Origin of the sequence: Streptomyces tatrensis (assembly GCF_049310065.1) — a bacterium.
Classification (GTDB): Bacteria; Actinomycetota; Actinomycetes; order Streptomycetales; family Streptomycetaceae; genus Streptomyces.
This window is the reverse complement of the sequence record NZ_JBMDLB010000011.1, coordinates 2,583,406-2,639,769: the sequence shown is the minus strand read 5'-3', so window position 1 is coordinate 2,639,769 and position 56,364 is coordinate 2,583,406. Positions and strand designations below refer to the sequence as shown.

The 56,364-nt window shown below is 73.1% G+C and carries 45 protein-coding genes, 1 tRNA gene and 5 pseudogenes (2 of these 51 cut by a window edge); 27 read left to right on the top strand and 24 right to left on the bottom strand.

The window, feature by feature from the left end:
* The 10 genes and pseudogenes from ACODT5_RS27675 to lgt form a co-directional block, all read left to right on the top strand.
* On the top strand, nucleotides 1-1,486 hold the 3' portion of the coding sequence (locus ACODT5_RS27675; RefSeq protein ID WP_422521910.1) for an anthranilate synthase component I. Its footprint begins 5 nt before the window's first position; 1,486 of the gene's 1,491 nt are visible here — the last part of the coding sequence; its start codon lies beyond the left edge, outside the window; the stop codon is at nucleotides 1,484-1,486.
* A gap of 14 nt (nucleotides 1,487-1,500) precedes the next feature.
* Nucleotides 1,501-2,175 (top strand): TIGR02234 family membrane protein, encoded by a 675-nt coding sequence (locus tag ACODT5_RS27670; RefSeq protein WP_422521909.1) that lies wholly within the window; start codon nucleotides 1,501-1,503, stop codon nucleotides 2,173-2,175.
* 163 nt (nucleotides 2,176-2,338) lie between these two features.
* Nucleotides 2,339-2,590 (top strand): HGxxPAAW family protein, encoded by a 252-nt coding sequence (locus ACODT5_RS27665; protein WP_422521908.1) that lies wholly within the window; start codon nucleotides 2,339-2,341, stop codon nucleotides 2,588-2,590.
* 63 nt (nucleotides 2,591-2,653) lie between these two features.
* A complete protein-coding gene (locus ACODT5_RS27660; protein WP_422521907.1) occupies nucleotides 2,654-3,130 on the top strand; it encodes a DUF2752 domain-containing protein in 477 nt (158 codons plus the stop codon).
* A 162-nt stretch (nucleotides 3,131-3,292) separates the two neighbouring features.
* The gene (gene trpC / locus ACODT5_RS27655) at nucleotides 3,293-4,102 is read left to right on the top strand and encodes an indole-3-glycerol phosphate synthase TrpC (RefSeq protein WP_243330285.1); all 810 of its coding nucleotides are present in this window, start codon (nucleotides 3,293-3,295) and stop codon (nucleotides 4,100-4,102) included.
* Between the two features lie 9 nt (nucleotides 4,103-4,111).
* A complete protein-coding gene (gene trpM, locus ACODT5_RS27650) occupies nucleotides 4,112-4,321 on the top strand; it encodes a tryptophan biosynthesis modulator TrpM (protein WP_250743802.1) in 210 nt (69 codons plus the stop codon).
* Nucleotides 4,322-4,517: 196 nt separating this feature from the next.
* A complete protein-coding gene (gene trpB / locus ACODT5_RS27645) occupies nucleotides 4,518-5,774 on the top strand; it encodes a tryptophan synthase subunit beta (RefSeq protein ID WP_422521906.1) in 1,257 nt (418 codons plus the stop codon).
* Nucleotides 5,771-6,583, top strand: a complete 813-nt coding sequence (gene trpA, locus ACODT5_RS27640; protein ID WP_382981203.1) for a tryptophan synthase subunit alpha — start codon at nucleotides 5,771-5,773, stop codon at nucleotides 6,581-6,583. Before trpB ends, trpA begins: the two co-directional genes overlap by 4 nt.
* Nucleotides 6,584-6,705: 122 nt before the next feature.
* Nucleotides 6,706-7,491, top strand: a pseudogene (locus ACODT5_RS27635) (DsbA family protein); the annotation flags it as partial.
* 354 nt (nucleotides 7,492-7,845) lie between these two features.
* Nucleotides 7,846-8,662 (top strand): annotated as a pseudogene (gene lgt / locus ACODT5_RS27630) (prolipoprotein diacylglyceryl transferase); the annotation flags it as partial.
* Nucleotides 8,663-9,006: 344 nt separating this feature from the next.
* Here lgt and ACODT5_RS27625 read toward each other — a convergent pair.
* The 8 genes from ACODT5_RS27625 to ACODT5_RS27590 form a co-directional block, all read right to left on the bottom strand.
* The gene (locus tag ACODT5_RS27625) at nucleotides 9,007-9,510 is read right to left on the bottom strand and encodes an SRPBCC family protein (RefSeq protein ID WP_422521905.1); all 504 of its coding nucleotides are present in this window, start codon (nucleotides 9,508-9,510) and stop codon (nucleotides 9,007-9,009) included.
* A gap of 37 nt (nucleotides 9,511-9,547) precedes the next feature.
* Nucleotides 9,548-10,369: an HpcH/HpaI aldolase/citrate lyase family protein gene (locus tag ACODT5_RS27620; protein WP_422521904.1), complete on the bottom strand. Its 822-nt coding sequence runs from the start codon at nucleotides 10,367-10,369 to the stop codon at nucleotides 9,548-9,550.
* Nucleotides 10,366-11,580 carry a CaiB/BaiF CoA transferase family protein gene (locus ACODT5_RS27615; RefSeq protein ID WP_422521903.1) on the bottom strand — a complete coding sequence of 405 codons (1,215 nt, stop codon included), beginning with the start codon at nucleotides 11,578-11,580 and terminating at the stop codon, nucleotides 10,366-10,368. The genes ACODT5_RS27620 and ACODT5_RS27615 overlap by 4 nt, the downstream gene beginning before the upstream one ends.
* Entirely contained in the window at nucleotides 11,577-12,584 is a 1,008-nt protein-coding gene (gene rbsK / locus ACODT5_RS27610) for a ribokinase (protein WP_422521902.1), read from the bottom strand. The genes ACODT5_RS27615 and rbsK overlap by 4 nt, the downstream gene beginning before the upstream one ends.
* The gene (locus ACODT5_RS27605) at nucleotides 12,581-13,966 is read right to left on the bottom strand and encodes an ADP-ribosylglycohydrolase family protein (RefSeq protein WP_422525056.1); all 1,386 of its coding nucleotides are present in this window, start codon (nucleotides 13,964-13,966) and stop codon (nucleotides 12,581-12,583) included. The genes rbsK and ACODT5_RS27605 overlap by 4 nt, the downstream gene beginning before the upstream one ends.
* A gap of 1,058 nt (nucleotides 13,967-15,024) precedes the next feature.
* The gene (locus tag ACODT5_RS27600; RefSeq protein ID WP_422521901.1) at nucleotides 15,025-16,221 is read right to left on the bottom strand and encodes an ADP-ribosylglycohydrolase family protein; all 1,197 of its coding nucleotides are present in this window, start codon (nucleotides 16,219-16,221) and stop codon (nucleotides 15,025-15,027) included.
* Nucleotides 16,218-18,401, bottom strand: a complete 2,184-nt coding sequence (locus ACODT5_RS27595) for an ADP-ribosylglycohydrolase family protein (RefSeq protein ID WP_422521900.1) — start codon at nucleotides 18,399-18,401, stop codon at nucleotides 16,218-16,220. The genes ACODT5_RS27600 and ACODT5_RS27595 overlap by 4 nt, the downstream gene beginning before the upstream one ends.
* Complete coding sequence (locus ACODT5_RS27590; protein ID WP_422521899.1) at nucleotides 18,398-19,384, bottom strand: ADP-ribosylglycohydrolase family protein; 987 nt, start codon at nucleotides 19,382-19,384, stop codon at nucleotides 18,398-18,400. The genes ACODT5_RS27595 and ACODT5_RS27590 overlap by 4 nt, the downstream gene beginning before the upstream one ends.
* 268 nt (nucleotides 19,385-19,652) lie before the next feature.
* Between ACODT5_RS27590 and ACODT5_RS27585 the strand changes: the two genes are divergently transcribed.
* The 3 genes from ACODT5_RS27585 to ACODT5_RS27575 all read left to right on the top strand — a co-directional run bounded on the left by ACODT5_RS27585 (nucleotide 19,653) and on the right by ACODT5_RS27575 (nucleotide 26,752).
* The gene (locus ACODT5_RS27585) at nucleotides 19,653-20,384 is read left to right on the top strand and encodes a VIT1/CCC1 transporter family protein (protein ID WP_403709671.1); all 732 of its coding nucleotides are present in this window, start codon (nucleotides 19,653-19,655) and stop codon (nucleotides 20,382-20,384) included.
* Between the two features lie 376 nt (nucleotides 20,385-20,760).
* Entirely contained in the window at nucleotides 20,761-25,299 is a 4,539-nt protein-coding gene (gltB, locus tag ACODT5_RS27580; RefSeq protein WP_422525055.1) for a glutamate synthase large subunit, read from the top strand.
* Complete coding sequence (locus ACODT5_RS27575; RefSeq protein ID WP_422521898.1) at nucleotides 25,292-26,752, top strand: glutamate synthase subunit beta; 1,461 nt, start codon at nucleotides 25,292-25,294, stop codon at nucleotides 26,750-26,752. The genes gltB and ACODT5_RS27575 overlap by 8 nt, the downstream gene beginning before the upstream one ends.
* A gap of 403 nt (nucleotides 26,753-27,155) precedes the next feature.
* Here ACODT5_RS27575 and ACODT5_RS27570 read toward each other — a convergent pair.
* Together ACODT5_RS27570 and ACODT5_RS27565 are read right to left on the bottom strand one after the other, a co-directional pair.
* Nucleotides 27,156-27,371: pseudogene (locus tag ACODT5_RS27570) on the bottom strand (UTRA domain-containing protein); the annotation flags it as partial.
* Nucleotides 27,372-27,451: 80 nt separating this feature from the next.
* Nucleotides 27,452-28,000: a GntR family transcriptional regulator gene (locus ACODT5_RS27565; protein ID WP_422521897.1), complete on the bottom strand. Its 549-nt coding sequence runs from the start codon at nucleotides 27,998-28,000 to the stop codon at nucleotides 27,452-27,454.
* A gap of 372 nt (nucleotides 28,001-28,372) precedes the next feature.
* On the opposite strand from ACODT5_RS27565, the gene ACODT5_RS27560 reads away from it, so the two are divergent.
* The 5 genes from ACODT5_RS27560 (at nucleotide 28,373) to ACODT5_RS27540 (ending at nucleotide 34,437) form a co-directional block, all read left to right on the top strand.
* Entirely contained in the window at nucleotides 28,373-30,940 is a 2,568-nt protein-coding gene (locus ACODT5_RS27560; RefSeq protein WP_422521896.1) for a molybdopterin-dependent oxidoreductase, read from the top strand.
* On the top strand, nucleotides 30,937-31,899 hold the full coding sequence (locus ACODT5_RS27555; RefSeq protein ID WP_422521895.1) for an FAD binding domain-containing protein: 963 nt from the start codon (nucleotides 30,937-30,939) through the stop codon (nucleotides 31,897-31,899). Before ACODT5_RS27560 ends, ACODT5_RS27555 begins: the two co-directional genes overlap by 4 nt.
* 212 nt (nucleotides 31,900-32,111) lie before the next feature.
* Nucleotides 32,112-32,516, top strand: coding sequence for a GntR family transcriptional regulator (locus ACODT5_RS27550; RefSeq protein WP_422521894.1), 405 nt, complete (start codon nucleotides 32,112-32,114; stop codon nucleotides 32,514-32,516).
* Complete coding sequence (locus ACODT5_RS27545) at nucleotides 32,516-33,409, top strand: ABC transporter ATP-binding protein (RefSeq protein WP_422521893.1); 894 nt, start codon at nucleotides 32,516-32,518, stop codon at nucleotides 33,407-33,409. The genes ACODT5_RS27550 and ACODT5_RS27545 overlap by 1 nt, the downstream gene beginning before the upstream one ends.
* Nucleotides 33,406-34,437 (top strand): ABC transporter permease subunit, encoded by a 1,032-nt coding sequence (locus tag ACODT5_RS27540; RefSeq protein ID WP_422521892.1) that lies wholly within the window; start codon nucleotides 33,406-33,408, stop codon nucleotides 34,435-34,437. Before ACODT5_RS27545 ends, ACODT5_RS27540 begins: the two co-directional genes overlap by 4 nt.
* Before the next feature lie 72 nt (nucleotides 34,438-34,509).
* Here ACODT5_RS27540 and ACODT5_RS27535 read toward each other — a convergent pair whose 3' ends face one another.
* Nucleotides 34,510-35,496, bottom strand: coding sequence for a GlxA family transcriptional regulator (locus ACODT5_RS27535; protein ID WP_422521891.1), 987 nt, complete (start codon nucleotides 35,494-35,496; stop codon nucleotides 34,510-34,512).
* A 111-nt stretch (nucleotides 35,497-35,607) separates the two neighbouring features.
* Here ACODT5_RS27535 and ACODT5_RS27530 point away from each other — a divergent pair, with 111 nt between their 5' ends.
* The 4 genes and pseudogenes from ACODT5_RS27530 to ACODT5_RS27515 form a co-directional block, all read left to right on the top strand.
* Complete coding sequence (locus tag ACODT5_RS27530; RefSeq protein ID WP_422521890.1) at nucleotides 35,608-36,543, top strand: NAD-dependent epimerase/dehydratase family protein; 936 nt, start codon at nucleotides 35,608-35,610, stop codon at nucleotides 36,541-36,543.
* 121 nt (nucleotides 36,544-36,664) lie between these two features.
* Complete coding sequence (locus tag ACODT5_RS27525) at nucleotides 36,665-36,871, top strand: hypothetical protein (protein WP_385370890.1); 207 nt, start codon at nucleotides 36,665-36,667, stop codon at nucleotides 36,869-36,871.
* Nucleotides 36,868-37,974 (top strand): hypothetical protein, encoded by a 1,107-nt coding sequence (locus tag ACODT5_RS27520; protein ID WP_422521889.1) that lies wholly within the window; start codon nucleotides 36,868-36,870, stop codon nucleotides 37,972-37,974. Before ACODT5_RS27525 ends, ACODT5_RS27520 begins: the two co-directional genes overlap by 4 nt.
* Before the next feature lie 288 nt (nucleotides 37,975-38,262).
* A pseudogene (locus tag ACODT5_RS27515) lies at nucleotides 38,263-39,546 on the top strand (DUF1906 domain-containing protein); the annotation flags it as partial.
* Nucleotides 39,547-39,749: 203 nt separating this feature from the next.
* Here the strand turns inward: ACODT5_RS27515 and ACODT5_RS27510 are convergent.
* The 5 genes from ACODT5_RS27510 to ACODT5_RS27490 all read right to left on the bottom strand — a co-directional run bounded on the left by ACODT5_RS27510 (nucleotide 39,750) and on the right by ACODT5_RS27490 (nucleotide 45,664).
* Complete coding sequence (locus tag ACODT5_RS27510; protein WP_266909528.1) at nucleotides 39,750-40,271, bottom strand: pyridoxamine 5'-phosphate oxidase family protein; 522 nt, start codon at nucleotides 40,269-40,271, stop codon at nucleotides 39,750-39,752.
* Nucleotides 40,272-40,374: 103 nt separating this feature from the next.
* Entirely contained in the window at nucleotides 40,375-41,685 is a 1,311-nt protein-coding gene (gene iscB / locus ACODT5_RS27505; protein ID WP_422525054.1) for an RNA-guided endonuclease IscB, read from the bottom strand.
* Between the two features lie 392 nt (nucleotides 41,686-42,077).
* Nucleotides 42,078-42,806 carry a VWA domain-containing protein gene (locus ACODT5_RS27500; RefSeq protein ID WP_422521888.1) on the bottom strand — a complete coding sequence of 243 codons (729 nt, stop codon included), beginning with the start codon at nucleotides 42,804-42,806 and terminating at the stop codon, nucleotides 42,078-42,080.
* Between the two features lie 51 nt (nucleotides 42,807-42,857).
* Complete coding sequence (locus ACODT5_RS27495; protein WP_422521887.1) at nucleotides 42,858-44,000, bottom strand: acyl-CoA dehydrogenase family protein; 1,143 nt, start codon at nucleotides 43,998-44,000, stop codon at nucleotides 42,858-42,860.
* Nucleotides 43,997-45,664 (bottom strand): FadD3 family acyl-CoA ligase, encoded by a 1,668-nt coding sequence (locus ACODT5_RS27490; protein ID WP_422521886.1) that lies wholly within the window; start codon nucleotides 45,662-45,664, stop codon nucleotides 43,997-43,999. Before ACODT5_RS27490 ends, ACODT5_RS27495 begins: the two co-directional genes overlap by 4 nt.
* A 97-nt stretch (nucleotides 45,665-45,761) precedes the next feature.
* On the opposite strand from ACODT5_RS27490, the pseudogene ACODT5_RS27485 reads away from it, so the two are divergent.
* Nucleotides 45,762-46,175 (top strand): annotated as a pseudogene (locus tag ACODT5_RS27485) (flavin reductase family protein); the annotation flags it as partial.
* A 47-nt stretch (nucleotides 46,176-46,222) separates the two neighbouring features.
* Here the strand turns inward: ACODT5_RS27485 and ACODT5_RS27480 are convergent.
* Together ACODT5_RS27480 and ACODT5_RS27475 are read right to left on the bottom strand one after the other, a co-directional pair.
* Nucleotides 46,223-46,900, bottom strand: coding sequence for a helix-turn-helix transcriptional regulator (locus ACODT5_RS27480; RefSeq protein ID WP_422525053.1), 678 nt, complete (start codon nucleotides 46,898-46,900; stop codon nucleotides 46,223-46,225).
* A 63-nt stretch (nucleotides 46,901-46,963) separates the two neighbouring features.
* Nucleotides 46,964-48,244 (bottom strand): RNA-guided endonuclease InsQ/TnpB family protein, encoded by a 1,281-nt coding sequence (locus tag ACODT5_RS27475; RefSeq protein WP_422521885.1) that lies wholly within the window; start codon nucleotides 48,242-48,244, stop codon nucleotides 46,964-46,966.
* 143 nt (nucleotides 48,245-48,387) lie between these two features.
* Here ACODT5_RS27475 and ACODT5_RS27470 point away from each other — a divergent pair, with 143 nt between their 5' ends.
* The 3 genes from ACODT5_RS27470 to ACODT5_RS27460 are packed head-to-tail and all read left to right on the top strand — an operon-like array spanning nucleotide 48,388 to nucleotide 51,164.
* Entirely contained in the window at nucleotides 48,388-49,518 is a 1,131-nt protein-coding gene (locus tag ACODT5_RS27470; RefSeq protein WP_422521884.1) for an LLM class flavin-dependent oxidoreductase, read from the top strand.
* A gap of 3 nt (nucleotides 49,519-49,521) precedes the next feature.
* Nucleotides 49,522-50,253, top strand: a complete 732-nt coding sequence (locus ACODT5_RS27465) for an SDR family NAD(P)-dependent oxidoreductase (RefSeq protein ID WP_422521883.1) — start codon at nucleotides 49,522-49,524, stop codon at nucleotides 50,251-50,253.
* On the top strand, nucleotides 50,250-51,164 hold the full coding sequence (locus ACODT5_RS27460) for an alpha/beta hydrolase (RefSeq protein ID WP_422521882.1): 915 nt from the start codon (nucleotides 50,250-50,252) through the stop codon (nucleotides 51,162-51,164). Before ACODT5_RS27465 ends, ACODT5_RS27460 begins: the two co-directional genes overlap by 4 nt.
* Before the next feature lie 30 nt (nucleotides 51,165-51,194).
* Here the strand turns inward: ACODT5_RS27460 and ACODT5_RS27455 are convergent.
* Nucleotides 51,195-51,269: transfer RNA gene (locus tag ACODT5_RS27455), tRNA-Ala, on the bottom strand.
* A 241-nt stretch (nucleotides 51,270-51,510) separates the two neighbouring features.
* Here ACODT5_RS27455 and ACODT5_RS27450 point away from each other — a divergent pair.
* A complete protein-coding gene (locus tag ACODT5_RS27450; RefSeq protein WP_422521881.1) occupies nucleotides 51,511-51,840 on the top strand; it encodes a hypothetical protein in 330 nt (109 codons plus the stop codon).
* 9 nt (nucleotides 51,841-51,849) lie between these two features.
* Here ACODT5_RS27450 and lepB read toward each other — a convergent pair whose 3' ends face one another.
* From lepB to ACODT5_RS27425, 5 genes are all read right to left on the bottom strand, one after another.
* Nucleotides 51,850-52,614, bottom strand: coding sequence for a signal peptidase I (lepB, locus tag ACODT5_RS27445; protein ID WP_422521880.1), 765 nt, complete (start codon nucleotides 52,612-52,614; stop codon nucleotides 51,850-51,852).
* A gap of 164 nt (nucleotides 52,615-52,778) precedes the next feature.
* Nucleotides 52,779-53,936, bottom strand: a complete 1,158-nt coding sequence (locus tag ACODT5_RS27440) for an acetyl-CoA C-acetyltransferase (RefSeq protein ID WP_385370867.1) — start codon at nucleotides 53,934-53,936, stop codon at nucleotides 52,779-52,781.
* Nucleotides 53,937-53,982: 46 nt separating this feature from the next.
* On the bottom strand, nucleotides 53,983-54,618 hold the full coding sequence (locus ACODT5_RS27435; protein ID WP_422521879.1) for a TetR/AcrR family transcriptional regulator: 636 nt from the start codon (nucleotides 54,616-54,618) through the stop codon (nucleotides 53,983-53,985).
* Between the two features lie 25 nt (nucleotides 54,619-54,643).
* Nucleotides 54,644-55,438: an SDR family oxidoreductase gene (locus ACODT5_RS27430; RefSeq protein WP_422521878.1), complete on the bottom strand. Its 795-nt coding sequence runs from the start codon at nucleotides 55,436-55,438 to the stop codon at nucleotides 54,644-54,646.
* Nucleotides 55,435-56,364: the 3' portion of an acyl-CoA dehydrogenase family protein gene (locus tag ACODT5_RS27425; protein WP_422521877.1), read on the bottom strand. It continues 219 nt past the right edge of the window; only the last 930 of its 1,149 coding nucleotides appear in the window; the start codon falls outside the window, past its right edge; the stop codon is at nucleotides 55,435-55,437. The genes ACODT5_RS27430 and ACODT5_RS27425 overlap by 4 nt, the downstream gene beginning before the upstream one ends.

Here is a 56,364-nt window from a genome sequence, read left to right as displayed (position 1 = left end):
TCTTGAGACGTTCCGCAAGCTCGCGGCCGACCGCCGCGTCATCCCCGTCAGCCGCAAGCTGCTGGCGGACGGTGACACGCCCGTCGGGCTCTACCGCAAGCTGGCCGCCGAACGCCCCGGGACGTTCCTCCTGGAGTCCGCCGAGAACGGCCGCTCCTGGTCGCGCTACTCATTCGTCGGCGTCCGCAGCGCCTCCACCCTCACCGTCCGGGACGGCCAGGCGCACTGGATCGGCACCCCGCCCGTCGGCGTCCCGACCTCCGGCGACCCCCTGGAGGCCCTGCGGCAGACCGTGGAGGCCCTGCACACCCCCCGGGACCTGGCCTCCGGCATGCCCCCCTTCACCGGCGGCATGGTCGGCTACCTCGGCTACGACATCGTGCGCCGCCTCGAGCGCATCGGCGAGCACACCGAGGACGACCTGCAGCTGCCCGAGCTGACGATGCTGCTCACCTCCGACCTGGCGGTCCTGGACCACTGGGACGGCACCGTCCAGCTCATCGCCAACGCCATCAACCACAACGACCTCGCCGCGGGCGTGGACGAGGCCTACGCGGACGCAGTCTCGCGCCTCGACGCCATGGAGGCCGACCTCGCGCGGCCCGCCCCGTACGCGCCGATGCCGCTGCCCGACTCCGGACTGCCGGAGTACTCGGCGCTCTGGGGCGGCGAGAAGTACCAGGCCGCCGTGGAGGACGTGAAGGAGCGGATCAGGGCCGGCGAGGCCTTCCAGGTGGTGCCCTCGCAGCGGTTCGAGACCCCGTGCAGCGCCTCCGCGCTCGACGTCTACCGGGTGCTGCGGGCCACCAACCCCTCCCCGTACATGTACCTCTTCCGCTTCGAGAACGGCTTCGACGTCGTCGGGTCCAGCCCCGAGGCGCTGGTCAAGGTCGAGGACGGGCGGGCCATGGTCCACCCCATCGCCGGCACCCGGCACCGCGGCGCCACCCCGCAGCAGGACAACGAGCTCGCCGACGAGCTGCTGGCCGACCCCAAGGAGCGCGCCGAGCACCTCATGCTCGTCGACCTCGGCCGCAACGACCTCGGCCGGGTCTGCGAGCCGGGATCGGTGGAGGTCGTCGACTTCATGAGCATCGAGCGGTACTCGCACGTGATGCACATCGTCTCCACCGTCACCGGGCGCGTCGCCGAGGGCAAGACCGCCTTCGACGTGCTCACCGCCTGCTTCCCGGCCGGCACCCTGTCCGGCGCGCCCAAGCCGCGCGCCATGCAGATCATCGAGGAGCTGGAGCCCACCCGCCGCGGGCTCTACGGCGGCTGCGTCGGCTACCTCGACTTCGCCGGGGACTCCGACACCGCCATCGCCATCCGCACCGCGCTGCTGCGCGACGGGAAGGCGTACGTCCAGGCCGGCGCCGGGGTCGTCGCCGACTCGGTGCCCGAGCTGGAGGACGCCGAGTGTCGCAACAAGGCGGCCGCGGTGCTGCGCGCGGTGGCAGCGGCCAACCGCCTCCACGGCGCCTGAGGCCGTAGGGGATAGTGGGGTACGTGAGTGCCGTACCCCCGCCCCGAAACGAACACGCCGATGCCGCCGCCGAGCCCGAGGCCCCCTCGGGCCGCGGCGGCCGCCGCAGCGTTGCCGTCGCCCTGCTGCTCGGCGCGCTCGGCGCCACCGTCGTCCTGCTCGCCTCCGGCCGCGTCTGGGCCCGGGGCGTCGCCGCCATCGGCGGCGGCTCGCTGCCGGTGACCGCCGACGGGCGGGCCGTCACCGGCCTGCCCGCCGCCCTGGCCATCGTCGGGCTCGCCGCCCTGGTCGCCGTCTTCGCCGTCCGCGGCAGGAGCCGGCTGCTGGTCTCGGCGCTGCTCGCGCTGAGCGGCCTGGGCGCGGGCGCCGCCGCCCTGGCCAACGCGGACGGCCGGCGCGCCCTGGACGCGCAGGCGGCCCGCACGACGGCGGACACCGCGGCCCACGTGGCCGGACTGACCCAGACGGCATGGCCCTACGTGACCGCCGCCGGCGGGGCGCTGATCCTGCTGGCCGGACTGCTCGCGCTGCGTTTCGGGAGCACCTGGCCCACGATGGGCGGCCGCTACGAGCGCGACGGCAGCCCGCGCCCCCGCAGGACGGCCGTGGTGGACCCGGACCGGCCGGAGGACTTGTGGAAGGCTCTGGACCGGGGCGAGGACCCCACCGGCCCGGACTCGGACCGCTGACCCCGTACCCGACCGCCCGGACCCGGAGCCGACCCCGTGAACGAGGTCTCCGCCTGGTACGGGACAATGACCATCGAGCGTTCGACAGCACCGTTCAACACAGCACCGTCGACACAGCACGTGCGGCGTGCGACGGAGCACACCCGAGTACGAGGAGCAACTCATGGCGGGCACTAGCCACGGACACACCCCGGCCGCCTGGACCGGTGTCATCATCGCGGTCATCGGTTTCTGCATCTCCGGCGCCTTCATGGTGCTGGCGAACCCGCTGGGCTTCTACGCGGGCCTCGTCGTCGTCGTCCTCGGCGGTGTCGTGGGCGCGGCGATGAAGGCCGCGGGCATGGGTGCGCCGAAGGCCGCGCACCAGGACCTCTCCGAGGTCATCGCCGCGAACCGCGTCGCCGCCAAGGTCTGACCGGGCGGCAGCCGGTACGCGGGTTTTCGAAAGGCGCGGCCCTGTCGGGCTGCGCCTTTTGTCATGAGCGGAGAGAATCAGCGGGTGGACGCCTCCTCAGGAACGACCGACCTCGCACCGCCCCCCGCGCCCGCGCCCGTTTCCCGGGCCGGCCGGCTGGTGCGTCCGGCGCTCACGCTGGCCGCGGCCGCCGCGGCGCTCGCGTACGTGGGGACCGTGGATCCGAACGAACCCGGCCACTACCCGGCCTGCCCGCTGTTCCGGCTGACCGGGGTCCTGTGCCCGGGCTGCGGAGGGCTGCGCAGCGCGCACGCGTTCGCCCATGGCGATCTCGTGACAGCTTTCGGGGCAAATGCCCTGGCGGTCGCCGGGTACTTCTTCTTCGCCGGTTTCATGGTCCTGTGGCTGGTTCGCGCCTATCGGGGGGTACCGGCCCGGAGGCTCGTCGTACGGCCGTTGTACTGGTGGGGGATGGGCGCGGTGGCCCTGATCTTCTCCGTTGTCCGGAACCTGCCCACGGGCTCTTTCCTGGCGCCCTGAGGTATAGCTGAAGTAAAGATTCCGGATGTCCATTTAATGGGACGCCGTCAACCGCGTGCGGAGGGCAAGGCGTCCTGCGGATACCATTTGAACTGCTGACCTTGCAGTTGTACGTGTCTGCAAGGCGGCCGACCGTCATCGACCCGGAAGGGGGCCGCTCGCGTGAGTGTGCTCGACGAGATCATCGAAGGGGTCCGCGAAGACCTTGCCGAACGGCAGGCGCGCGTCAGCCTCGACGAGCTCAAGGAGCGTGCCGCCAAGGCGCCCCAGGCCAAGGACGGCGTCGCTGCCCTGCGCGGCGACAGCGTCAAGGTGATCTGCGAGGTCAAGCGCTCCAGCCCCTCCAAGGGTGCGCTGGCCGCCATCGCCGATCCGGCCGGGCTCGCCGCCGACTACGAAGCGGGCGGTGCGGCGGTCATTTCCGTCCTCACCGAGCAGCGTCGTTTCGGTGGCTCGCTGGCCGACCTGGAGGCCGTCCGCGCCCGCGTGGACATCCCGATCCTGCGCAAGGACTTCATCGTCACGGCGTACCAGCTGTGGGAGGCCCGCGCCTACGGCGCCGACCTCGTGCTGCTGATCGTCGCGGCCCTGGAGCAGGAGGCCCTCGTCTCCCTCATCGAGCGGGCCGAGTCCATCGGCCTCACCCCGCTCGTCGAGGTCCACGACGAGGAGGAAGTGGAGCGCGCGGTCGCCGCCGGTGCCAAGATCATCGGCGTCAACGCCCGCAACCTCAAGGACCTCAAGGTCGACCGCTCCACCTTCGAGCGCGTCGTCGGAGAGATCCCGGCCCACATCGTCAAGGTTGCCGAGTCCGGCATCCGCGGGCCGCACGACCTGATCGCCTATGCGAACGAGGGCGCCGACGCCGTCCTCGTCGGGGAGTCCCTGGTGACCGGCCGCGACCCGAAGTCGGCCGTGGCCGACCTCGTCGCCGCCGGCGCCCACCCCGCCCTGCGCCACGGGCGGAGCTGACCCGCACCCATGGCCCGAAACCGCCCCTCCGTCCGCACCCGACCGGGCTCCGGCCTGGCCGGTGTGCCGACGGCGCACGCGCCGCTGGCGCGCGGCTGCCGCCCTCGCGGCTGCCGCGCCCCGGCCCGGCGCGTGCGCGGGCGGCGGGTCCGGTACGTGATCGGCTCGGAGCCCGGTCAGGTCAACGGCATGCGATGGCGACCCGGAGTCGCGTCGTAACGAGGCCCGCCGGACGGTGTACGTCGTACACCCGTGTCCGTCGGCGTCCCCTTACGGTCCGCCCCCCGAGCCGCCGGCTCCGGGACGGGCCGCTCCGCACCCTCGTGCGCCCATGCCCCAGCGGGGTGTGCGCACAGCGGGCGGACGGCGCAATACGGTGAAGACATCCGCGTCGCATCCGTAGGAGTACCTGGGCATGTCCAGCGCCAGCAGTTTCTTCATCCCGGACCCCGAGGGTCACATCCCCAACGCCGAGGGCTACTTCGGCGACTTCGGCGGCAAGTTCATCCCGGAGGCGCTCGTCGCCGCCGTGGACGAGGTCGCCGTCGAGTACGAGAAGGCCAAGGGCGACCCGGCCTTCGCGGCCGAGCTCAACGACCTGATGGTCAACTACACCGGCCGTCCCAGCTCCCTGACCGAGGTGCCGCGGTTCGCCGAGCACGCGGGCGGGGCGCGGATCTTCCTCAAGCGCGAGGACCTGAACCACACCGGCTCGCACAAGATCAACAACGTGCTGGGCCAGGCGCTGCTCACCAAGCGCATGGGCAAGACCCGTGTCATCGCCGAGACCGGCGCCGGCCAGCACGGCGTGGCCACCGCCACCGCCTGCGCCCTGTTCGGCCTCGAGTGCACCATCTACATGGGCGAGATCGACACCCAGCGCCAGGCCCTCAACGTGGCCCGCATGCGCATCCTGGGCGCCGAGGTCATCGCGGTGAAGTCCGGCTCCCGGACCCTGAAGGACGCCATCAACGAGGCGTTCCGCGACTGGGTCGCCAACGTGGACCGCACCCACTACCTCTTCGGCACGGTCGCGGGTCCCCACCCCTTCCCCGCCATGGTCCGCGACTTCCACCGGGTCATCGGCGTCGAGGCCCGCCGCCAGATCCTGGAGCGCGCCGGACGCCTGCCCGACGCCGTCGCGGCCTGCGTCGGCGGCGGCTCCAACGCCATCGGCCTCTTCCACGCCTTCATCCCGGACGCCGACGTCCGCCTGGTCGGCTTCGAGCCCGCCGGACACGGCGTGGAAACCGGTGAGCACGCGGCCACCCTGACCGCGGGCGAGCCCGGCATCCTGCACGGATCGCGCTCCTACGTCCTGCAGGACGAGGAGGGCCAGATCACCGAGCCGTACTCCATCTCGGCCGGTCTGGACTACCCGGGCATCGGCCCCGAGCACTCCTACCTCAAGGACGCCGGCCGCGCCGAGTACCGCGCGGTCACCGACGACCAGGCGATGCAGGCCCTGCGCCTCCTCTCGCGCACCGAGGGCATCATTCCGGCCATCGAGTCGGCGCACGCCCTCGCGGGCGCGCTGGACCTCGGCAAGGAGCTCGGCAAGGACGGCCTCCTCGTCGTCAACCTGTCCGGCCGCGGCGACAAGGACATGGACACCGCCGCCCGCTACTTCGACCTGTACGACGCCAACGCCTCCGAGGGGGAGTCCAAGTGAGCGGCACCATCGAACTCCTGTCGGCGACCCTCGCCAAGGCGAAGTCCGAGGACCGCGCGGCCCTCGTCGCCTACCTCCCGGCCGGCTTCCCGACCGTGGACGGGGCCATCGAGGCCGTCAAGGCCGTCATCGCCGGCGGCGCGGACGTGGTCGAGATCGGCCTCCCGCACAGCGACCCGGTCCTGGACGGCGCGATCATCCAGACCGCCGACGACATCGCCCTGCGCGGCGGCGTCAAGATCGCCGACACGCTGCGGACCGTCCGCGAGGCGTACGAGGCGACCGGCGCCCCGATCCTGGTCATGACGTACTGGAACCCCATCGACCGCTACGGCGTCGAGCGGTTCACCGCCGAGCTCGCCGAAGCCGGCGGTGCGGGCTGCATCCTGCCCGACCTGCCGGTCCAGGAGTCCGCGCTGTGGCGCGAGCACGCGGCCAAGCACGGTCTGGCGACCGTTTTCGTCGTGGCCCCCAGCAGCAAGGACGAGCGCCTCGCCACCATCACGGCGGCCGGCTCGGGCTTCGTCTACGCCGCTTCGCTCATGGGCGTCACCGGCACCCGCGAGTCCGTCGGCAACCAGGCCGCCGACCTGGTGCGCCGTACCCGCGCCACCAGCGACCTGCCGGTCTGCGTGGGACTGGGCGTCTCCAACGCCGCCCAGGCCAAGGAGGTCGCCGGCTTCGCCGACGGCGTGATCGTCGGCTCCGCCTTCGTGAAGCTGCTGCTCGACGCGCCGGACCTGCCCGCCGGGCTGGCCGCCGTCCAGGCACTGGCGGGCGAGCTCGCCGAGGGCGTGCGCCGGAGCTGACGGGCGGCGCGTTCGAAAGGGCAGCCGGACCCCTGAGCGGGTTCTGTAGCCCGATCGGGTGGAAGTAGGGGCAGGGAGGCACGAGAGTGCCTCCCTGCTTCGTTTGGCCGAACGTGAGCGACATGAACGACGGTGCGAACCGCGATGCGACGAAACGATCGGCCCGCGAGCGACTCCAGGTGGAGCGCGAGAAGCAGAAGGCGAGGGACAAGCGCCGGCGCACCCTCGTCGTGTCGGCGGCGGTGGTCGGCGTACTCGGGCTGGCGGCCGTCGTCGGCCTGATCGCGGCGAACACGGGCAAGGGCGGATCCTCCGCCAAGGGCGGCCCGCTCGTCGCCCCGTCCGGGGCCACGGGCAAGGACGCGCTAGCCATCCAGACCGGCAAGGACGGGGCCCCCTCCACGCTGACCGTGTGGGAGGACTTCCGCTGCCCGGCCTGCAAGGCCTTCGAGACCAACTACCGCGACACCATCCACGAGCTCGAGGCCAAGGGCCTCCTCAAGGTCGAGTACCACCTCGTCACCCTGATCGACGGGAACATGGGCGGCACCGGCTCGCTCAAGAGCGCCAACGCGGCGGCCTGCGCGCAGGACTCCGGGAAGTTCGCCCCGTACCACGACGTGCTCTTCGACAATCAGCCCGAGGAGACCAACGACGCCTTCGGCAACAACGCCAAGCTGCTGGAGCTGGCCGGGAAGGTCGACGGACTGGACACCGCCGCGTTCCGCACGTGCGTCGAGGACGGGACGCACGACAGCTGGGTGAACACATCGCAGGAGGCCTTCCGCGCGGGCAAGTTCCGCGGGACCCCGACCGTGCTCCTCGACGGCAAGGACATCTTCGGGGACCAGGCAAACCCGCTGACCCCGCAGAAGCTCAAGGAGAAGGTGGAGGCGGCCGGCAAGGGCGGCCCGGGCGCGGCGAAGGGCTCCCCGTCCCCGTCCCCGTCGGCATCCGGCTCCCCGGCCAAGTCCAACTCCAAGTCCGGAGCCGGATCCAAGTCGGGGTCCGGGTCCGCGTCGCCGTCCGCGTCGGGCTCGGCGAAGGCCTCCTCCGGCCGCTCGGGCGCCCCCTCGGGCTCCTCCTCGTCCCCGGCCGCGCGCTCGGCGGGCCGGTCGGGCACGGGCGGTTCGGGCTCCGCCGACGCCTCCCCGGACCACGCGGGCATGCCCATGGGGCACTGACGGCCGTCTCGATTCGGGAGCAGCTTGCCGGGCGGGTTGCGGTCCCCACCGTCCGGCAAGGTAGCGTCGGCTCTTGCCATGAACCTTGCCTTCATTCCCAGTCCGTCGACGGGCGTGCTCCATCTCGGGCCGATCCCGCTGCGCGGCTACGCGTTCTGCATCATCATCGGCGTCTTCGTCGCCGTCTGGCTCGGCAACAAGCGCTGGATCGCGCGCGGCGGTAAGCCGGGCACGGTCGCGGACATTGCCGTGTGGGCGGTGCCGTTCGGCCTGGTCGGCGGTCGCCTCTACCACGTGATCACCGACTACCAGCTCTACTTCGGCGAGGGCCGCAACTGGGTCGACGCCTTCAAGATCTGGGAGGGCGGCCTCGGCATCTGGGGCGCCATCGCGCTGGGCGCGGTCGGTGCCTGGATCGGCTGTCGCAGGCGGGGCATCCCGCTGCCGGCCTGGGCCGACGCCCTGGCCCCCGGCATCGCGCTGGCCCAGGCCTGCGGACGCTGGGGCAACTGGTTCAACCAGGAGCTGTACGGCCGCGCCACCGATCTGCCGTGGGCGGTGGAGATCACCGACGGCCCGAACCGGGTCGCCGGGACCTACCACCCGACCTTCCTCTACGAGTCCCTGTGGTGCGTCGGTGTCGCCCTGCTGGTGATCTGGGCCGACCGCCGCTTCAAGCTCGGCCACGGGCGGGCGTTCGCGCTCTACGTCGCCGCGTACTGCGTGGGGCGCGGCTGGATCGAGTACATGCGGGTCGACGAGGCCCACCACATCCTCGGCCTGCGGCTCAACGTCTGGACCTCGATCGTCGTCTTCGTGCTCGCCGTCGTCTACCTGGTGCTGTCGGCGAAGCTGCGGCCGGGCCGCGAGGAGACCGTCGAACCGGACGCTGACGCTGACGCTGACGCCGTGGCCGGCGCCAAGGACGGGGACACCCCGGCCGGCGAGGCCGGAGCCGAGGGCGACAAGGCCAAGGTCAAGGCCAAGGCTGTGGCCGATGCCAAGGACAAGGCCGAGGTCACGGGAGAGCCCGAGGACGAAGTCACGGCCGATGCCAAGGCCGATGCCGAGGACGAAGCCAAGGCCGATGCCGAGCCGGCGGACGCCGAGGGCGAAGCCGACGGCAAGGACACGGACAAGGACAAGGCCGAGGCCCCCGGGGCCAAGAAGCTCTGACCGGAGCAACGGTCGAACGGGAGGGGCGCCGCGCATCCGCGCGGCGCCCCTCCCGTTTTCCGTTCACCGGCGCGGCAGCCGCGTGATCACCCCGCGCAGCAGGCGGACGTACGGGCTCCAGCGCGCGGGCCGCGCGACCGTGCCGGAGCAGGCCAGCTCGGCGCGGTCGAGGAGGTCCTCGGCCCATGCGTCGTGCAGCCACCGGAACAGCAGCGGCCAGCTGACCCGCGCCGGACCGCGCGTGCTCATCACGATGGTGTGCCGCAGCACCGTCCGCTCGCCGTCCTCCAGCGGCCGGACGGTGAACTCGTGGTAGCCGTCGAAACCGCGCGGGCCGGTGAACTCGAAGCGGGCCCGCACCCCCGGCTCGTAGGCCGACATCGTGTACCGGATCGGCCCGTGGCCACCCCTCGCGCCCACCTCCAGGCCCGGGTCCAGCCGCAGCGAAGGCCAGGAGCGGCTCGGCCAGAGCAGATCGGCCGGCCCGGAGGCCAGCGCGTCGACGAGTACGCCGACCCGCTGCCCGTCCGCCTGGAGTACGCGCTCGTGCACATTCAGAACTGCCATCGAAATCCCCCCGCTCAGCGCGCCAGCGCCTTGTCGATCAGGAGAGTACCGGCGCGTCCCGGCGGGCCAGGGCCACGACCCGTTCCGCGCCCGCCAGCATCGCCGGGTCGACGAAGCGGCCGTCGGGCAGGGCCACCGCGCCCGGGGTGCGGCGGGCCGCGGCCACGATCTCCTCGGCGGCGCTGACCTCCGCCGGGCCGGGCAGGTAGGCCCGCTCGATCACCGGGAGCTGGCGCGGGTGGATCGCCGCGCGCCCCAGGAATCCGAGGGCCCGGCCCCGGGCGCAGGAGGCCGCCAGTGCCTCCAGGTTCCGGATGTCGGGGAACACCGACTGGGCCGGCGGCGCCAGTCCGGCCGCGCGGGCCGCGACCACCACCCGGGAGCGCGGCCAGTCCAGGCCCGACTCCGCGGTGACGCCCAGGTCGGCCCGCAGGTCGGCCTCGCCCAGGGACAGCCCGCGCAGGGCGGGGTGCGCGCGGGCGATCTCGTAGGCCCGTTCCACGCCGATCGCCGATTCCAGCAGGGCGTACAGGGCCACCCCGGCGGTGCGGTCGGCGGTGGCGACGATCTGCTCCGGCGCGGAGATCTTGGGCAGGCGCAGCCCGGCGAGGCCCCGGAGCCCGGTCAGCGCGCTGAGGTCGGCGCCGCCCCAGGGGGAGTCCAGGGCGTTGACGCGGACGTGGACCGGTACCGGGTGCCCGTCGCCGAGCAGTTCGGTGGTGGCGGCGCGGGCGTACTCCTTGCGGGAGGCCGACACCGCGTCCTCCAGGTCCACGATGACGGCGTCGGCCCCGGCGTGCAGGGCCTTGGCCACCACCTCCGGGCGGTCGCCGGGTACGTAGAGCCAGGTCAGGATCACAGGGCCCCTTCCGTGCGGAGAGCGGTGATCTCGGCCGGGGAGAGGCCGATCTCGGCGAGGACGGCATCGGTGTCGGCCCCGTGCGGGCGGCCCGCCCAGCGGATGGAGCCCGGGGTTTCCGAGAGCCGGAAGAGGACGTTCTGCATGCGGATCGGGCCCAGCTCCGGGTCCTCGACCTCGGTGATCGTGTCCAGGGCCGCGTACTGCGGATCGGCCATGACGTCCCGTACGTCGTAGACCAGCGCGACCGCGGCCTCGGCCTCCTCGAAGGCGGCCGTCACCTCGTCCGCCTTGTGGCGGGCGATCCAGCCGCCGACCGCCTCGTCGAGCACGTCCGCGTGGCCGGCCCGGCCGGAGCCCGACGCGAACCACGGCTCGGAGATCAGTTCCGGCCGTCCCACGAGCCGCATCACGCGCTCGGCGATGGACTGGGCCGAGGTGGAGACCGCCAGCCAGCGGCCGTCCAGGCTGCGGTAGGTGTTGCGGGGAGCGTTGTTGGTGGACCGGTTGCCCGTGCGCGGCTGGACGTAGCCGAGCTGGTCGTACCAGAGCGGGTGCGGCCCGAGGACGGTCAGGATCGGCTCGATGATCGCGAGGTCCACCACCTGTCCGTGCCCGGTGCGGTCGCGTCCGGCGAGCGCCGCCATCACGGCGTACGCGGTGGTCAGCGCGGCGATCGAGTCCGCGAGCCCGAACGGCGGCAGCGTCGGCGGCCCCTCCGGCTCCCCGGTGATCGCCGCGAAGCCGCTCATCGCCTCCGCGAGGGTGCCGAAGCCGGGGCGGTGGGCGTACGGGCCCTCCTGGCCGAATGCCGTCACGCGGGTCAGGATCAGCCGCGGGTTCGCGGCGGACAGTTCGGGCCAGCCCAGACCCCAGCGCTCCAGGGTTCCGGGGCGGAAGTTCTCGATCACCACGTCGGCGGTGGCGACGAGGCGCAGCAGGGTGTCGTGGCCGCCGGGCGTGGACAGATCGAGGGTCATCGTCCGCTTGTTGCGGCCGAGCAGCTTCCACCAGAGGCCGACGCCGTCCTTGGCGGGGCCGTGGCCGCGCGAGGGGTCGGGGCGGGTCGGGTGCTCGACCTTGACGACCTCGGCGCCGAAGTCGCCGAGGAGGGTGGCGGCGAGGGGACCGGCGAAGAGGGTGGCGAGGTCGAGGACGCGGAGTCCGCGCAGGGGCGGGGCGGCGGCGGTGTCCCGGTCGGTGGGGTTCACGAGGCGGCTCCCGAGCCGCCGTCGGGCCGCGGGGCGCCGGCGCGGGGTCCGGGCGGGGCATCGGGCCGGGGCGGGGCATCGGGCCCGGCAGCGGGGGCGGGTTCGTGGCCGGCCAGGGCGAAGGCGGCGTCGGTCCGGGCGCGGGTCGGCATCGAGTCCTGGGCGCCGGGGAGCTGCACGGACAGCGCGGCGGCCGCCGAAGCCCACCGCAGGGCCTCGGGCATCGGCCGGCCCTCGCCCAGGGCCACGGCGAGCGCGCCGACGAAGGTGTCTCCGGCGGCGGTGGTGTCCACGGCCCGTACCTGCGGCGCGGGCACCGTCAGCGGCTCACGGCCGCGGGCGGCGTACAGCACCCCGGCCGCGCCGAGGGTGACGACCACCTCCGGCACGTCCTGGAGCAGGGCCGCCGCGGCCAGGTGGACGTCGGTGAGCCCGGTGAGCGCGGCGGCCTCGTGCTCGTTGGGGACCAACAGGTCGGTCGCGGCGAGGAGTTCGGCGGGCAGCGGCTGGGCGGGGGCCGGGGTGAGGATGGTCCGGACGCCGTGGGCGCGGGCGGCCAGCGCGCCCGCGAGCACGGCCTCCAGGGGCAGTTCGAGCTGGAGGAGCAGGGAGTCGGCGGCGCCGATGCGGGCGGCGTCGCCCGGCTCCAGGGAGGTGACGCGGGCGTTGGCGCCGGGGATGACGATGATGCTGTTGCCGCCCTCGTCGTCCACGGTGATGTGAGCGGTGCCGCTGGCGCCCTCGACGGTGCGCAGGGCAGCCGTCCCGACCCCGGCGCCGGTGAGCGCGGAGCGCAGCCGTACGCCGAACTCGTCGGCCCCGACCGCGCCGATCATCACCACCTCCCCGCCCGAACGGGCGGCGGCGACGGCCTGGTTGGCGCCCTTGCCGCCGGGGACGGTGCGGAAGGAGCGGCCGGTGACGGTCTCCCCGAGGCGGGGGGCCTTGGCCACGTAGGCGACGAGGTCCATGTTGGTACTGCCGAGCACGGCGATGGCCGTCATGAGCGGGCTGCCTCCTGTGCGGTGAGGTGGGCGAGGGCGTCGAAGCCGATGCCGTCGAAGCCGGGGACGGTGGTGGCGAGGCGGTTCTTCAGCGGGGCGGTCCAGCGGTGCGGGATGGCGTCGGGGGAACCGGCGATCAGCCCGGCGAGGGCGCCCGCGGTGGCGCCGTTGGAGTCGGTGTCCCAGCCACCGGAGACGGCGCGGCAGACGGAGTGGGTGAAATCCCCGTCGGCGTGGGTGAGGGCGGCGGCGATCACGGCGGCGTTGGGGACGGCGTGGACCCAGTGGTAGTGGCCGTAGCGGGCGTGGAGCAGGTCCACGACGGTATCGAAGCCGGCGGCGGTGCTCCGCGCGTCCGATGCCGCCCGGATCCCGAAGCGGACGGCCTCGGCGAGGCGCGAACGGGGCGGTACGACGGCCAGGCCGGCCCGGAGCGCGGTGTGCACGTCGGCCCGCCCGGTGGCCGCGGTGGCGGTGGCGGCGGCCACGAACGTGGCGGCGTGCACGCCGTTGCCGGTGTGGGTGAGGGCGGCGTCCCGGTACGCCTGGGCCGCGGCGGCGGCCGGGGCGCCCGGGTTGGTCCAGCCGTGGACGTCGGCGCGGATCAGGGCGCCGATCCATTCGCGGAAGGGGTTGTGGTGGGTGGCGGTGGCGGGGGGTTCCAGCCCTTGCAGCAGATTGCGGTACGCGACCCGCTCCGCGGTGAACGTCCGGCCGGCCGGGAGCTCGTCGAGCCAGAGCCGGCCGACGTCGGCGGTGGTGAAGCCCTTGCCGTGGCGCTGCAGCAGGAGCAGGCCGAGGAGGGGGTAGTTGAGGTCGTCGTCCTCGGGGGCGCCGTCGATGTTCTCGGCGAGGGAGGTGGGCGCGGAGCGGCGGTTCCAGGGGTGGGCGGCGAGCACCTCCGGTGGTACGCCGCGCTCGGTGAACCAGTCGTCGAGCGGCCAGTTCCCGGCGGCCCGGGCCAGGGCGCGGATCCCGTCCAGGGGCAGCTTCTCCACGGGCTTCCCCAGCACACACCCGACGGCCCGCCCGACCCATGCGGCCTCCAGCCTGCGACGCAGCCCGGCCCCGCCGACGACGACGCCCGCCGGTGCTCCTGCGAAGCGGTCCAGGGCCCTGGGCGCGGCCCCGGCCTCGGGCGCGGCCCCGGCCTCGGGCACGGCCCCGGCCTCGGGCACGGCCCCGGCCTCGGGCACGGCCTCGGCCCCGGGCACGGCCCCGGCCCCGGCCCCGGCCCCGGCCCCGGGCATGGTCACGGCCTCGGTCCTGACCTCGGGTACGGCCTCGGCCCTGGGTACGGCTCCGGCTTTGGCCGTGGCCCCGGTCCCGGCCTCGGGCATGGTCCTGACCTCGGGCACGGCCTCGGCCCCGGTCTGGGGCATGGACCCGGTCTCGGTTTCGGGTTCGGGGTGGCGGTGCGGGGTGGTGGTGGGGAGTTCCCCCACCCCACCCCTTCCCGGAACCAGGGGCAGGCCCCTGGACCCCGGGGGGTCGGGCCAAGGGGCCGGGTCGGTGGGTGTGGGGAGGGCCGCGAGGGCCGTCAGGAGGTCGGTTGCCAGGGCGCGGAGTTCCGGCGGGGCCGGGGTGGGGGAGGCGCCCGCCCGGGCCGGGGCTAGGTGGCCGCCCGCCGCGAGCCAGACGCGCAGCAAGGGCTCCGCGGCCTCCCCGCGGCCGTCCTCGGCCGCCTGCCGGAACTCGTGGCCGACCAGGTCCTCGGGCTGGACCCAGGTCAGCCGGACGGGCCCGCCGGATCCGGATCCGCCGGCCGGGGCCGCTTCGCCGTCCCGGGCGGGCAGGCCTGGTCCGGGGGCGGGGACCGTTTCGCCGTCCGGGGTGGGCCGCCCCCGTCCGAGGGCGGGGACCGTTTCGCCGTCCCGGGCGGGCCGCCCCCGTCCGGGGGCTGGGCCTGTCTCGCCGGCCGGGGCCATTTCGAGGTCCGGGGCGAGCAGGTCCGTTCCGGTGGCGGGGCACGTGTCGCCGTTCGAGGCGGGCAGGCCCAGGCGGCCGGGGTCCAGGGGCGCGCCCCTGGTTTCGGGAAGGGGCGGGGTGGGGGAAAACTCGCCCCCGGCCCGGGCCGGGCCGCGGGCCGCCGGTCCGGGAGCGGGCGTAGGCGGGGCCGAGCCGGGAGTCCCTGATCCCGCGGCTCCGTGGGTGCCCGGGGCCGGGGCCGACGGCGGGGAAGCGGACGTCGGCCGGGCCGCGCGCGTGACCTGGGTCGGGGAAGGCGACCAGGGTGCGCGGGTGCCCGGGGCCTGGGGCGGGGAAGCCGACGTCGGTGGGGCCGTGCGCATGGCCTGGGCCGGGCTCCCAGGCGGGGCCGCTGTGGCGGCCTTCGACGGTGGCGGCGGGGCCGCCGGGGCCGCCGGTGCCGGGGAAGCGGACCTCGGCGGGGGCGACGCTGGGGCCGGGGGAGTCGGCTGGGGTGTCGGGGGGGTGGGGGTCATCGGGGGGCCGTCAGGGTTGCGAAGGCGGCTTCGTGGGAGTGGCGGCGGGAGCGGTCGCGGGCGAAGACCTCCCGGGTCACCGCGGCCAGGGAGACGGCCGGTGCGCGCAGGTCCAGGCGGCTGGCCTCCGCGACCCGGTCCGCCCAGGCCGCGGGGACGGCAGAAGCGCCCGACAGGGCGCCCGCGATCGCACCGGCCATGGTCGCGATGGAGTCGCAGTCCCGGCCGTAGTTCACCGCGCCGAGCACGGAGGTCTCGTAGCAGCCGTCGGCGACCAGCAGCATGCCGAGCGCCACCGGGAGTTCCTCGATGGAATGGAGGCGCGAGGGGCGCCGCGCGCCCAGGGACGGGGCGCGGTAGTCCGGGCCGACCGAGTCGTACGGGGCGACCGCCGCCCGCAGGGGAGCCAGCGCCGACTCGAAGTCCCGGTGGCGGGCGGCGACTTCGCAGACCGCCGCGATGGCCGCGCGGGTGCCGTCCTTGGCCAGGGAGAGGGCGGTGTCGACGACCGAGGCGGCCGTCGCGCCCGGGACGCACGCCGCCGCGACCGCCGCCGCGAAGACCCCCGCCGCCTCCCGCCCGTACGAGGACTGGTGCGCGCCCGTGACGTCCAGCGCCTCCGCGTACGCCCCGGCCGGGTTGCCCGCGTTGACGAGGCCGACCGGCGCCATGTACATCGCCGCGCCGCAGTTGACGATGTTGCCGTTGCCCGCCTCCCGCGGGTCCGCGTGCGCGTAGTGCAGCCGGGTCACGATCCACTTCTCGGCGAGGAAGATCCGCTGGAGGGGGAGGGCGTCCGCCTCCAGTTCCGGGATCCAGCGGGGGGTCGTCATCAGGTCCGGCACCAGGTGCTCGGCGACCGCGTACGCGTCCAGGTGGTCCCGTACGGCCTCGTAGACCCGTACCAGCGCGTGCGTCATCAGGGTGTCGTCGGTGACGTGGCCGTCGCCCTTGTGGTACGGCGCGATCGGGCGGGCCGTACGCCAGTCCTCGTGCCACGGGCCGACGATGCCGCGCACCCGGCCGCCGTGCCGCTCCACGATCTGTTCCGGGGTCCAGCCCTCCACCGGGCCGCCCAGCGCGTCGCCGACGGCCGCGCCGACGAGGGCGCCGGTGATCCGGTCGTCCAGGGTGGGGGAGGTGGTGCGGGGGTGGGGGGTGGGAGTGGGGTCCACGGGGGTCAGGGTCGTCATGTCCGGGGCTTTCCTTGGGGCTTGGGTGAGGTGAGTTCCGTACGGGTGAGCAGCGCGGCCAGTTCGACGAGGTCGGTGCCCGCGAGGCGGGGGAGGGCGCAGCCGGAGAGGGTGCGGCACGCTTCGCGCCAGGCGGCGGGGAGCGAGTCGCCGCCGCCGAGCGCGCCGGTCAGCGCACCGGCGAGGGCGGGGGCGGAGTCCGCGACGCGCGACAGGCAGGCGGCGGCCGGGACCGCCTCGCCGACCCGGCCGCGGGCGGCGGTGGCGAGGGCGAGGGCCACGGGGACGGTCTCCGCGGCGGCGATCCCGTAGCTGTAGACGTGGTCGACGATCTGGTGCTCCAGGAGCGGGACGATGGCGAAGGCTCCGCCGGCCGCGCCCCTCTCGGCGCGGGCGAGTTTCACCGCGTGCCGGGCGTTGCGGCCGATCTCGGTGGACTCCGGGAGCTGCGCGAGGGCCGCGTCGACGGCGGCGTCGGTGTCGGAGGCGGTGCAGGTTCCGGTGCTCGCGAGGGCGGTGGCGATGGCGGCGGCCATGGCGCGGGCGCCGTGCACCCCGTCGCCGTCCTGGGTGTAGCGGGCGTCGAACTCGGCGAGGTCCGCGGCGGCTTCGGGATCCCCGGGGTGGACGACGGCGAGGACGCAGGCCCGGATGCAGGCGGCGTCGTCGAAGTAGTGCGGGTTGTCGTGGCCGGTGGCGGGCGGGCGCAGGCCGGCGGCGAGGTTGCCGAGGCCGGCGCGGACGGAGATCCGGGCGCGGAGGGGGAGGACGGCGGACTCGACCTCGGGTGCGCGTTCCGCTGCCGCGGCGACCTCGCTGGCCAGGGCGTTCCAGGCGAGGTCGATGGCGGCGCGCATGCGGCGGGACCGGGAGAGGTCGCTGAGCAGGACTCCGGCGGCGGTGAGGACGGACTCGGCGGCGAAGGCGGCCCATTCGGCGTCGTCGGAGGGGCCGAGGCGGAGCGGTTCCGGGGGCTGGTTGAGGGCGATGGGGACGGGGAGGGTGGTGGTGGCGTTCTGCTCGGCGAAGGTGTCGAGCTCGCGGGTGAGGCGGCGGGTCCACTCGGGCATGCGGCTGGCCCGGTGGCGGGCCGCGGGCCAGCCGGCGGCGTCGCCTGCGGCGAGCCCGAGGAGCAGACCCTCGATCCGGCGGGGGCCTGCGGGGGCGGGCCCGGGGGCCGCCTGTGTGCGGGGTTCGGCGGTGGCCGGGTCCGGGGCCGTGCGTGGCTGGGCGTCCCGCGGGGTGGCCGGCCCCGACGGGGCGGTGAGCGGGCCGCGCGCGGCCTCCGCCGGGGCGGTACGGGGCTGCGCGGCCCCGTTCGCGGCGCCGGTCGCCGGGGCGTTCCCGGAGGGGCTCCCGTACGGGGGCGGGGTGCCGTCCCGGGCTCCCCGGCCGGGGGTGCGTACCGGACCGGCGGTACGGGCCTGCGTGCCCTGGGGCGGGGCGTCGGGCCCGGCGGAGGGCGGCTGCGGGGCGGGGGGACTCTCCCCGTACCCACCCCTTCCCGAAACCGGGGGCAGGCCCCCGGGCCCCCGGACCGGCGCGGCCGGGGCCGACACTGCCGCGGACCCGGTGGCGGCGTCGCTCCGTGCCCCGGTCGCGGCGCCGCCCCGTACCGCGGTGGCGGCGTCGCTCCGTACCCCGGCCGCGGCGCTGCCCCGTACCGCGGTGGCGGCGTCGCTCCGTGCCCCGGTCGCGGCGCCGCCCCGTACCGCGGTCGCGGTGCGAAGGAACTCGGGCGCTCGCGTGCCCGGGCCCCGGGCCGATTCGGGCCGGCCGCCCGCGGCGACGGGCGTGCCGGGCACCCCGGGCCCGCCCGGGCCGTCGGCCGGTTCCGGCAGGGCGACGGGCTCGCCCGGCTCCCCGGGGACTTCCCGGCCGCCTGCCGGATCCGGCAGGCCTGCCACCCCCGGGGCGGCTGCACCGCGTACGGCGGCGGACTGTGCACCGGCGCCCGGGGTCGGGGTCGGCACGGGCGGGGAGTCGTTCCGGCGGTCCGGCTCGGTGCGGGTGTCGCCCTCCGGGGGCGGCTCCGGGCGGGTGTCGCCCCGGGGGGACCGGTCGGTGGTGGTGGCGGGGTCCTGTGGGGGTGGGTCGGTCAGGGTGGTGGCTTTCAGGGGTGGGGTGTCCGGCTGGAGGGGGGCGGGTGTCGGGGAGGCGGGTGTCGGGGTGAGGGTCATCGGGGGGTCTCGGTTTCCGGGGTGAGGAGGTCCGCGATGTCCAGGACGTGGTAGCCGCGCATCGAGGGGAGGCAGCTTCCGCGGACCGGGCCGATCGCCGAGGACCAGGCGGCCGGGATGGCGGGGGCGCCGGCCATCGCTCCGGCGAGCGCGCCCGCGACGGCCGCCGTGGTGTCCGCGTCGCGGCCCATGTTGACCGCCATGAGGACGGATGAGGCGAAGTCGCCGGCGCATGCGGCGAACGCGCCGAAGGCGAGGCCGACCGCCTCCGGGGCCAGGTCCGTCCAGGGGTAGCCGCCGATGACCACCGCCGAGCGGACCGCCCGCTCGCCGCGCGGGGCGGCCGTCACGGCCCGGCGCAGGGAGCGGGCCGTCCAGGAGTCCGAGGGGATGACGGAGAGGGCCGCCGAGATGACGGAGGCCGCGGAGCCCCCGGCCATCGCCGCCGCGACCCCGGCCGCGACGGCCTGGCCGCCGTAGATGCCCTCGCCGTCGTGGCTGACGCAGCCGTCGATGGCGACGAGCCGGGCCGCTTCGGCCGGGCGGCCGGCCGCGAAGACGCCGAAGGGGGCCGCACGCATGGCCAGACCGTCCGACCAGGCGTGCCGGTGCTGGGCGGAGATCGGGGCGGCCAGGCCCCGGCGGAGGTTCTCCAGGGTGCCGCGCTCCGAGAAGCCCGCGCCGCGGAAGGGGCCTTCGTCCAGGTCCGCGATCCAGTGGTGCCACGCCCGTTCGACGTGGGCGACCGTCAGCGCCGACCCGTGGCGGGCCAGCAGCAGGCCCGAGAAGATCGCGTACTCCGTATCGTCCGTGCCCGCCGGGTCGTCCGAGACGAAGCCCTCGATCCGGCCCCACTTCGCCCGGATCTCCGAGGGCTTCATGTTCTCCGCGGGGGCGCCGAGCGCGTCACCCACCGCGAGTCCGAGAAGAGCGCCCCGGGCCCGTTCGAGGAGGACCTGCGGATTGCATGCAATCAGCTCCATGGCGCGCCTCTCCACTTGATGGGACTCATATTGAGCCCTTGGGGGATTTGTGCCATGGCATGTGGTTTGTCGCTCGTCGCGAAACACCCGCTGCGGGCCGCCGTCACCCGGTCGCCGATCCCCAAAACCCCAGGTAAGTACGGCCTTCCTTGCTGGCGGGCGCCAAAAATCGTGCGTAGTTTCGAGGAGTTCAGGGGGAGTGGGTGTCAGCGCGTCGTCCATGGCACAGCTCTGTGCACCCACTCGTACAAAAGAGGAGATAGCCGGTATGTCCATCATCGATATCGAAGCACCGCTTCACACCGCCCACCGCGACAACCACACCCACCGTGACGTCAACGGCGGATGGCTGCGCCCGGCGGTCTTCGGTGCGATGGACGGGCTCGTCTCCAACCTCGCTCTGATGACCGGTGTGGCCGGCGGCGCCGTCGCCCCGCACGTCATCGTCGTCACCGGCCTGGCCGGCCTCGCCGCCGGAGCCTTCTCCATGGCGGCGGGGGAGTACACCTCGGTCGCCTCGCAGCGCGAACTCGTGCTCGCCGAACTGGACATAGAGCGGCAGCAGTTGCGCAAGCACCCCATTGACGAGATGGAGGAGCTGGCCGAGCTCTACGTCTCGCGCGGCGTCGAGCCGGCGCTGGCCCGCGAGGTCGCCATGCAGCTCTCCCGCGACCCGGAGCAGGCGCTGGAGATCCACGCCCGCGAGGAGCTCGGGATCGACCCGGACGACCTGCCGTCGCCGATGGTCGCGGCCGTGTCCTCCTTCGGCTCGTTCGCGCTCGGCGCGCTCGTCCCGCTGCTGCCCTACCTGCTCGGCGTGACCGTCCTGTGGCCCGCGGTGCTCGCGGCCCTGGTGGGTCTCTTCCTCTGCGGCGCGGTGGTCTCCCGGGTCACGGCCCGGTCCTGGTGGTACAGCGGATTGCGCCAGCTCGTCCTGGGTGGCGCGGCCGCGGGTGTGACGTACATCCTGGGAACCTGGATCGGCGGAGCCGTAGGCTGACCGTGCAGGGAGTGAGACACTATGCAGTACGCAACATAAGTAGTCAGTTACTCGGCGGTTTCGATCCTGTGTCCGCCGGGCATCAGACCCCCTGGGCGCCGGGCAATGAGGCCCGCCCCTCCCGGGACCTTCGTCCCGTGTCCCGATGCCGGACACCTGCGAAAGTCCCCTCTTGCCTGCTCCGTGCAGTGTCCGCATGCTGGAATGGCATATCCGCTTCGCGGGATTGTCGTCATCATGTAATCTGCACGAAATTTCGCAGAGGGCCAACGTCGTCCCTCGGCTATGCACATATGCCACGACGACGACGGGAGAGCCGATGCGTTCCGCATCCACGCACTCCGCGACCGGCCTCAGCAACACCGCCTGGTCGCCCATGGACGGTCGCCCCGCCCAGCAGGGCATGTACGACCCGCGCAACGAGCACGACGCCTGTGGCGTCGGCTTTGTGGCCAACCTCACCGGCGAGGCCAGCCATACGCTGGTCGAGCAGGCGCTGACCGTATTGCGGAACCTCGAGCACCGAGGCGCCACCGGATCCGAGCCCGACTCGGGCGACGGCGCCGGCATCCTCTCCCAGGTCCCGGACGCGTTCCTGCGCGACGTGGCCGGTTTCGACCTTCCCGAGGCCGGCGCGTACGCCGTCGGCATCGCCTTCCTCCCCGCCGACGGCACCGCACAGGCCGTCGCCGTGGAGCGGATCGAGGCCATCGCCGCCGAGGAGAACCTCACGGTTCTCGGCTGGCGCGAGGTTCCGGTCACCCCCGACCTGCTCGGCAACGGCGCCCGCGCCACCATGCCGGCCTTCTCGCAGCTCTTCGTGAGCAACGGGACGAGCGGCATCGAGCTGGACCGCAAGGCCTTCGTGCTGCGCAAGCGCGCCGAGCGCGAGGCCGGGGTCTACTTCCCGTCGCTCTCCGCCCGCACGATCGTCTACAAGGGCATGCTGACCACCGGCCAGCTGGAGCCCTTCTTCCCGGACCTCTCGGACCGCCGCTTCGCCTCCGCGATCGCCCTGGTCCACTCCCGGTTCTCGACGAACACCTTCCCGTCGTGGCCGCTGGCCCACCCGTACCGCTTCGTCGCGCACAACGGCGAGATCAACACGGTCAAGGGCAACCGGAACTGGATGCGGGCCCGCGAGTCCCAGCTGGCCTCCGGCCTCTTCGGCGAGGGCGCCCTTGAGCGGATCTTCCCGATCTGCACCCCGGACGCCTCCGACTCGGCCTCCTTCGACGAGGTCCTGGAGCTGCTCCACCTCGGCGGCCGGTCCCTCCCGCACAGCGTGCTGATGATGATCCCGGAGGCGTGGGAGAACCACACCTCCATGTCGCCGGCCCGCCGCGCGTTCTACAAGTACCACTCCACGCAGATGGAGCCGTGGGACGGCCCCGCCTGCGTCACCTTCACCGACGGCACCCAGGTCGGCGCGGTCCTCGACCGCAACGGTCTGCGCCCCGGTCGCTACTGGGTCACCGACGACGACTTCGTCGTGCTCTCCTCCGAGGTCGGCGTCCTGGACATCGACCCGGCCAAGGTCGTCCGCAAGGGCCGCCTGCAGCCCGGCAAGATGTTCCTCGTCGACACCGCCCAGAAGCGGATCATCGAAGACGACGAGATCAAGGACGCGCTGGCCGCGGAGCACCCGTACGCCGAATGGCTGGAGACGGGCGAGATCGAGCTGACGGACCTGCCCGAGCGTGAGCACATCGTGCACACCCACGCCTCGGTCACCCGCCGCCAGCAGACCTTCGGCTACACCGAGGAAGAGCTCCGCGTCATCCTCGCGCCGATGGCCCGCACCGCAGGCGAGCCGCTCGGCTCCATGGGTACGGACTCCCCGATCGCGGCCCTGTCCGAGCGCCCCCGGCTGCTCTTCGACTACTTCACCCAGCTCTTCGCGCAGGTCACCAACCCGCCGCTGGACGCCATCCGCGAGGAGCTCGTCACCTCGCTGCTGTCCTCGCTCGGCCCGCAGGGCAACCTGCTGGAGCCGACCGCAGCCTCCTGCCGCAGCGTCACGCTGCCGTTCCCGGTGATCGACAACGACGAGCTGGCCAAGCTCATCCACGTCAACGCCGACGGCGACATGCCGGGCATGAAGGCCGCCACCCTCTCGGGCCTGTACCGGGTCTCGGGCGGCGGCGCGGCGCTGGCCGCCCGCCTCGAGGAGATCCGCGGCGAGGTCGACGCGGCCATCGAGAACGGCGCGCACCTGATCGTCCTCTCGGACCGTCACTCCGACGCCGAGCACGCGCCGATCCCGTCGCTGCTGCTCACCTCGGCCGTGCACCACCACCTCATCGCCACCAAGCAGCGCACCCAGGTGGGTCTGCTGGTCGAGGCCGGTGACGTCCGCGAGGTCCACCACGTCGCGCTGCTCATCGGCTACGGCGCTGCCGCGGTCAACCCGTACCTCGCCATGGAGTCCGTCGAGGACCTCCTGCGCGCCGGTACCTTCCTGTCCGGCCTCGAGCCGGAGCAGGCCATCAAGAACCTGATCTACGCGCTCGGCAAGGGCGTCCTGAAGGTCATGTCCAAGATGGGCATCTCCACCGTCGCCTCCTACCGCGGCGCGCAGGTCTTCGAGGCCGTCGGCCTGAACGAGGAGTTCGTCGCGGCGTACTTCGCGGGCACCGCCACCAAGATCGGCGGCGCCGGCCTGGACGTCATCGCCAAGGAGGTGGCCGCGCGTCACACCAAGGCGTACCCGGCCTCCGGCATCGCGGCCACGCACCGCGCGCTGGAGATCGGCGGCGAGTACCAGTGGCGCCGCGAGGGCGAGCCGCACCTGTTCGACCCGGACACGGTCTTCCGCCTGCAGCACGCCACGCGCAACCGCCGGTACGACATCTTCAAGCAGTACACGGACCGGGTGAACGAGCAGTCCGAGCGCCTGATGACGCTCCGCGGCCTGTTCGGCTTCAAGTCCGAGCGGGAAGCCATCTCCATCGACGAGGTCGAGTCGGTCGCCGACATCGTCAAGCGCTTCTCCACCGGCGCCATGTCGTACGGCTCCATCTCCAAGGAGGCGCACGAGACCCTCGCCATCGCCATGAACCAGTTGGGCGCCAAGTCCAACACCGGTGAGGGCGGCGAGGACCCGGACCGCCTCTACGACCCGGCGCGCCGCTCCTCCATCAAGCAGGTCGCCTCCGGCCGCTTCGGCGTCACGAGCGAGTACCTGGTCAACGCGGACGACATCCAGATCAAGATGGCGCAGGGTGCCAAGCCCGGCGAGGGCGGCCAGCTGCCCGGCCACAAGGTCTACCCGTGGGTCGCCAAGACCCGGCACTCCACCCCGGGCGTCGGCCTGATCTCCCCGCCGCCGCACCACGACATCTACTCCATCGAGGACCTGGCTCAGCTGATCCACGACCTCAAGAACGCCAACCCGGTCGCCCGCATCCACGTGAAGCTGGTCTCCGAGGTCGGCGTGGGTACGGTCGCGGCCGGTGTCTCCAAGGCCCACGCGGACGTCGTCCTCATCTCCGGCCACGACGGCGGTACGGGCGCCTCCCCGCTCACCTCGCTGAAGCACGCGGGCGGTCCCTGGGAGCTCGGCCTCGCCGAGACCCAGCAGACCCTGCTGCTCAACGGGCTGCGCGACCGCATCGTGGTCCAGACGGACGGCCAGCTCAAGACCGGCCGCGACGTCATCATCGCCGCGCTGCTCGGCGCCGAGGAGTTCGGTTTCGCGACCGCGCCGCTCGTCGTCTCCGGCTGCGTCATGATGCGCGTCTGCCACCTGGACACCTGCCCGGTCGGCATCGCCACCCAGAACCCGGTCCTGCGCGACCGCTTCTCCGGCAAGCCCGAGTTCGTCGTCAACTTCTTCGAGTTCATCGCGGAGGAGGTGCGCGAGCTCCTCGCCGAGCTGGGCTTCCGCACGATCGAGGAGGCCGTCGGTCACGCCGAGCTCCTCGACACCAGCAAGGCCGTCACGCACTGGAAGGCGCAGGGTCTCGACCTGGAGCCGCTCTTCTACGTGCCGGAGCTGCCCGAGGGCGCGGTCCGCCACGCCCTGATCGAGCAGGACCACGGTCTGGAGAAGGCGCTCGACAACGAGCTCATCCGCCTCGCCGCGGACGCGCTGAACGCCGACTCGGCCGAGACCGCGCAGCCGGTCCGCGCCCAGGTCGCGATCCGCAACATCAACCGCACGGTCGGCACCATGCTCGGCCACGAGGTCACGAAGAAGTTCGGCGGTGCGGGCCTGCCCGACAACACCATCGACCTGACCTTCACCGGTTCCGCCGGCCAGTCCTTCGGCGCCTTCCTGCCGAAGGGTGTGACCCTGCGCCTGGAGGGCGACGCCAACGACTACGTCGGCAAGGGCCTCTCCGGCGGCCGCGTCGTGGTCCGTCCCGACCGCGGCGCCGACCACCTGGCCGAGTACTCGACCATCGCGGGCAACACGATCGGCTACGGCGCCACCGGCGGCGAGCTGTTCCTGCGCGGCCGCACCGGCGAGCGCTTCTGCGTCCGCAACTCCGGCGCCCTGGTCGTCTCGGAAGGCGTGGGCGACCACGGCTGCGAGTACATGACCGGCGGCACCGCGGTCGTCCTCGGTGAGACGGGCCGCAACTTCGCGGCGGGCATGTCGGGCGGCGTCGCGTACGTCATCGACCTGGACCCGGCCAACGTCAACGTCGGCAACACGGGCGCGCTCGAAGCCCTGTCCGACACCGACTCCCAGTGGCTGCACGATGTGGTGCGCCGCCACGAGGAGGAGACCGGCTCGACCGTGGCCGCGAAGCTCCTGGCTGACTGGACCGCCTCGGCGGCCCGCTTCAGCAAGATCATCCCGACCACGTACAAGGCAGTGCTCGCCGCCAAGGACGCCGCTGAGCTCGCCGGACTCTCCGAGTCCGAGACCACGGAGAAGATGATGGAGGCGGCGACCAATGGCTGACCCGAAGGGCTTCCTCACCACCCCGCGCGAGACCGCCTGCACCCGTCCTGTGGCCGAGCGCCTGGGGGACTGGAACGAGGTCTACGTTCCGGGCTCGCTGCTGCCGATCATCAGCAAGCAGGCCGGCCGCTGCATGGACTGCGGCATCCCGTTCTGCCACAACGGCTGCCCGCTCGGGAACCTGATCCCCGAGTGGAACGACTTCGCGTACCGCGAGGACTGGACGGCGGCGTCCGAGCGTCTGCACGCCACGAACAACTTCCCGGAGTTCACGGGCCGCCTGTGCCCCGCTCCCTGTGAGTCGGCGTGCGTGCTCGGCATCAACCAGCCGGCCGTCACCATCAAGAACGTCGAAGTCTCGATCATCGACAAGGCGTGGGACAACGGCGACGTCACCCCGCAGGCGCCCGAGCGCCTGTCGGGCAAGACCGCCGCGGTCATCGGCTCCGGCCCGGCGGGTCTCGCCGCGGCCCAGCAGCTGACCCGGGCCGGCCACACCGTGGTGGTGTACGAGCGCGCCGACCGCATCGGCGGGCTGCTGCGCTACGGCATCCCCGAGTTCAAGATGGAGAAGGTGCACATCAACCGCCGCATCGAGCAGATGCGCGCGGAGGGCACCAAGTTCCGTACCGGCGTCGAGGTCGGCCGCGACATCACCGCCACCGACCTGCGCAAGCGGTTCGACGCGGTCGTCATCGCGGCGGGCGCGACCGTCTCCCGCGACCTCCCGGTCCCGGGGCGCGACCTCAAGGGCATCCACTTCGCGATGGAGTACCTCCCCCTCGCGAACAAGGTCCAGGAGGGCGACTTCATGGCGCCCCCCATCACGGCCGAGGGCAAGCACGTGGTCGTCATCGGCGGCGGAGACACCGGCGCGGACTGCGTGGGCACCGCCCACCGCCAGGGCGCGGCCTCGGTCACGCAGCTGGAGATCATGCCGCGTCCGTCCGAGGACCGGCCGACCGGCCAGCCCTGGCCGACGTTCCCCATGCTGTACAAGGTCACCTCTGCTCACGAGGAGGGCGGCGAGCGGATCTACTCCGTCTCCACCACCCACTTCGAGGGCGACGAGGACGGCAACGTCCAGGCCCTCCACCTGGTCGAGGTCGCCTTCGAGGACGGCAAGCTCGTCCAGAAGTCCGGCACCGAGCGCGTCCTCCCCGCGCAGCTGGTCACCCTGGCGATGGGCTTCACCGGCACCGACCAGGAGAACGGCCTCACGGCGCAGTTCGGCCTGGCGATGGACGCCCGCGGCAACATCGAGCGCGACGCCTCCTACGCGACCAACGTCGACGGCGTCTTCGTCGCCGGCGACGCCGGCCGCGGCCAGTCGCTGATCGTCTGGGCCATCGCGGAAGGCCGCTCGGCCGCCCGCGGCGTGGACCGCTTCCTGACCGGCACCAGCGCCCTCCCGTACCCGGTCAAGCCGACGGACCGCTCGATCACCGTCTGATGCTCGACGCCGTGCTCGCACCGCTCGGCCGCAGGCGGCCTCCCGGGCTTCGCCCGGCTGCGCCGGCCTCCGGCCGTCGGGTGGTCATTGAGGTTGCGTAGTACCCCCGGCCCCGGCCGGGACCCCTCATTCGGTCCGTACAACGGTGTACGGGACTCTGACACAACGCCCGCCACGACTCCTTCTGGACGCCGTGCTCGCGCACCGCTCGGCCGCAGGCGGCCTCCCGGGCTTCGCCCGGCTGCGCCGGCCTCCGGCCGTCGGGTGGTCATTGAGGTTGCGTAGTACCCCCGGCCCCGGCCGGGACCCCTCATACGGTCCGTACAACGGTGTACGGGACTCTGACACAACGCCCGCCACGTCCCCGACCAGGGGTGGCGGGCGTTGTGGCGTTCCGGGGTGGTCAGGCTTCGGGCGTGAACTCGTACTGGAGCTCGTACAGGTGGCCTGCCTTCACCATGACGGTGACCTCGATCGGCTGTCCCTCCGCGCTGTAAACCGTACGTAGGGTCCGCAGGACGGGGAGGTCGCCGGGTAGCCGCAGGGCGGTGTACTGGTCCTGCGTCGCGACGCGGGCGGAGAGCCGGTCCACGCTGCGGTAGGGCGGGAAGCCGAGTTCCGTCTCGTCACGGAGATCGGCGGCGATGCGGGCGTGGAGCCGTCGGGGGTCGGGCCCCGAGGCGGCGGCGCTGGACAGGGTCATGCGGCCTCGATGTCGATCTCGTACCGCAACTGCCGGCGTCCGGCAGGCATGACCATCACGTCGGCCTGGATCGGCCGGCCCGCCGAGTCGTAGGTGGTCCGGGCGAGTTGAAGGACCGGTTCGCCCGGTCCGAGGCGCAGGTGCTCCCGCTCCTCGGGGCCCGGCATCCGCGCCGTCACGTTCTCGACGGCCCGTACGCCGATGTGTCCCAGCCCGGCCAGCAGGGTCACCGCGCCGCCTCGGATCTTTGCCGTGCCGGCCAGCGGGGTGCCCGCGGCGATGTCGGCAGGGTAGTAGGTGTCGGTCAATTCGGTTGGCTCGCCGTCGAGTTCGATGATCCGGCGGCGGACGATGACCGTTTCCCCGCTCGTGAGGTCGAGCATGCGGGCGACCTCTGCCGGGGCGCCGGTCTCCCCGGCGTGCAGGATGCGCTGCGCGCCGCGGCGGCCCGCGGCCTCAGCCTCGGCGGTCCAGGCGTCGGAGCCCCCGTCGGCGCGAGGGGTCAGGTACGGCATCGACGTGCTGGTCCATCCGCTGCCGCTCACGCTGCCTCCTGGGTGTCCGTCGCTCTCTGCCGGTGCCCACGTTAGTGACACGCTCGGCGATTGGGGCGTGTGCGAGCGGCGGGACGACATACGGCTCTGCGTGTCCGAGCTCGCGGACGAGTTCCAGATCCGCGACGAGCGAGTGGGCAAGACGGTCCGGGCCGGGTTCAAGCTGGGCTCGGCGTGAGGTGAATGACGGTGACACGACGCCCGCCACGTCCCCGACCAGGGGTGGCGGGCGTTGTGGCGTTCCGGGGGCGGGACCGTTCGCCGTGCCGAGCTGCGGGGTGGGCGGGGGCGGGTTATCAAGGGGGGTGAAGGCGAGCCCGGGTGGTGTGGGGGTCGTCGCCCCCACGTTGAGGAGTGCGTCCCGTGGAGTTCGAGGTCAATGGCGTCCCGTGTGTGGTGGACGTGGACGGTGATCCGGCTGCCGTGGAGGTGGTGCGGGACCAGTTGGGGCTGACCGGGACCAAGCTGGTCTGCGCCGGCGGGGTGTGCGGGGCCTGCACGGTGCAGGTCGACGGTGAGCCGCGGGTGGCGTGTCTGACGCCGGCGGTGCGGCTGGCCGGGCGGCGGGTCACGACGGTGGAGGGACTGGCCGGTCACCCGGTCGGGCGTGCCTTCGCCGGTGAGGACGCCCTCCAGTGCGGTTACTGCACGCCCGGGTTCGTGGTCGAGGCGGCCGCGTTCTTCGAGCGGTGGCGGGCCGCGCACGGGCGGAGCAGGCCGGGGCGGGAGGAGATCGCGGAGGCGCTGGCGGGCCACCTGTGCCGGTGCGGTGCCTATGAGGGGATCTTCAGCGCCGTGGCGGCGGCCTGTGCGGGGGAGTACGAGACGGATGGGGTGCAGGGGCCGGTCCCGCGCGCCGAGGCTCCGGAGAAGGTCGACGGGTCGGCCCGGTACACCACCGATCACCGGCCCGAGGGGCTGCTGGAGGGGGTGATCATCCGCTCGCCGCACGCGCATGCGCACGTACGGTCCCTGGAAGCCGGGGACGTGGCGGTGGTGCCGCTGCTGCCCCCCGACGGGGTGGTCCGGTACGTCGGGCAGCCCGTGGCGGCGGTCGCCGCGGCGGACCGGGCCTCCGCGCGGGCGGCCGCCGAGCGGGTCACGGTGGAGTACGAGGTGCTGCCGGCCGCCCTCGATGTGAGCCGGTCCCGGGCCGGCGAGGGGCCGCTGGTCTACGAGGACAAGGCGGCGCGCAAGCTGGCGCCCGGGTCCGGCGAGGCTCCCCAGCTGACGCCCGCCCGCTGGCGCGGCAACCGGCGCGGGCCGTCCGCGATGAGCAAGCGGCCCGCCACGGCCGTGCGCCGCATCATCGAGGCACGGAAGCACAACCCCGAGCGGGTGGTCGAGGGGGTGTTCACGACCGCCGCGCAGAGCCATACGCCGCTCGAACCGCACGCCTGCCTGGCGGAGTGGGTCGACGGCACCCTCCACCTGGAAGTGTCCACGCAGTCGGTCAAACAGGTGGCCGTACTCGCCGCCGAGCGCTTCGGCGTGCCCCTCGACCGGGTCGTGGCCCGGGCCGTCCACGTCGGCGGCGGCTTCGGCTGCAAGATGGGGCTGACCTCCGACGTGGTCGCCGCGGTGGAGCTGGCCCGGCTGCACGGCGCCCCGGTACGGGTGGTGCTGGACCGGGACGAGGAGCTCACCGACGGCGGGTACCGGCCCGGCACCCGGATCCGGCTGGCGATGGCCGCCGACGCCGCCGGCGGGCTGAGCGCGCTGGCCATGGACGCGGACACCGACGGCGGGGTCTCGGTGGGCGGCACCGTCGCGGCGCTGGCCCGGTTCATGTACGGCAAGGCCCCGCGCCGGCTACGGGACTTCGACACCGTCACCCACCGGCCGCCGGGCGCCCCGTTCCGCGGCCCCGGCGGCCCCACGATGTGCTGGGCCCTGGAGCAGGCCGTCGACGAGATGGCCCACCGGCTCGGCCAGGACCCCATCGCACTGCGCCGCCGCTGGGACGGGAACCCGAAGCGCCACGCGCTCTACGACCTGGCCTCGGCGCTCCCCGCCTGGACGGGCACCCGCGGCGGCACCGGGCGCTTCCGCCGGGGCGTCGGCGTCGCGGCGGCCAACTGGCTGTACTTCCTCGACCCCGTCACCGAGGTCGAGCTCACCGTCGAGGACGGGATCGTCGTCGCCCGCTGCGCCGTGCAGGACATGGGCACGGGCTCGCGCACCGTACTGCGCCGGGCCGTCGCCGAAGGGCTCGGCGTACCGCAGGAGAGGGTGCGCGCCGAGGTCGGGCACAGCGACACCGTCCACGGCCCCACCTCCGGCGGCAGCCGCACCACGCCGTCGATCGTGCCCGCCGCCGCGGACGCCGCCGCGCGACTGCGCGAGGCGCTCGGCGGCGGTGACGGCGACGTGGCCTCCCGGTTGGGCCTTGCGAACGGCGTACGGGTCACCGGCCGGCGCACCCGGGACCACCGGGGCTTCGTGACCCCCCTCAACCTGACCATGGGGGGCGTGGCGATCGGCCGCGGATTCACCGGATCGGTGCAGGTCGCCGAGGTGGAGGTGGACACCCGGCTCGGCCGGATCCGCCCGCTGCGCGTGTGGAGCGGCATCGCCGCGGGCCGCATCCACGAGGAGCGCCTGGCCCGGAGCCAGTGCGAGGGCGCCGTCATCCAGGGCGTCGGCTACGCCCTGTTCGAGGAGCGGCGCACCGACCCGGCCACCGGCCGGGTGCTCACCGACAACCTCGAGGACTACCGCATCCCCGGCATCGGAGACACCCCCGAGATCACCGTCCACTTCCATCAGGAGGGCTTCGAACACGTCCCCGGCGGCGGAGTCGGCCTCGGCGAGATCGCCACCCTGCCCACCGCGGCAGCCCTGGCCAACGCGGTCCACGACGCCACCGGCCTGCGCCCGTACGACATGCCCATCCGCCCCGACCGCCTCCTGGAAGGCCTGACCACGTGAGCACCGAGCCCACCCTCACCGACCTCTCGGCCGCCGTCCTGGCCCGCGGCGGGGAACTGCGCGCCGGTGGCACCGACACCACCGCCCGGCAGCGCGCCGGCATCGCCCCGGGCCCGTTCACCGACCTCGACGGCGCGGGCAGCCTGCGCGGCTGCACCCCGCTGCCCGGCGGCGGGCTGCGGATCGGCGCCCTGACCACGCTCGCCGAGCTGACCGCCGATCCGCGGGTGCGCTCCGGCTGGCCCGCGCTCGCGGCGTCGGCCGGGACCGCGGCCACCCCGCAGATCCGCGCCGCCGGCACCGTGGGCGGCAACCTGCTCCAGCGCAACCGCTGCTGGTACTACCGCAATCCGCACTTCAGCTGCCTCCAGAAGGGCGGCTCCGGCTGCCCCGCGCGCGAGGGAGACCACCACTTCGGAGTGATCAGCGGCGACGGCCCGTGCGTCGCCCCGCACCCGTCGACCCTCGCGATGGCCCTGCTCACCTACGACGCCGGGGCCGAGATCCACGGCGAATCGCCGCGCACCGTGGCCGAGTTGTACGGGGACGGAGACCGGCTCCACCGGGTCGACCACCTGCTGGCACCGGACCGCATCCTCACCGCGGTCCTGCTGCCGCCGCCCCTGCCCGGCGAACGCGCCGCCTGCCACCGGGCCACCAGCCGGGCCCACGGCGAATGGCCCCTGGTCGAGGCCACCGCCCGGCTCGCGCTGGACGGCGCCACCGTCACGCACGCCGCCGTCGCGGCGGGCGGGGTGGCACGGGTTCCGCTGCGGCTGCCGGAGGTGGAGACCGTCCTGATCGGCCGGGAGGTCACCCCCGAGCTCCTCGCGGCGGCGGCCGCGACGGTGCTCGACCGCTGCCGGCCGCTACCGCAGACCGGATACAAGGCCACCCTGTTCCGCGACACCGTGCTGGAGGTGCTGGAGCGGGCCGCCGGGGCGGCCGCCGCCGGCTAGCAACCGACTCCTGGACAGCGGCTCCGGCCTCGACGCGGACAACCAAGTACGGCACTCGCCACGGCGCCCGCCACGCCCCCGACCAGGGGCGGCGGGCGCTGTGGCGTGTCCGGGTCCGCTTGGTGAGGGCCGCCGGTGGAGCGGGGTCCTTGACAAGGTTCACACGGCTAGAGTCCTATAGTGCTAGGAAGCTAGATGAATAGAGGAGGACAGTGATCGAGTTCCACCTCGATGCCCGGTCCGGCGTCGCTCCGTACATGCAGTTGATCCACCAGGTGCGCCAAGCCCTGCGGTTGGGGCTGCTGGCCGAGGGGGACCGGCTGCCGACGGTCAAGGACGTCGCCGCCTCGGTGGCGATCAATCCGAACACCGTGCTCAAGGCGTACCGGGAGCTCGAATACGAGGGGCTGGTCGCGAAGAAGCCCGGAGTCGGCACCTTCATCTCCGGAACGCTCGGCGACGCCTCGCTGTCCGAGCACGAGCCGCTGCGGCAGGAGCTGCAGCGGTGGCTCGACAAGGCGCGGGGAGCCGGGTTGGACGAGGAGAGCATCGAGGCCCTGTTCCTGAGCACCTTCCGTACCCGGAGCCGTACGGACGCACATACCGAGGAGGGGTAATGACCGCCATTCTGGAAGCCCGGGCGCTGGGCAAGCGGTACGGCCGCAAACAGGCGCTGTCCGACTGCACCCTGAGCCTGCCGGCCGGGCGGGTCGTCGGGCTGGTCGGGCCCAATGGGGCCGGGAAGTCGACCCTGCTGCAGCTGGCCTGCGGGCTGATCGGGCCGACCTCCGGCAGCATCGAAGTGCTCGGCGGGCGACCCGCGTCCGGGCCCGGGCAGCTGGCCAAGGTCGGGTTCGTCGCCCAGGACACGCCCACCTACGCGGGGCTGTCCATCGCCGACCACCTGACACTGGGCGCCCGGCTCAACCCGGGCTGGGACGCACAGCTGGCGGACGAGCGGATCCGGCGGCTCGGCCTGGACCCCGCACAGAAGGCCGGCAAGCTATCCGGCGGCCAGCGCGCCCAGGTCGCCCTCACGCTCGCGGTGGCCAAGCGGCCCGAGCTCCTCCTCCTCGACGAGCCGGTCGCCGCTCTGGACCCGCTGGCCCGGCGGGAGTTCCTGCAGAGCCTGATGGAGTTCGTGGCCGAGGAGGGGGTCACCGTAGTGCTCTCCTCGCACCTGGTCTCCGACCTGGAGCGGGTCTGCGACCACCTGGTCTCGCTGGTCGCCTCACGGGTCCAGATCTGCGGCGACGTCGACGAGCTGCTCGCCACACACTTCCGGCTCACCACCGCCCGCCGCGAGGCGGACAGCCTGCCGGAGGGGATGCGGGTCATCCAGGCCACCCACACCGAACGCCAGAGCACCTTCATCGTGCGCGCCGCCACCGCGATCCACGACCCCTCCTGGGTCCTGGAGCCGCTCAACCTGGAGGACCTGGTCCTCACCTACATGAGCCAGGCCGTGGCCGGGCCCGGCCACCGACCCGCACGGGAGACCCAGCGATGATCTGGCTGACCTGGCGCCAATACCGCGTCCACACACTGGCCGCCCTCGCCGCCCTGGCCGCGCTCGCGATATTCCTCGTGGTCACCGGCCTCCAGATGCGCGACACCTACGACAGCACCATCGCCGGCTGCCAGGGCGGCTGCCAGTCGGCCAAGGACGCGCTGGTCGCCGAGTACCAGACGCTGTCCGCCTACGTCACGGGCCTGCTGATCGCCGTACCCGGCGCCGTCGGGGTCTTCTGGGGCGCCCCGCTGATCGCCCGCGAACTGGAGGCCGGCACCCACCGGCTCGTCTGGAACCAGAGCATCACCCGCGGCCGCTGGCTGCTGGTCAAGCTCGGGGTCGTCGGTCTCGTCGCCATGGCCGTCACCGGACTGCTCAGCCTCCTGGGGACCTGGTGGGCCGGTCCCGTCGACGGGATCACCCTGGACCGGTTCACGCCCCTGCTGTTCGGCGGCCGCGCGATCGTCCCGCTCGGCTACGCGGCCTTCGCCTTCACCGCGGGGTGCTGCGCGGGACTGCTGATCCGGCGCACCGTGCCCGCGATGGCGGCCACGCTCGTCCTCTTGGCCGCGGTCCAGATCCTCGTGCCCTTCGTGATCCGCCCGCATTACGCGGCACCGGAACGCGCCGATGTCGCACTCAGCTCCCTCGGCATGTCGGAGCCCGGTACCGATGCCAGGTCCGGTGGCGCGAAGGGCGACTGGCGGGGGAACGACATCCGGTTGACGGGTTCCGGCGACAACGCCCGCCTCACGGTAGGGGTGTTCAGGCCTGGCGACTGGGTCATCTCCGGGCCCGGCCCGGTGCTGAACGCGGCCGGCAAGGAGGTCCGGGGCGCCGAAGGCTGCGCGGGCGTCAAGGTCGAGCCCCTCGAATGCTTCGCGAAGTCCGACCTCCACGTGGTGGTGGAGTACCAGCCCGCCGACCGCTACTGGACCTTCCAGTGGATCGAGACGGGGATCTTCCTCGCCCTCTCCGGGCTGCTGGCCGGCTTCTGCTCATGGTGGCTGCGCCGCCTGGCCTGACGGAGGGGCGGTACGGAAGGCGTCGCAAGGCGGCCGAAGCCAACGCAACTGGCTTCGGCCGCCCCCTCGACTCTACGGGCGCCGCACCCGCGCCGTGGCCCGGTAGGCAGTCGGGGTGAGTCCCGTGGAGCGGACCAGGTGGGCGCGGAGGGAGTCCGCCGTGCCGAGGCCGCTCCGGGCGGCCACCTGGTCCACGGGGAGGGCGGTCGTCTCCAGGATCTCGCGGGCACGGTGGAGACGCTGGTGCAGGAGCCACTGCAGGGGGCTGAGACCGGTTTCGGCGCGGAAGCGGCGGGTCAGGGTGCGCACGCTCAGGCCCGCGTGCCGGGCCAGCTCGGCCAGGGTCGTCGGCTCGTGCAGGCGGGCCAGCGCCCAGGCGCGGGTCGCGGCCAGGGAGGTGCCGCGGTCGGCCGGGAGCGGCGTCTCGATGAACTGGGCCTGGCCGCCCGGCCGGGCGGGGGCCGCGACCACCAGGCGGGCGGTGGCGTTCGCGACGGCGGCCCCGTAGTCGCCGCGCACCATGTGCAGGCACAGGTCGATCCCGGCGGAGAGCCCCGCCGAGGTCAGCACCCCGTCGTCCTCGACGAACAGCACGCCCGGCACGATGTCGACCGCCGGGAAGCGCTCCTTGAACTCCTCCGACATGCTCCAGAAGGTCGTGGCGCGCCGGGAGTCGAGGAGGCCGGCCTGCGCGAGGACGAACGCGCCGGTGCAGATGGACGCGATCCGCCGGCCCCGCGCGGCGGCGGCCCGCAGGGCGTCCAGGACCCGCGGGTCGGCGCTGACCCGGGCGCCCGTCCCCGTCACCATCACCGTGTCGGCCCGCTCGATCGCCTCCAGGCCGTGGCGTACGACGATGTCGATGCCGATCGCCGCGGCGACGACGCCGGGGGTGGGGGTGCAGACCGTCACCTCGTAGGCCGGGTCCTCCCCGAGGCGCGTCGCGCCGAAGACCACCTCCGGGATCGACAGGTCGAAGGTGGTCACCGGGGGGACCGCGATCACCGTCACCCGGTGCGGACGGTGCGTCGGAGGAGTGGGTGCGGGAGTGGTCGTCATGGCTCGAATCTCCGGACTGCTGGCATTCAGGCCACTACTGTACGGCGGCGCCCGGGGCGAGAGTTGATCCAACGCGTGATCAACTCAAGCCTCCAGTAAGGGAGTACGGCCATGTCCGTGCACGTCGTCACCGGCGCCGGCCCGATCGGCACCGCCACCGCCCGCCTGCTCGCCGCGTCCGGCGAGCGGGTCCGTGTCATCACCCGCAGCGGCGGCGGGCCCGAGCATCCGCTCGTCGAGCGGGTCGCCGCCGACATCACCGACACCGACCGCCTCACCGACCTGCTCCGGGGCGCGCGCACCCTCTACAACGCGGCCGCGCCCGCCTATCAGGACTGGCGCACCGCCTTCCCCCCGCTGGCGGCCTCGCTGCTCACCGCCGCCGAGCGGACCGGCACGGACTACGTGATGCTGGGGAACCTCTACGGGTACGGGTACGGGTACGGATCCGCGGCGGAGCCCCTCACCCCCGGTCTGCCCCTGCGGCCGACCTCGGACAAGGGGCGGGTGCGCGCCGCTATCTGGGAGCAGGCCCTGGCCGCCCACGAGGCCGGGCGCGTGCGCGCCGCCGAGGTCCGGGCCAGTGACTTCCTCGGCGCGGGGGCGCTCTCCCTGTTCACCTGGACGGCCGTCCCGGCCGTGCTCGCGGGCACGGAGGCGGTCTTCCCCGTCGGCCTGGACGAAGCGCACGCCTGGTCCTACGTGGGCGACGTGGCCCGTACCCTCATCGCCGTCGGCGCCCGCGAAGGGGAGGACGGCTGGGGCCGCGCCTGGCACGTGCCGTCCGCCTCGGAGCTGTCCATCCGGGCGCTGGCCGGCCGGCTCGCCGAAGCCGCGGGGGCGCCGGACCCGCGGCTGCGGCGGATGACACCCGTCGAGCTGGCGGAGCTGGTCGCCCGGGACGCGGTGATGGCCGAGGTCCCGGAGATGGCGTACATGTACGACCGGGCGCTGCGCCTGGACGCCTCCGAGACCGAGGCCGTGCTCGGCGTACGGGCCACCGCGCTGGAGCCGGTCCTCAAGGAGCTGGTGGAGAGCGGGAGCTGAAGTCGCCCGCCACAGACCCTACCCGCGAGTATTGACTATTAGTCAATTCAGGCTCACGCTCGACGCGAGCCGTCGTGTCGTCTCTGGTGTGGGAGGTCGTCCCGTGCGTACAGATGAGGAAATGGGTCGTTTGGGCGGGGAGCTGGGGGGCGCCAGGCCGCCCGCTTCGTTCGCGGAGCTGGACGCCGGGGAGCTCGTACGGCTCGCCGAGGCGCTCAAAGCGGAGCGGGCGCGGCAGGCCGAAGGCCTGAACCAGGCCGCCGAGGAGGCGCTGGGACTGGTTCCGGCCCTCGCGCGCGGGGCCGTGCGCAAGGTGCTGTTCCGGTGAGCCGCGCCGAAGTGGAGAAGATCGCCCGGCTGGTGGGCGCGGACGCCGGGGAGCTCGGCTTCCTGCGCGCACTGCCGGACGAGGACGTACGGACGTTCCGGGAGCAGGTCAGCGGCGTACTGAACGACGGCGCACCCGAGATGCTCGACCGGATCGCCGCCGCGACCAAACTGGTGCCGGCCGGGGTGGCGGCCGCCATCTCGCAGAAGGCGCTCGGGCCGCGGCTCGCCGCCGGCGTGGCCGGCCGGCTGGAGGCGGGCCGGGCCGCCGCCATCATCGAGAAGCTGCCCGTCTCCTTCACCGCCGAGGCCTGCGGGCACCTGGACCCGCGGAAGATCTCCGGGATCGTCGACCGGCTCGACGAGGGGCTCGTCGTGCGCATCGCCACCACCCTCGCCGAGAACCGCGACCACCTCACCATGGGCCGGTTCGTCGGCCACATGCGGGACGAGGTGCTCCGCCGGATCCTCGACCAGGTCGACGACGCGGCGATCCTGCGCGCCGGCTTCTACGTGGACCTGCCCGAGCGGCTGCCCCGGATCCTGGAGCTCATGGGCGACGACCGCCTCGGCGCGGTCGTACGGGCCGCCGCCGCCGAGGGGCTCTGGGAGGAAGCCCTCGGTGTCGCCGCGATGGTCGGCGGCGACCAGCGGCTGCGGATCGCCGAACTCACCGCCCGCCTCGGCGCGGCCGAACTCGACTCGCTCGTCCGGGTGACGCACGCCGAGGGCCTGTGGGAGTCGCTGCTCCCGCTCGTGGCGCTGCTCGGCGAGGAGGACCGCCTCGCGGTGGCCCGGCTGGACTCCCTGCGGGACCCGCTCGTGCTGACCGGGGTGGTACGGGCCGTCGTGGCGACCGCGCTGTGGGGCGCCTTCCTGCCGCTGGTCGGCGTACTGCCCGAGGAGGCGCGCAAGGTGGTGGCCGACGCCGCCGCCGGACTGGGCGACGCGGAGCTCGAAGGACTCGTGCGCGAGGTCGACAAGCAGGACCTGTGGGAGCTGGTGCTGCCGCTCGTCGAGCTGATGGAGGAGGCGGGGAAGGAGCGGATCTTCGCCCTGCCCGCCTTCCAGGAACAGGGGGAACAGGGAGAACCGGGGGAGTAGGAGGAGCCGCAGGAGCAGGCCGGACCGCGGCCGGCGCCCGACGGCGCGGGCGACGGACCGCGGCGAAGCGGCGGGACGCACCCTCGATCAGGGGCTCGCACCCGGTGGTCCGGCAGGCGGCGGTCCGCCGCCCGTCCCCGCCGGCCGACCCGTTCGCCCACGTCGCGCCCGCGTCCCGCGCGGCCACGGAGGAGATCCGCGGCGCGGTGCGGCCGTCCCGTCAACAGGTGGGCGCGGGCTCTCGTGCCTCTGCGTCAACACCCGGGCCTTCTGGTAACAGTGGGTCACATGCTCCCCTCCCACATGATGTTGAGCTGCCTGCTGGGCGCCGCACTGCTCGCTCCCGTCCCCCTCGGAGCCGCCGACGGGCACCCCGCCGAGGGCCGCGGCGCGGACGGCCACAGCGCAGGCGGACACAGCGCAGACGGCCACAGCGCGGACGGCCGCAGCGTCGACTACCGCGGGCTGCGCCTCACCGTCCCCGCCGACTGGCGGGTCGTCGACCTCGACCGGAACCCCGACGCCTGCCTGCGCCTCGACGTGCCCACCCTCTACCTCGGGCACGCCGGCGGCCAGGGCGAATGCGGAGCCGCCCGCGCCGCCGCCCCCCGCTCCGACACCCTGCACCTGGAGCCGCTCGACGGAGCCCCGCCGCGCGCCGACATCCCCACCGTCGGGGGCGACGAGGGTGACCCCCTGCCCAAGGTCCGGGGCGACAGCAACGAGATCCGCTACGCCCTGCGCCGCGCCGGGGTGATGGCCACCGTCTCCTACGCGTCCACCCCAGAGGCCGTCCGCGGCGTCCTCACCCGGGCCCGCGCCCTCACACCCCCGGCCGCCCCCGGCCCGGTCCCCGTCGATCCGGTCGGCGTCGTCGGCGGGGGTTCCCGTACGACCGTCCAGGGGCCCTTCACCGGCGAGGGCTTCGACGCCTGCACGGCCCCGACCCAGCGCACCATGAACGCCTGGCGGGCCGACTCGCCCTTCGGCGCCGTCGGCGTCTACATCGGCGGCCGGGCCCGCGCCTGCGCCCAGCCGCAGCTCACCGCCGGATGGGTGAGCCGGCAGGCCGAGGCGGGCTGGCACCTCATGCCGATCTGGGTCGGCCCCCAGCCCTGGAACAGCTCCTCCACGGGCCTGTCCACCGACCCCTCCGAGGCCAACGAGCAGGGCCGGGCCGAGGCCGAGGGCGCGGCCCACGCCGCGGCGGCCCTGGGCATGGCCGAGGGCACGGTCCTCTACAACGACCTGGAGAACTACACGGACCGGGCCACCTGGGACGCCCCGGTCGTCGCCTACCTCACGGCCTGGACGGTCCGCCTGCACGAACTGGGCTACGGCGCCGCCGCCTACGTCGCGGCGAGCTCCGGGGCCAAGGCGCTGAGCGCCCACTACGCCCAGGCCCCGGACGCCATGCCGGACGTGCTGTGGGTCGCCCGCTGGAACGGCGCGGCCTCCGTCGCCGACGCCGACATGGGGCTGCCCGCCGGTACGAGCCAGTGGACGGGGGGCCGCCGCGCCCACCAGTTCCGCGGGGACCACGACGCCACGTACGGGGACGTGAGGCTCAACATCGACCGGAGCTGGCTGGAAGTCGGCGCCCCGGCCATGAAGGCCCCGGCCCCGGCGAAGGCGCCGAAGACCCCGAAGGCCCCGGGCAAGGCGCCCAAGACCTCCAAGGCCCCCGCCAAGAACCCGAAGGCCCCCGCCAAGACCCCGCCCGGGATCCTGGCGGACGTCCTGCCCCGAACCCCTGCCAGGACCCAGCCCGTAGCTCAGCCCGCCGCGGGCTCCTCGCGGGCCGGCTCGTCGTCGTTGCCCCGGCGCAGGGTGCGCAGCCCGTGCTCCGGGGTCCACGAGCGGACCACCAGGTCGTCGCCCTCGACGCCGACGTGCACCACTTCCGTCAGCTCGGCGCGGAACAGGTCGAAGGGGTGCGGGGTGTCGTTCTCCTCGGCCTCCTCCGCGTACCGGTGGAGCTCGGGCTGCTCCACGATCTCCACCGCGCGCCCGGAGATCCGTACGTCCCCGTCGGGCATCGTCTCGCCCGCGCCCGGGTTGGTGTGCAGGGCGAAGCGTCCGTCGCGCCGCAGGTCCTTGCCCTTCATCGAACCCGGCATCATGCCCAGCCACAGCTCGCCGCCGCGGATCTCGACGTTCAGCCCGGTCGCGCGCGGGGAGCCGTCCTTGCGCAGGGTCGCCAGGACGTGGTGCGGGAACTGTGCGAAGCGGGCCTGCACGGCCGCCGCGAAGTCCGGTTCCGCCTTTTCGAATACGGCCCAGTTGTTCGTCGTCATCGGACTTCTTTCGTGGATACCCCTGCTTTAGCTGGGGGAGGAAGTGGATCGTTGGGCCGGAGGTGCGGAATGCCGGGGGTCTCTTCGCTTCTTCCGGTGGCTGTCAGATGGCAATGGTGGGGCCTTCGGGGCGGGTGGTGTAGGTGTAGCCGTCGGCTCGTTGGAGGAGGCGGAAGTGTTTGCGTCCGATGCCCTGGATGAGGCCGTGGGCGGTTTTGATGTTGAAGCGGCCGGTGGCGCGGACGGCGATGCGTCCAGTGTGGGTGCCGGTCTTCTTGCCGGTGGGGACGACTGCGCGGGCGAGGTCTCCGGTCTGGTAGCCGAAGAACTGCTTCTGCCTGGGTAGCCGCAGACGGGGGAAGCCGTACTTGTCGGTGCGGGTACGGGCGTACGTGCCGCGCCCGGTTGCGGCAACGGCAAGAATGTGGGTCGGGGTTCGGGTAACGGCATTGAGGTAGCCGACGCACAGGGCGTCCAGCGTGTGGGTCTTTGGAGTAGCGGTCCGCTGCCGGTTCCATTTCGTGCGGCCGCCCGATGCGGTGCACACCGAGGGGAACGCGGAGTCGAGGGCGCGCCAGAGCGCCCAGCGGGTCGCGTTGACGGCTGCCGCGTCCCGCAGGGGGGCTTTGGCCTGGGCGAGGATGCGGGCCAGCTGGCGCGGGGATTCCTTGAGGAACTCTTCGACGGGCTGGTTGGACTTCTTTTCGTTGCAGGGGATGCATGCGGTGCACAGGTTGGAGATGCGGTCGCTGCCGCCGCGTGAGCGGGGGTGGATGTGGTCGATGTTGAGCGGTACTCCGGTATTGCCGCAGTAGGCGCAGGCCCTGGCCCACTTGGCGAGGAGGTATTCGCGGACTTCTGCGCCGTGCAGGGTGCCGTGCTGGTACTCGGCGCCCTCCAGAGGTCCGCCGTGGGACATGGCATGGGTATCGAAAACGTTCCGTTCCACGTGCACCGTACGGACGGGTGCCCAGCGCGCGAGCCGGGTGGTCCACGACATGGTGGTGTCTACACGGTGACGCAGCGACGGGGCGAGCCAGCCCTTGGGGCGCGCGCGGTTGGAGAAGCGGGGCGCGCGGTGGCGCAGGTTACTGGTGCGCCTACGGCGCCGGTAGGCGGCGCGAGCGGTGAGCTTGTCCCGGATGGCGCTGCCCCGGTGGGCGAGTTCGACCGCGTACAGGCCACGGCGCTCACCATCCTTGGCGGTGAATACGGCGATACCGGTGTGCTTCGAGCCCGGGTCGAGCCCGAGTTCTACGCCATCCATCTGTGACTGGCCTGCGGCGCGGTCTTTCAGCCGGATCACGAACGGGGTGTGCCGGGCCACGACAGCCCGTCCCTTATGGAGGAGCCGACGGGCTCTGGCGGGGCTGGTGGGTTGGAGCGGTGTGCCGTGCTTGTCCAGGACGAACACGACGGGGTGGCCTTCACGGGCCTTCTCCCCAACCTGGTGGTTGGGGGTGACGCCGCCGATGCCAGGTGAAGCATGGGCGGTCTCCCCTCGCACATGTACCGCGCCGGGTGCCTTCCGGCCTTCGGGTCCCGTTTCGTCCCCGATCCGGGGGGTGTCTGCTGACTCGAATTCCAGAGCCACCTGCTGAGGAAGCACAGGTGGGTGGGTCTTCTGTCCTACGCGGTACGTAGCCAACTTCGTTCACCTCCACATACGTGTGTTGGCTGGTGCTGGTAACGGCGGCCAACAGCCGGCGTGGCTGACAGCCCCCTCCTCTAGGAGGGAGATCCCGTTACACCTCCATCAAAGCGTGAGGCACCTCCATCAAAGCGCGAGCCACTGACAATCGCGGATCAGGCGCGCACGATTCCGGCCACCCGGGCCGCCGCCAGCCACGCCGGGAACTCCCCGACGAGCCGGTCGTACAGCTCCGAGTCCGCGACGGTCCGCGGGTCGGGGCCGGCGTGGAAGTAGCCCGCGTTGTCCACGACCCGTTTGGCCGGGACGGGCAGTTCGTCCAGCCGCCGCAGGAAATCGAACTGCGAGCTGCGGGTGTTTCCGAAGCCGACGAACTGCCAGAAGAGCGGAAGTCGGGCCGCCTTGCACAGGTACTTCTCGGCGGCGAGCTTGTTGATGGGGCCGCCGTCGGTCTGGAAGACGACGAGCGCGGGAAGGGCCGACCCCGAGTCCAGGTAGTGGTCGATCACCGCGTCCATCGCCGCGTGGTAGGCCGTCTTGCCCATGTGGCCGAGACCGGCGGCGATCGCGGTGACCCGCCCCTCGTGGCCGGCCAGTGAGATCTCCTCGACCGCGTCGACCTCCGTGGAGAAGAAGACGACCGGCACGCGGGCGTCGTCGTCCAGGTGCGCCGAGAGTCCCAGCACCCGGTCGGCGAGGGCCTGCACGCTGCCGTCGTCGTAGTACGGACGCATCGAGCCGGAGTAGTCGAGGACCAGGTACACCGTGGCCCGCCCGCCCTCCAGGCCGTGCGTGCGCAGCGAGGTCCCGGCGCTCTTGTACAGGCTCACCAGCGCCGGGGCGGTCTCTTCGATCTTCCGGAGGTCTATCGCACTGCCCGTCATGGGCCGAGCGTACGACAGCCGCCGTCCCCCGTACCCCCCGTCGCCGGCGCGTCACCCGGTCGGTAGGAACCCCAACCGCGCCGCCAGCCGTTGACGGTGCGCGGCGGGGGAGCCGAAGAGCAGGGCCGAGCTGTGCGCCCGCTTGAAGTACTCGTGCGCCTCGTGCTCCCAGGTGATGCCGATGCCGCCGTGCAGCTGGATCATCTCGCCCGCCACGTACGCGTACGCCTCCGAGCAGGCCGACTTGGCGGCGGCCGCCAGGTCCGGGGCCGCGTCGGCGGCGGCTGCCGCGAGGGCGAGCGAGCGGGCGCCCTCCACCGCGGTGTGCAGATCGGCGAGCCGGTGCTTGACCGCCTGGAAGGAGCCGATCGGCCGCCCGAACTGCACCCGCTCCTTGGCGTACCGGACCGTCGCCTCCAGCGCCCGCGCCGCCGCCCCCGCCTGTTCGGCGGCGAGCGCCGTGCAGGCCAGGTCCCGGACCCGGGCGAGGACTCCGGCGCCGTCGGCCGAGAGCAGCCGGGCCGGGGTCCGGTCCAGGGTCAGCTCCGCGAGGGGCCGGGTGCGGTCCATCGTGGACCGTACGGTGAACGCCGCGGGCGCGGCGAGGAGCTCGAACAGGCCGAGCGGGCCATGGCCCCGGCCGGGCTCGGTACCGGGTCCGGGGGCTGCGCCCGGAGCCGAGTGCATCCGGGCGAACGCCAGCAGCAGGGACGGTTCGGCCGGTCCCGCAAGGACGTACCGCTTCGTGCCCATGAGCAGCCAGTCCGCCCCGGCGGGCTCGGCGCGGGCCGACAGGTCGCCGGGCTCCCATCCGCCCCCGGAGGCGAGTGGCCCGCCCGGGGCATCCGGGGACTCCGCCCAGGCCAGGGCGCCCATGACCGTGCCCTCCGCCAGGTCCGGCAGGTGCTGCGCGCAGGCTTCCCGGTCGCCGGACGCGAGCAGGGCCCCCACCGTCAGCACCGCCGAGCCCAGGTACGGTACGGGGCTCAGTGCGCGCCCCAACTCCGCCATGACCACCCCGACTTCGGCCGGCCCGCAGCCCAGCCCGCCGTACTCCTCGGGGACCGCCAGCCCGGCCGCGCCGATCTGCGCCGTCAGCGGAGCCCAGGCCGTGTGGCCGGGGTGGCGGGCGAGGACGGCCCGTACCGCGTCGCGGAGTTCTTCCTGCTCCCCCGTCGGCTCCAGCGGCCTCACGCCGACTCCCCTCGCGCCGTGCGGCGCAGCTCCGTCTTCAGCAGTTTGCCGCCCGCGTTGCGCGGGAGCTCCTCCAGGCGGGTGAACCGCCGCGGCACCTTGAAGTTGGCCAGGCGTTCCCGGGTCCAGGCGGTCAGCTCCTCGGAGGTGACCGGCCCGGTGGTGACGACGTAGGCCACCCCGACCTCGCCGAGCCGCTCGTCGGGGGCGCCGACGACCGCCGCGTCGGTGATGGCGGGGTGGGTCAGCAGCACGTTCTCCACCTCCGCCGGATAGGCGTTGAAGCCGCCGACCACGTACATGTCCTTCAGCCGGTCGGTGATGGCCAGGTAGCCCCGTCCGTCGAGCACGCCGATGTCCCCGGTGCGCAGCCAGCCGCCGGGCAGCACGGCTTCGGCGGTGCTCGCCGGGTCGTCCAGGTAGCCGGGGGTGACGTGGTAGCCGCGGACCTGCACCTCGCCCGGCTCCCCGGCGGGCAGCACGGCGCCGAGCGGGTCGGTGATCCGTACCTCGGTGTCCGGCAGCGGCAGGCCGACCGTGTGCGCGAGGGTCCGGGCGTCGGCGTCGGTGGGGCAGACGGACACGACCCCGCCGGACTCGGTGAGCCCGTACGCGGTGAACACGTCGGGCGCCCCCAGTGCGCCGCGGATCTCCTCGACGAGGGAGGTGGGCACGGAGGCGGCCCCGGTGCCGGCCAGGCGCAGCGCGGACAGGTCGTGCGCGGCCCGCGCCGGGTGGCGGATCAGGCCGTGGAAGACGGTCGGCGGGCCCATCAGGCAGGTCACGCGCTCGGCGGCCATGCGGTGCAGGATGCGGTCGGTGTCGTAGACCGCCTCGGGGAGCATGGTGACCCCGCGCAGGAGGCAGGCGAGCACCCCGGCCTTGTAGCCGAAGGTGTGGAAGAAGGGGTTGACCAGCAGGTAGCGGTCGCCGGGGCGCAGGGTGACGAGGCCGGACCAGGAGGCGTAGAGCCGGACGGTCTGGCCGTGGGTGGTCATGACCCCCTTGGAGCGGCCGGTGGTGCCCGAGGTGTAGAGGATGTCGCTGAGGTCTCCGGGGCGTACGGCAGCCGCGCGCGCGGCCCGCTCCGCGTCGGGGACGGCCTCGCCGGCGTGCAGGTACGCCTCCCAGGAGACGCCCGCGCCATCGTCACCTGCACCGCCGTCCCCCGCACCGCGCTCCCCGCGTCCGTCGCGTCCGTCGCGCAGGATCACCGTCGAGGCGAGCGCCCCGAGGTCCTCGCCGGAGGCGTGCAGGTCACGGGCGTAGTCGGTACCGAGGAACCCGCGCTCGGTGAACAGCACGCGGGCGCCGCTGCGCCGGATGATGTCCGCGGCCTCGGCGGGCTTGTAGCGGGTGTTGACCGGTACGAGGACGGCTCCGGCGCCGACCGCGCCGAGGGCGGCGGTGATCCACCGGCGGCTGTTGGGGGCCCAGATCGCGACCCGGTCGCCGGGCCGGATGCCGTGGGCGATGGCGGCGCGGGCGGCCGCGGAGATCTCGTCGGCGAGACGGGCGAAGGTCCAGCGGACCTCGCCGTCGGCGAGCGCCTCGCGCTCCCCGTACGCGGCGGCGGCGTACTCGGGGAGCCGGGCGAGCGTGGCGGGCGGCTGAGGCTGCGGGTGTTGCGGTTGCTGTGGTTGAGGCGGGGGTGGTGGTGGCATCGGACCCTCCCTACTTGACGAGCGAGCGTGGGCGGTATCCAATCACAGGTGTTTCGGTTAGGCATATACCTAGTAGAAATAATCAGGGAGGGTTCTCATGAGGGAGGAAGCCATGTCCGACATGAAGTCGGTCCTGTCCAGCTTCTGCACCGGCGTCGCCGTCATCACGGCACGCGGAGCCGACGGCGGTCCCGTCGGGATGGCCGTGCAGTCCTTCTCGTCCGTGTCCCTGGACCCGCCGCTGGTCTGCTTCTGCCCGGCGCGCACGTCCACCACCTGGCCCCGGATCCAGGCGGCGGGGGCCTTCGCCGTCAACATCCTCGCCGCCGACCAGCAGGAGCTGTGCCGCCGCTTCGCCGTCACCGGGGGCGACAAGTTCGCCGGTGTCCCCTGGCGGGCCGGCGGGAACGGCGCGCCCCTGCTGGACGGGGTCCTCGCCACCGTCGAATGCGATCTGGAGGCCGTCCTGGACGGCGGCGACCACGCCATCGCCCTGGGCCGGGTCACCGCCCTGACGGCGCACCGCGAAGGCGCGCCGCTGCTCTACTTCCGGCGCGCCTACGGGCGCTTGCCGGGCTTGGCGGGCGCCGAATCCGGGGCCGGTGCCGAATCCGGGGTCGGGGTCGGTGCGGGGCTCGCGCCGCGCCCGCTTTCGAGCGCCGCGATGTCATCCAGCATGGCCGCCGCCAGGTCGCGCTCGGAGGCGTAGTACCGCTCCGCCCACTTGAGGGTGAGCGTCGGGTACGCCCACGAGGCCTCTTCCCTGGCCCCGTCCGCGTCGGCCACCGCACGCCGCCGCATCTTCTCCGCGAACTCCTGGTGCTGCACCAGGACTTCGCGCATCTGTTCCGGCTCCAGCAGGTGGCCGAGCCACAGCCGCAGCATCGGCCCGTGCTTGAGCACCGGCGGGTCGACGGGCGCCTCGCGCGCCCAGCGCCGTACGGCCGTCATGCCCTCGTCCGTGATCCGGTACACCCGCTTGTCGCGGGTGCCGGTCTCCTGGGCGACCATCCGCGAAGAGGCGTAGCCGGCCTTCTCCAGCCGCTTGAGCTCGCTGTAGATCTGGCTGAAGGACGGGCTCCAGTAGAAGAAGCGCAGCGACCAGTCCGACCACTTCTTCAGGTCGTAGCCGGAGAGCTCCTCCCCGAAGGAGAGCAGCCCGAGCACCGCCCAGCTGGTCGCCGGGAGCGTGCGGCCGTTCGCCTCTTCTGTCGCCTCGTTCGTCACGCAGCGCAGTCTACGACCGGTCTTCGCGATGACTCTTCCCATGGGGAGATATGACTGCTAGAAGTATTCCTATTAGAAATACTCGGTCGTTGTGGATGGCTGGGAGGTTCCTCTTGAGTCCTCCTCGCCCGAAGGGGCAGGGATTCCTGGCTCACGTTGGCTGTGGACCTGCGGTCCGTCAGCTCTTACACGATCGGCACCAGCCGGGTTGAGACCAGCCCGGACCAGCATGACGCCGGCGGAGTTCTTGTCCCTGGGGGACACGGCTCCGCAGGCGATGCAGGTGTAGGTACGTTCTGAGGGAGGTAGTGCGTGCTTGGTTCTCGCTCCGCACTGCGCGCAGTCCATGGTGGTGTGCGCGGGGTGGACAAGGTGCACGATGCGCCCGTGCTTGCGCGCCATGGCGATCAGTTCACGCTTGGTCGCGCCGATCGTCGCGTCAGCCGCTTTACGCGCCATGGTGGACTTGGCGAGGAAGCGCGGCTTGAAGTCCTCTACGGCGAGGGTGTCATGGTCGCGGACCACCTTCTTGGCCCACTTCCGGCCCGTGTCCTGGCGTTGCCGGGCGATCTTCTTGTGCAGCTTCGCCGCCAGCGTCCTCGCGGCCTGGTAGCCCCTCGAGCCGGGCTTGCCCCTCGCCGGCTTCCGGCGGGCCATCATGCGCTGATAGCGGGCGAGTCCGGCGGCAGCCTTCCTTCCGTGCTCGGCGTGCGGGAGGTCATGGGTGTCGCTGGTGGTGGTCGCCGTCTCCTTCACGCCCCAGTCGACCCCGATCACCGCGCCCGTCTTCGGGAGCGGCTCGGCTGCGGCGGGGACGACGAAGGAGGCGTACCAGTGGCCGAGGCTGTCGCGGTAGATCCGCACGGACGACGGGTCCGCCGGGAGTGCCCGGGACCACACCACGGTCAGGATGATGCCGCCGGCAAGGTGCAGGCGGCCGTCCTTGATCCGGAAACCGCGCCGCGTGTAGTTCAGGCTCGGATCGGCCTTGGCCTTCTTCTTGAACTTGGGCATCCCCGCCCGCTGCCGGATCGGCAATCGAGCCTTGACGTCCTTCAACGCTTTGGTGCGGGACTTCCCGAAGTCCCGCACCAACTGCTGCTGCGGAACAGAGGAACCTCCCCGCAGCCATGGATTCATGGTGCGGGCCTCAGTCGGCATCCTGTCAAGCCGGGCAGGCCCGCACTCCTCTTCCTCGGCGCGGGCCTTCTTTGATCGGGCGCAGCATTCGTTCCAGACCCACCGGCACCGCGCCCACTCGCCCAACAGCGAGGCGAGCGCGGTCGATGACACGCGAAGCCGGTAGGTGAACCGTGCGTGCCCGGTCGCCTCCGTCTCCTGAGATGCCGTCACGCGATCAACCTAACCGAGCCCACTGACAACGCCAGAAAGTGCAGGTCACCACAGATGCGAAGAGGACTCCGGCGCTCCGCGCCTACGACGGCGGGACCTATTCCCTTTTGGGCTGAAGCCCGAGTCACCCTGGGAGGGAACCCGTGAAGTTCTCGATGATCTTCGAGGCGCAGCTCGTCGACCCGACGCCCGAACGCGAGCGCCAGGTCATCCACGACTGCGTCGAACAGGCCGTGTTCGCCGAGGAGATGGGCTTCGACCGGATCTGGGCCGTGGAGCACCACGCCCTCACCCAGTACGCCCACATGAGCGCCTCCGAGATCTTCCTGACCTGGGTCGCCGCCCGGACCGAGAAGATCCGCATCGGCCACGGCGTCGTCACCATGCCCTTCGGCTACCAGCACCCCGTGCGCGTGGCCGAACGCGCCGCCATGCTCGACGTGCTCTCCGGCGGCCGCGTGGACATCGGCGCGGGCCGCGGCGCCACCCGCCAGGAGATGTCCATGTACGGGGTCCGCCCCGAGGACACCTACCCGCAGATGGAAGAGGCGCTGCGGATCTTCTCCTCCGCGTGGCGCGAGGAGAAGTTCGAGTGGCACGGCTCCATCGACATCGGCCCCGGCGCGATCCTGCCCCGCCCGGTCCAGGACCCGCACCCGCCGCTCTTCATGGCCTGCTCCAAGCACGACACCCTCAAGCTCGCCGCCGAACTGGGCATCGGAGCCCTCGTGATGGGCTTCGCGGGTGCCGACGACGTCCGCACCATGCGCAAGGTCTACGACGAGGCCATCGCCACCCGCAGCGGCGACCGCTTCGTCTCCACCGAGGTCAACGACCACCTCTCCGCGCTCTGCCCCACCATCGTCCTCGACGACGCCGAACGCGCCCTGCGCCTGGGCACCCGCGGCCAGCGCTTCTTCGCCGAGTCCATCGCCCACTGGTACGGCAACGCCCCCGAGCCGACCGGCTACTCCGAGGACGAGACCGCCGAGGAGCACGTGGCCGCGCTGGAGAAGGGGCGCGAGGAGCTGGTCGCCAAGCTCCACGAGGCGAACATCCCGGCCCGCCCCGTAGACACCGGCACCTACAACGCCGAGCATGCCTACGGCAACGCCCAGACGGCCATCGCCTACGTCGAGCAGCTCCGCGAGATCGGCGTCGACGAGGTCATGTGCCTGATCCAGATGGGCACCGTCCCGCAGGAGGCCTGCATGGAGACCATCCGCCAGTGGGGCGAGACCGTCATCCCGCACTTCCGCGCCCTGGAAGGCTGACCCGTGAGTGTCTCTCTCGACGGCAAGGTCGTCGTCATCACCGGCGCCGGCCGCGGCCAGGGCGCGGCCGAGGCCCGGCTGTGCGCCGAGGCCGGAGCGCGCGTCGTGGTCACCGACATCCGGGAGGAGGAGGGCCGCGCGGTCGCCGGCTCCCTCGGCGACCAGGGGCTCTACGTGCGCCACGACGTGGCCGACGCCGACAGCTGGGCGGAGGTGGTCCGCGAGGCCGTACGCGCCTTCGGCACGGTCTCCGCCCTGGTCAACAACGCGGCCCTGTGGCGCACGGCCCACGTCGAACGTCAGGGGCTGGAAGACTTCGAAGCCCTGCTCCGGGTCAACCTGCTCGGCCCGTTCCTCGGCATCCAGGCGGTGGCCCCGGTGCTGCGCGCCGGCGGAGGCGGCTCGATCGTCAACGTCTCCTCCACGGCCGGACTGGTCGGCATCCCGGGTCACGCGGCGTACGGATCGAGCAAGTTCGCCCTGCGCGGGCTGACGAAGTCGGCCGCACTGGACCTGGCGGGGGACCGGATCCGGGTCAACTCCGTGCATCCGGGGGCGATCGACACCCCGATGGTCAGCGAGGCCGTCGCGGGGCGGGACTGGTCGCACCTGCCGCTGGGGCGGATCGGGCGGCCCGAGGAGGTCGGGGAGCTGGTCCTCTTCCTCTGCTCGGAGGGGTCCTCGTACATCACGGGCGCGGAGTTCACGGTCGACGGCGGGATGACGGCGCGATGAGCGGCACCGGCGCGGGTACCGGCTCGGGTACCGGCTCCCTGTCCCCGGCGGCCCGCGGGCTGTGCGACGCGCTGTCGGCCTTCTTCCCCGGACCGGGGGACCCGGCCGCCCTGCGCGCGGCCGCGTCCGGCTCCCGCGGCGGCGGCGTGGAGGTGGCCTCCGTACGGGACGCGGTCGCGGACGGCGTCCCCGTCCGCGTCTACGACCCGGCGCCGGGCGCCCGGGACCGCCCGCTGGCGGTGTTCTTCCACGGCGGGGGCTGGGTGATGTGCGGCCTGGACACCCACGACGCGCTGTGCCGGGCGCTGGCCGCGGCCTCGGGCGCGGTGGTGGTCTCCGCGGACTACCGCCTCGCCCCCGAACACCCCTGGCCGGCGGCGCCCGACGACGCGCTGACGGTGCTCCTGTGGGCGCGGGCGCGGGCGGCGGAACTGGGCTGCGACCCCGCACGGCTGGTCGTCGCCGGGGACTCCAGCGGAGGCAACCTCGCCGCCGTGACGGCCCTGCGCGCCCCCGAACTGGTCGCCGGACAGCTGCTGTTCTACCCGCCGCTGGACGCCTCCATGGAGCACCCCTCCGTGGCCGAGTTCGCCGAGGGGTACTTCCACACGGCCGCGCACATGGCCTGGTACTGGGAGCAGTACGGCGGCGACCCGGCCCACCCGCACGTCTCCCCGCTGCGCGCCCCCGACCTCTCGGGGCTGCCGCGCACGCTGCTGGTCCTGGCCGACTGCGACGTCCTGCGGGACGAGGGCCTGGCCTACGGGCGAAGGCTGGGGGAGGCGGGCGTGGACTGCGGGATCCACCTGGTCCCGGGGGTCTTCCACGGGTTCCTCGGTCTGCCGCTCCCCGCCGCGGCCGCGGCGATCGCGGCGGCCGCGGCGTGGGTGGCGGCGACGGGCACGCCGTAGAGAAGGCACGCCGTAGAGAAGAGAGGAGGGGGCTGGGCGGCCGGATTCGAACCGGCGTCCTCCTCCATGCTGTGTAGGCGCACTACCTCTGTGCTACGACCCAGCCCTTGCTCCGGATCCTAGGGCCTGTCGTCAAACTCCTGTCTGCCTCGCGACGCCTGGCACGCGCTCTCGCCGCACCGGGCGAAAGCCAAGTACGTCCAGTACGCGGGCTTCCGCCCGGCACGACGAGAGCACGCACCAGACGCCGCGAGGCCGCCCTTCGGGCGACGACGGGAGTTTGACGACAGGCCCTAGGCGCGGCCCCGCCGGACGCGCACACGAATATCCCCGGCATGATGTGCGCATGTCGATATCGGTCCCGGGGGCCCTGGCGCGCAACTCCCTCGCCCTCGCAGCGGAGTTCGCCGCCGCGCTGCTGATGCGGGGCTCCCAGCAGCACTGGCTTCCGATCATGCTGGCCCTGGTCGCCCTCGTGTCCGGACTGCCGCACGGCACGGAGGCCGGCTTCGTCCACCGGATCGTTCTCGCGCTCGGCGCGGTGGCGATCGCCCTGTGCGGGGCCCGGGTCCTGGACGCCCCCGACCCGCTCCTCTGGCAGGCCCTGACCGGAGCCCTGGCCCTGGCCCAGACGGTCTCCCTGACCCGCCTCTCGCGCCGCGCGCCCGCGCGCTGAACCGGCCGGCTAGCGCTTGCTCCGGTCGTTGATTCCGGGCTGCCCGAAGGTGTCCGGGACGGGCAGTGCCGCCCAGCGGGTGACGGGCCAGCCGACGACGACGGCGCGGCCGACGACCTCCTCGACCGGCACGAATCCGTGGGTCTTCGGGTCGTTCAGGTGGTAGCGGGAGTCGGATGACTCCTGCCGGTGGTCGCCCATGACCCAGAGCTTTCCCTCGGGCACGGTGACCGGCCCGAACGGCTTGTCGTCGCACGGGGTGTTCCCCTTGAACACGTACGGCTCGTCCAGGGCCTTGCCGTTGACCTCGACCGGTCCGTTCAGGCGGCATTCGACCGTGTCGCCGCCGACCGCGATGACGCGCTTGATCAGGTCCTTCTCATCGGCCGAGGGCATCAGGCCGATGGCGCCGAGGAAGTTCTGGACGACGTTGCGCTCCGGGGTGGGCTGGCCCGCCAGCCAGTTGCTCGGGTCGTGGAAGACGACGACCTCGCCGCGTTCGGGCTCCGAGCCGAACCAGGGGGTGAGCTTGTCGACCAGGACCCGGTCCCCGCGCTGGAGGGTGTTCTGCATCGAGATGGAAGGGATGGAGAACGCCTGGAACAGAAAGGTCTTGATCACGAAGGCCATCACGAGGGCGATGACGACGAGCAGCGGCACCTCCTTCCACAGGGGGCGCTTCCTGGACCCGGGCCCGCTCCCTTCGTCCGCGGTCGGTGTGCGGACGGCGCCCGGATCCCGGGAACCGTCCCGCGCGTCGGCTGGGTCGCTCATGTGGGCCTCCGATGGTTTCTCGACTAGGCCCAAGAATCGCCAGGGGGCGGTTTGCCGGCGGTAAAGACGGTTCCCCGGGAGCAGTGCCCCCGGGAGCCGAACCCCCGGGAGCCGCACCCCCGGGCAGTGCCCCGGGGGCCGGGATCCGGCGGGCGCCGCGGGAGTTACAGCCGTTCGATGATCGTGACGTTGGCCTGGCCGCCACCCTCGCACATGGTCTGGAGGCCGAAGCGGCCGCCCGTGCGCTCCAGTTCGTGCAGCAGGGTCGTCATCAGCTTGACGCCCGTCGCGCCCAGGGGGTGTCCCAGGGCGATCGCACCGCCGTTGACGTTGACCCGCGCCGGGTCCGCGCCCGTTTCCTTCAGCCAGGCCAGGGCCACCGGGGCGAAGGCCTCGTTGATCTCGACCAGGTCGATGTCGGAGAGGGACATGCCCGTCTTCTTCAGGGCGTACGCCGTCGCCGGGATCGGCGCCGACAGCATGCGGATGGGGTCCTCGCCGCGGACCGACAGGTGGTGGATGCGGGCCCGCGGGCGCAGCCCGTGTTCCCGTACCGCCCGCTCCGAGGCCAGCAGCATCGCCGCCGCGCCGTCCGAGACCTGGGAGGAGACCGCCGCCGTGATCGTGCCGCCCTCCATGACCGGCTTCAGCCCCGCCATCTTCTCCAGGGTGGTGTCGCGGCGCGGGCCCTCGTCCACCGACACCGACCCGTACGGCACGATCTCCCGCTCGAAGCGGCCCTCGTCGATCGCGCGCAGTGCCCGCTGGTGGGAGCGCAGGGCGAACTCCTCCATGTCGAGGCGGGAGATGCCCCACTTCTCGGCGATCAGCTGGGCCCCGTGGAACTGGTTGACGGGGGAGTCCCCGTACCGCGCCCGCCACCCCGCCGAGCCCAGGTACGGGCCCTCGGTGAAGCCCAGCGGCTCCGCCGCCTGCCGCGAGGCGAAGGCGATCGGGATCATCGACATGTTCTGGGTGCCGCCCGCGACCACCAGGTCCTGGGTGCCGGACATGACGCCCTGCGCCGCGAAGTGCACGGCCTGCTGCGAGGATCCGCACTGGCGGTCGATGGTGACGCCCGGGACCTCCTCGGGGAGCCCCGCCGCCAGCCAGGCGGTCCGGGCGATGTCCCCGGCCTGCGGCCCCACCGTGTCGAGGCAGCCGAAGACCACGTCCTCCACCGCCGACGGGTCGATCCCGGACCGTTCGACGAGCGCCTTGAGGACGTGCGCGCCCAGGTCGGCCGGGTGGACCTCGGACAGGCCCCCCTTGCGCCGCCCCACGGGGGTGCGTACCGCTTCGACTATGTAGGCCTCGGGCATCGGAACTCCTCAGGGATATCCAGGCAGGTGCCGGGGATGTGCGGGATTACGTTCGTGTGGCGATGCCGTCCAGGACCATCGACAGGTACTGGCGGGCGATCTCCTCGGGGCTGTGCTGGCCGCCCGGCCGGTACCAGGACGCCGCCACCCACACCGTGTCGCGCACGAAGCGGTAGGTGAGGCGGATGTCCAGGTCGGCGCGGAAGACCCCGTCCGCGACCCCGCGCTCCAGCGTCCCCAGCCACGCCTTCTCGAACTTGACCTGCGAGTCGGAGAGGTAGTGGAAGCGGGGCTGGACCGACAGGTGCCGGGACTCCTTCTGGTAGATGGCGACCGCGGCGCGGTGCCGGTCGATCTCCCGGAACGATTCGGTGACGAGGGCCTCGATGGTCTGCCGGGGGCCGAGACCGGCGGCGAGGACGGTGTCGTACCCCTCCCACAGCTCGGTCAGGAAGGCGGAGAGGATCTCGTCGAGCATCGATTCCTTGGAATCGAAGTGGTAGTAGAGGCTGCCGGCGAGCATGCCGGCGGCGTCGGCGATCTTGCGGACGGTGGTGGCGTTGTAGCCCTGCGCGGCGAAGACCTCGGCGGCGGTGTCGAGGAGTTCGCGGCGGCGTTCGGGCGACGCCGTCACCGGGGGCTTCTTCTTGGCCGTCGATGCGATCGGCTTGTTCGTTGGCACCCGGCCATTCTCGTCATAGGTCGCCCTACGCGTGCTGACTGCTGACCGACACGGTCTCGCCCGTCATGTACGACGAGTAGCCGCTGGCCAGGAAGGCGATGACGTTGGCCACCTCCCAGGGCTCGGCGTACCGGCCGAAGGCCTCGCGGGCGGTGAGTTCGGTGAGCAGCTCCTCGCTGGTGACCTTCACCAGGTGCGGGTGCATGGCCAGGCTCGGCGCGACCGCGTTGATCCGTACGCCGAACTCCGCCGCCTCCAGCGCCGCGCAGCGGGTCAGCGCCATCACCCCGGCCTTGGCGGCGGCGTAGTGGGCCTGTCCCTTCTGGGCGCGCCAGCCGATGACGGAGGCGTTGTTGACGATCACCCCGCCCGTCCCGGAGGCCCGCATCGAGCGCATCGCGGCGCGGGTGCAGCGGAAGGTGCCGTTCAGCGTGACGTCGAGGACGCGGGACCACTGGTCGTCGGTCATGTCGACGAGGTCGGCCGTGCCGCCGAGCCCGGCGTTGTTGACGACGAGGTCGAGGCGGCCGTGGAGCCGTTCGGCGAGCGCGAAGAAGGCGCCCACCTGCTCCTCGTCGGTGACGTCGCAGGGCAGGGAGGCGACCTTGTCCGCGCCGAACTCCGCGGCCAGCGCCTCCTCGCTCTCCTTGAGCCGCCGTGCGTGCGCGTCGCCTATGAGGACGCGGGCACCCTCCTCCAGGAACCGCCGTGCGGTCGCCCCGCCGATACCGGCCCCGGCGGCCGCGGTGATCACGGCGGTGCGGCCGGTCAGCAGCCCGTGTCCCGCCACGTACTCGGGTGCGTTTCCGAGCGCGTTCATACGCGTACCTCCTTGGGAAGGCCGAGGATGCGCTCGGCGACGATGGTGCGCTGGATCTCGTCGGAGCCCGCGTAGATGGTGTCCGAGCGGGAGAAGAGGAAGAGCCGCTGCCAGTCGTCGAGGTCGTACGGGTCCCCGTGCGCCCCCGCCGCAAGGAGCGAGGCGGCTCCGCAGACGTCCATGGCGAGTTCGCCGAGGTCCCGGTGCCAGCGGGCCCAGTACAGCTTGGCCGTGGACGGGGCGACCCCGGGCCGCAGCGCGGAGGCGCGCATGGTCTCCAGGCCGATCCAGGCCCGGACGAGCCGGTCGCGGATCAGCGGATCGGCGATGGCGCCGTTGCGCTTCGCCAGCGCGGCCAGGTCTTCGAGTTCGCGGCGGAAGCCGACCTGCTGGCCGAGCGTGGAGACGCCGCGTTCGAAGCCGAGGGTGGCCATGGCGACGGCCCAGCCCTCGCCGGGCGCGCCGACGACGTGGGCGGCGTCGGTGCGGGCCCCGTCGAAGAAGACCTCGTTGAACTCCGAGGTCCCGGTCAGCTGCACGATGGGCCGTACCTCCACCCCGGGCTGGTCCATCGGGACCAGGAGGTAGGACAGCCCCGCGTGCCGGCGTGAGCCCGGTTCGGTGCGTGCGATGACGAAGCACCACTGGGAGGCGTGGGCCAGGGAGGTCCAGATCTTCTGGCCGTTCACCACCCACGCGCCGTCCACCAGGGCGGCCCGGGTCCGGATGTTGGCCAGGTCGGAGCCGGCGTCGGGCTCGCTGTAGCCCTGGCACCACAGCTCCTCCACGGCCCGGATGGGCGGCAGGAAGCGCCGCCGCTGCTCCTCGGTGCCGTGGGCGATGAGGGTGGGGCCCAGGAGCTGCTCGCCTATGTGGTTCACGCGCGCGGGCGCGTCGGCCAGCGCGTACTCCTCGTGGAAGGCGAT

What these genes read in the sequence shown, in the direction of transcription:
- ACODT5_RS27665 (WP_422521908.1), top strand. Translation starts at nt 2,339, where the DNA reads ATGGCGGGCACTAGCCACGGACACACCCCGGCCGCCTGGACCGGTGTC.
- ACODT5_RS27660 (WP_422521907.1), top strand. Translation starts at nt 2,654, where the DNA reads ATGAGCGGAGAGAATCAGCGGGTGGACGCCTCCTCAGGAACGACCGAC.
- trpM (WP_250743802.1), top strand. Translation starts at nt 4,112, where the DNA reads ATGGCCCGAAACCGCCCCTCCGTCCGCACCCGACCGGGCTCCGGCCTG.
- trpB (WP_422521906.1), top strand. Translation starts at nt 4,518, where the DNA reads ATGTCCAGCGCCAGCAGTTTCTTCATCCCGGACCCCGAGGGTCACATC.
- ACODT5_RS27625 (WP_422521905.1), bottom strand. Translation starts at nt 9,510, where the DNA reads ATGGCAGTTCTGAATGTGCACGAGCGCGTACTCCAGGCGGACGGGCAG.
- rbsK (WP_422521902.1), bottom strand. Translation starts at nt 12,584, where the DNA reads ATGACGGCCATCGCCGTGCTCGGCAGTACCAACATGGACCTCGTCGCC.
- ACODT5_RS27605 (WP_422525056.1), bottom strand. Translation starts at nt 13,966, where the DNA reads ATGCCCCAGACCGGGGCCGAGGCCGTGCCCGAGGTCAGGACCATGCCC.
- ACODT5_RS27600 (WP_422521901.1), bottom strand. Translation starts at nt 16,221, where the DNA reads ATGACGACCCTGACCCCCGTGGACCCCACTCCCACCCCCCACCCCCGC.
- ACODT5_RS27595 (WP_422521900.1), bottom strand. Translation starts at nt 18,401, where the DNA reads ATGACCCTCACCCCGACACCCGCCTCCCCGACACCCGCCCCCCTCCAG.
- ACODT5_RS27590 (WP_422521899.1), bottom strand. Translation starts at nt 19,384, where the DNA reads ATGGAGCTGATTGCATGCAATCCGCAGGTCCTCCTCGAACGGGCCCGG.
- ACODT5_RS27585 (WP_403709671.1), top strand. Translation starts at nt 19,653, where the DNA reads ATGTCCATCATCGATATCGAAGCACCGCTTCACACCGCCCACCGCGAC.
- gltB (WP_422525055.1), top strand. Translation starts at nt 20,761, where the DNA reads ATGGACGGTCGCCCCGCCCAGCAGGGCATGTACGACCCGCGCAACGAG.
- ACODT5_RS27575 (WP_422521898.1), top strand. Translation starts at nt 25,292, where the DNA reads ATGGCTGACCCGAAGGGCTTCCTCACCACCCCGCGCGAGACCGCCTGC.
- ACODT5_RS27545 (WP_422521893.1), top strand. Translation starts at nt 32,516, where the DNA reads ATGACCGCCATTCTGGAAGCCCGGGCGCTGGGCAAGCGGTACGGCCGC.
- ACODT5_RS27540 (WP_422521892.1), top strand. Translation starts at nt 33,406, where the DNA reads ATGATCTGGCTGACCTGGCGCCAATACCGCGTCCACACACTGGCCGCC.
- ACODT5_RS27535 (WP_422521891.1), bottom strand. Translation starts at nt 35,496, where the DNA reads ATGACGACCACTCCCGCACCCACTCCTCCGACGCACCGTCCGCACCGG.
- ACODT5_RS27530 (WP_422521890.1), top strand. Translation starts at nt 35,608, where the DNA reads ATGTCCGTGCACGTCGTCACCGGCGCCGGCCCGATCGGCACCGCCACC.
- ACODT5_RS27525 (WP_385370890.1), top strand. Translation starts at nt 36,665, where the DNA reads ATGGGTCGTTTGGGCGGGGAGCTGGGGGGCGCCAGGCCGCCCGCTTCG.
- ACODT5_RS27510 (WP_266909528.1), bottom strand. Translation starts at nt 40,271, where the DNA reads ATGACGACGAACAACTGGGCCGTATTCGAAAAGGCGGAACCGGACTTC.
- ACODT5_RS27500 (WP_422521888.1), bottom strand. Translation starts at nt 42,806, where the DNA reads ATGACGGGCAGTGCGATAGACCTCCGGAAGATCGAAGAGACCGCCCCG.
- ACODT5_RS27490 (WP_422521886.1), bottom strand. Translation starts at nt 45,664, where the DNA reads ATGCCACCACCACCCCCGCCTCAACCACAGCAACCGCAACACCCGCAG.
- ACODT5_RS27460 (WP_422521882.1), top strand. Translation starts at nt 50,250, where the DNA reads ATGAGCGGCACCGGCGCGGGTACCGGCTCGGGTACCGGCTCCCTGTCC.
- ACODT5_RS27450 (WP_422521881.1), top strand. Translation starts at nt 51,511, where the DNA reads ATGTCGATATCGGTCCCGGGGGCCCTGGCGCGCAACTCCCTCGCCCTC.
- lepB (WP_422521880.1), bottom strand. Translation starts at nt 52,614, where the DNA reads ATGAGCGACCCAGCCGACGCGCGGGACGGTTCCCGGGATCCGGGCGCC.
- ACODT5_RS27440 (WP_385370867.1), bottom strand. Translation starts at nt 53,936, where the DNA reads ATGCCCGAGGCCTACATAGTCGAAGCGGTACGCACCCCCGTGGGGCGG.
- ACODT5_RS27430 (WP_422521878.1), bottom strand. Translation starts at nt 55,438, where the DNA reads ATGAACGCGCTCGGAAACGCACCCGAGTACGTGGCGGGACACGGGCTG.